We start from the raw sequence: 57,671 nt of genomic DNA on the forward strand, positions 1-57,671 counted from the left end.
GTGGACGAGGCCGGCCGGCCAGCCCTACACCCCGGACGCGCTAACCCGGAATGGCGGAAAATCACCACGGCCGCGAAGGTGCACCAATTCGCCGGCACGATGCCCGCCATTCCTGCGGTACCGCAATGCATCTCCGCGGTGTTCTAGCAGGATGCCGCGCTGATCCACGCCGCCCGGAGTTGGGCGCAGTTGTGACAACGTCGTGACACCGGAGCCGGTTTCAGCATCATTATTCCGGATTGAAGCGCCGAAAGTCCTGGTCAGGATGGTGCCCCCGGCAGGATTCGAACCTGCGGCCTTCTGCTCCGGAGGCAGACGCTCTATCCCCTGAGCTACGGGGGCGCACACCGAAAATGCTGCGCCGACGGGCTTCGACAGACTAACGCATCACAGCGGTAGGTCTGGCACCGGAATGGATTCGAAGCTGGTGGACCTCAGCCCATAGGATGGCCTGCGTGAATCCCGCCGACCTGGCTGAGCTGCTGAGGGCCACCGCGACTGCGGTGTTGACCCAGCATGCGCTTGATACCGCCGCGCTGCCGCCGGTCATCACCGTCGAGCGGCCACGTAACCCCGAGCACGGCGACTACGCCAGCAATCTCGCGCTGCAGGTCGCCAAGAAGGTCGGCGCCAATCCCCGCGAGTTGGCCGGATGGCTAGCCGACGCGCTTGCCGCGGCCGACGGCGTCGCCTCGGCAGAGGTTGCCGGGCCCGGCTTCATCAACCTACGGCTGAGTGCCTCCGCGCAGGCGCTGATTGTCAACAACGTCATCGACGCCGGGCACACCTATGGCAACTCCGACGCCGAGGCCGGCCACAAGATCAACCTGGAGTTCGTCTCCGCGAACCCCACCGGCCCGATCCACATCGGCGGCACCCGCTGGGCGGCCGTCGGTGACGCGCTGGGCCGGCTGCTCACCACGCAGGGCGCCGACGTGGTACGTGAGTACTACTTCAACGACCATGGCGCGCAGATCGACCGGTTCGCCAACTCGCTGATCGCGGCGGCCAAGGGCGAGCCCCCGCCGGAGGACGGGTACGCGGGCAGCTACATCGCCGACATCGCCGCCCAGATCCTGCAGGAGGCGCCGGACGCGCTGAGCCAACCGGACGCCGAGCAGCACGAGACCTTCCGACGGATCGGCGTCGACTTGATGTTCACCCACATCAAGAAGTCGTTGCACGAGTTTGGCACCGACTTCGACGTCTTCACCCACGAAGACTCGATGCATACCAGTGGCCGCGTCGACGACGCCATCGCGCGGCTGCGCGAGAACGGCAACATCTACGAGAAGGACGGCGCAACCTGGTTGCGCACCAGTGCCTTTGGCGACGACAAAGACCGCGTCGTGATCAAGAGCGACGGCAACCACGCCTACATCGCCGGCGACCTCGCCTACTACCTGGACAAGCGTGCGCGTGGGTTCGACCTGTGCATCTACATGCTCGGCGCCGATCACCACGGCTACATCTCCCGGCTGAAGGCCGCCGCCTTGGCATTCGGCGAAAAACCGGGCACCGTCGAGGTGCTCATCGGCCAGATGGTGAACCTGGTTCGCGACGGGCAACCGGTCAAGATGAGCAAGCGTGCCGGCACCGTGATCACCCTTGACGATCTGGTCGAGGCGATCGGTGTCGACGCCGCCCGCTACAGCCTGATCCGATCGTCGGTGGACTCACCGATCGACATCGACCTCGCGTTGTGGTCGTCGGCGTCCAGCGAAAACCCGGTCTACTACGTGCAATACGCCCACGCGCGGCTCTCCGCGCTGGCCCGCAACGCCGCCGAGCTGGGCCTGATCCCCGACAGCAGTCACCTCGAGTTGCTCACCCACGACAAAGAGGGTGCGCTGATCCGGAGTCTCGGCGAGTTTCCCCGGGTGTTGAAAGCCGCTGCGTCGCTGCGTGAACCGCACCGGGTCTGCCGTTACCTCGAAGACCTCGCCGGTGACTACCACCGGTTCTATGACTCGTGCCGGGTGTTGCCGCAGGGCGACGAGGAACCGAACGAACTGCACACCGCGCGTCTGGCGCTCTGCCAGGCGACCCGCCAAGTGATCGAAAACGGACTGACCATCCTCGGCGTCAGCGCTCCGGAGCGAATGTGAACGCGCATCCGGCCGGCCCCCGCCACGCCGAAGAGTTCCACCACTCCGGCGTCCCGCCACGTCCGTCGAGCTCCAACGAATTGCTGGAGCTGGCGCCGAATGTGTGGCCGCGCAACACCGTTCGCGGTGACGACGGTGTCGTCAGCATCGCCGGGGTGTCTCTACATTCGCTGGCGCAGGACTACGGCACACCGCTGTTCGTGATCGACGAGGACGACTTCCGGTCGCGCTGCCGCGAGATCGCGGCCGCGTTCGGCGGCGGGAAGAATGTGCACTATGCCGGCAAAGCCTTCCTGTCCAGTGAGATCGCCCGCTGGATCAACGAGGAGGGCCTGTCGCTGGACGTCTGCACCGGCGGCGAACTGGCGGTCGCGCTGCATGCCGACTTCCCACCCGAGCGAATCGCGTTGCACGGCAACAACAAGTCGGTCGCCGAACTGACCGCTGCCGTCAAGAACGGGATCGCGCACGTCGTGGTGGATTCGATGATCGAGATCGAACGACTCGACGTCATCGCCGGCGAGGCCGGTGTCGTCCAGGACGTGCTGGTCCGCGTGACCGTCGGCGTCGAAGCGCACACCCACGAGTTCATCTCCACCGCCCACGAAGACCAGAAGTTCGGGCTGTCGCTGGCCAACGGCGCGGCGATGGCCGCGATTCGGCGGGTGTTCGCCACCGATCACCTTCGGCTGGTCGGCCTGCACAGCCACATCGGCTCGCAGATCTTCGACGTCGGTGGATTCGAGATCGCCGCACACCGGGTGATCGGCCTGCTGCGCGACGTGGTCGCCGAATTCGGCGTCGACAAGACCGCGCAGATCGCCACCGTCGACCTCGGTGGTGGCCTTGGCATCTCGTATCTGCCCGACGACGATCCACCACCGGTGGGCGAACTCGCCGACAAGCTCAGCGACATCGTTCGCAACGAGTCCGCCGCGGTGGGCCTGCCGTCGCCGCGCCTGGTCGTCGAACCCGGTCGCGCGATCGCCGGACCGGGGACGGTCACCCTCTACGAGGTCGGCACCGTCAAGGACGTCGGCGTCAGCGCAACGGCTCACCGGCGCTACGTCAGCGTCGACGGCGGTATGAGCGACAACATCCGCACCTCGCTGTATGCCGCCGACTACGACGTGCGCCTGGTGTCCCGCGCCTCCGACGCTGCGCCGACACTGGGCCGTGTCGTCGGAAAACATTGTGAGAGCGGCGATATCGTGGTCCGTGACGCATGGGTTCCTGACGACATCGCGCCAGGCGACCTGGTCGCGGTCGCGGCGACCGGCGCGTATTGCTATTCGCTGTCGAGTCGTTACAACTTGATCGGCCGCTCCGCGGTGGTGGCCGTGCGCGATGGGGCGTCCCGCCTGATCCTGCGCAGGGAGACGGTCGACGATCTGCTGAGTCTGGAAGTGAGGTGAGTCATGACTACTGACGAAAAGCCGGTCGGTGTGGCGGTTTTGGGCCTGGGCAACGTGGGCAGCGAGGTTGTCCGCATCATCGAGGCGAGCGCCGATGACCTCGCGGCCCGCATCGGCGCGCCCTTGGTGCTGCGTGGCATCGGGGTACGCCGGGTATCCGACGACCGTGGCGTGCCGGTCGAACTGCTCACCGACGACATCGACGCGCTGGTCACCCGCGACGACGTCGATATCGTCGTCGAGGTGATGGGGCCGGTCGAGCCCTCGCGCAAGGCGATTCTGTCCGCGCTGGAGCACGGTAAATCGGTCGTGACGGCAAACAAGGCACTGCTGTCGGTCTCTACCGGTGAGCTGGCGCAGGCCGCCGAAAACGCCCACGTTGACCTCTATTTCGAGGCCGCGGTGGCCGGCGCCATCCCGGTGATCCGCCCGCTGACCCAGTCGCTGGCCGGCGACACCGTGCAGCGGGTGGCCGGGATCGTCAACGGCACCACCAACTACATCCTGTCCGAAATGGACAGCACCGGTGCCGACTACGAGAAGGCACTCGCCGATGCGAGCGCGCTTGGCTACGCCGAAGCCGACCCCACTGCCGACGTGGAAGGCTATGACGCCGCGGCGAAAGCGGCCATCTTGGCGTCCATCGCATTCCACACCCGGGTGACCGCCGAAGACGTCTATCGCGAGGGCATCACCAAGATCAGCCCGGACGACTTCGTGTCGGCGCGTTCCCTTGGCTGCACGATCAAGTTGCTGTCGATCTGCGAGCGGATCACCACCGACGATGGGCAACAGCGGGTTTCGGCCCGGGTATACCCCGCGTTGGTTCCGCTGAAGCATCCGTTGGCCACCGTCGACGGCGCGTTCAACGCCGTCGTGGTCGAGGCGGAAGCCGCCGGCCGGCTGATGTTCTACGGGCAAGGCGCCGGCGGAGCGCCCACTGCGTCGGCAGTGACCGGCGATCTGGTGATGGCGGCGCGCAACCGGGTGCTGGGCAGCCGGGCGCCGAAAGAGTCGAAGTACGCCCAACTGGCCGTCGCGCCGATGGGCGTCATCCCGACCCGCTACTACGTCAGCATGGATGTCGCCGACAAGCCCGGTGTATTGGCTACGGTCGCAGCGGAATTCGCCAAACGCGAGGTCAGCATCGCGGAGGTTCGCCAAGAGGGTGTGGTCGGCGAAGGCGGACGGCGTATCGGAGCCCGCGTCGTCGTGGTCACCCACACCGCGACCGACGCCGCGCTGTCCGAAACCGTGGACGCGTTGGCGGAACTGGATGTGGTGCAGGGCGTGGCCAGCGTCCTGCGGCTGGAAGGAACCCACGAATGACCCCGTCCAAGGCCGCCGTCCACCGCCAGTGGCCCGGCCTGATCGAGGCATACCGCGACCGGTTGCCGGTTGGCGACGACTGGGTGCCCGTCACGCTGTTGGAGGGTGGCACCCCGCTGATCTCAGCGTCCCGGCTGTCCGAGAAGACCGGCTGCACAGTGCATCTGAAGGTCGAGGGGCTGAACCCGACCGGCTCGTTCAAAGACCGCGGCATGACGATGGCCGTCACCGACGCGGTGGCCCGCGGTCAGCAGGCGGTGCTGTGCGCCTCGACCGGCAACACCTCGGCGTCGGCCGCGGCCTACGCCGCGCGCGCCGGCATCACCTGCGCGGTCCTCATTCCGCAGGGCAAGATTGCCATGGGCAAGCTCGCGCAGGCGGTAATGCACGGCGCCAAGATCATTCAGGTCGACGGCAACTTCGACGACTGCCTGGAGGTGGCCCGCAAGATCGTCGCCGACTTCCCGACGATCGCGTTGGTCAACTCGGTCAACCCGGTTCGCATCGAGGGCCAGAAGACGGCGGCCTTCGAGATCGTGGATGTGTTGGGCTACGCGCCCGACGTGCACGCCTTGCCGGTGGGTAACGCGGGCAATATCACGGCCTACTGGAAGGGCTACACCGAGTATCACGCGGACGGAGTGATCGACTCGCTGCCGCGGATGCTCGGCACCCAGGCCGCCGGTGCGGCCCCGCTCGTTTCCGGCAAACCGGTCAAAAACCCCGAGACCATCGCCACCGCGATCCGCATCGGCTCGCCGGCATCGTGGGGACCGGCCGTCGCCGCGCAGGAGCAGTCCAACGGGCGGTTTCTGGCCGCCACCGACGAGGAGATCCTCGACGCATATCGCCTGGTCGCCGGTACCGAAGGCGTCTTCGTCGAGCCGGCATCGGCGGCGAGCATCGCCGGTCTGCTCAAATCCGTCGCGAACGGCTGGGTCAAGCCGGGCTCGACCGTAGTGTGCACGGTGACGGGCAACGGCCTCAAAGATCCCGACACCGCGCTGCGCGACATGCCGATCGTGGAGCCGGTTCCGGTCGACCCCGTCGCGGTTGTTGCCAAATTGGGGCTGGTCTAGTGCTGGCTTCTGGACTGCTGGGCAGTTCGGTTGTTCCCGCTTCTAGTGCCAACCTCGGGCCGGGCTTCGACAGCCTTGGGCTGGCGTTGAGTATGTACGACGAAATCATGGTCGAGACAACCGATTCCGGTCTTGTCATCAAGGTCGAAGGGGAGGGAGCCGGCGAACTGGTGCTCGACGACGGCCATCTCGTCGTTCGCGCCGTTCAGCATGGGCTGCGTGCCGCCGGTGTCAGCGTAGCCGGGTTGAAAGTCCGGTGCCGCAACGCGATTCCGCATTCTCGTGGACTCGGCTCGTCGGCGGCGGCCGTCGTCGGCGGTCTTGCAGCGGTCAATGGCCTACTCGCGCAGGCGGGTCTGACGCCATTGAGCCAGGCCCAGCTGATCCAGCTGTCGTCGGAGTTCGAGGGACATCCCGACAACGCAGCTGCAGCGGTCCTGGGTGGCGCCGTCGTGTCCTGGACCGAGTCCAGCGCCGGGCCACCCGCTTTTTCGGCCGCGCAACTGCGGCTGCATCCCGACATCCGGCTGTTCCCCGCCGTTCCGACGCTGCGTTCGTCGACGATCGAGGCGCGGGTGTTACTGCCCACCGAGGTCAGCCACGAGGACGCCCGATTCAACGTCAGTCGCGCCGCGCTGCTGGTGGTGGCGCTGACCGAGCGGCCTGACCTGCTATTGGCCGCCACCGACGACGTTCTGCACCAGCCACACCGCGCGGCTGCGATGCCGACGTCGGCGGAATATCTGCAGCTTCTACGTCGTTGTGGAGTGGCAGCCGTGCTTTCCGGCGCTGGCCCGACCGTACTGGCGCTGAGCACAGCCGCCGAGTTACCGGCAGAGGTGCTCGAATATGCCACTGCAAACGGATTCGCGGTCACGGAGATGACTGCCGGCGACGGGGTACGCTGGACTTCTGGAGTCGCAGTCCCCAGCTAGCGTCCCCAAAGGCGCTGCGGAGGGGCATCTTGCTTCCGGCATCGAAGCAGGTTATCCTCGGAGCCGTCCAGCAATCGCAGGCATCTGCATCATGCGCAGACATAGCGCGAACACTAGGACGAATACCAAATTCTTCTCGTGGACGATGGTTCGCCATTGAAACCGCCAATCTTGGCAATCAGCGTTTCAGAGTCGACTTTTGGCAGCACTCGGCGAATTAGCTGAATGCAACGAACCCCTGGCTTGATTCGATCAGCGAGGGAGAGAAAGGAAATCCGTGACTGATACGGACCTCGTTACGGCTGGCGACAGCACTGAAAATGACAAGCTGTCCAACCCCGTGACCCCAGATACTTCCAGCGAGAGCGACGCACACTCGAATGCGTCTGAAGGCTCGCTGACCACCATGGTGCTCCCCGAACTACGCGCGCTGGCCAACCGGTCCGGCGTCAAGGGCACCTCGGGAATGCGCAAAAGTGAACTGATCGCCGCGATCCGGGAAACCCGGCAGGGCGGTCACTCCATCGGCGTGTCTACTAATGGCGGCGCGGCTGATGATTCGGAGAACCACGACACCAAGCCGGCCGACAACCACACCGAACCGGCCGCGGACAACGCCGCGACCGAAGACCACTCTGACCAGAAGCCGCCCTCCGACAACCGGGAGCAGGACGACCGGCCCGAGAAGAAGCATCAGAACGGCAACAACAAGCCCGCTCGTGAGCAGCAGGACAACAACTCCGGTCGTAACCAGCAGGACAACAAGTCCGAACGCCGCGACCAGCAGGACAAGAATGATTCCGACAAGGGCGACCAGCAGAACTCGGGTGGCCAGCAGAACCGCGGCAACTCGAACCAGAACCAGCAGGACGACGACGGTGACGGGCGCGGTGGCCGCCGCGGCCGCCGGTTCCGCGAGCGTCGTCGCCGCGGCGATCGCCCCGGCGACAATGGCGGCGGCAACGACACCGAGCTGCGCGAAGACGACGTCGTCCAGCCGGTAGCCGGCATCCTCGACGTGCTGGACAACTATGCGTTCGTCCGCACGTCCGGCTACCTGGCCGGCCCCAACGACGTCTACGTCTCGATGAACATGGTGCGTAAGAACGGCTTACGCCGTGGCGACGCGGTGACCGGCGCGGTGCGTGTGCCCCGTGAAGGTGAAGGCGGCGACAAGAATCCGCGGCAGAAGTTCAACCCGCTGGTGCGGCTGGACAGCGTCAACGGAGGACCGGTCGAGGACGCCAAGAACCGTCCCGACTTCACCAAGCTGACGCCGTTGTACCCCAACCAGCGGCTGCGTCTGGAAACCACGGGCGAGCTGCTGACCACCCGGGTCATCGACCTGATCATGCCGATCGGCAAGGGTCAACGCGCGCTCATCGTGTCGCCGCCCAAGGCGGGTAAGACGATGATCCTGCAGGCCATCGCCAACGCGATCACCAAGAACAACCCCGAGTGCCACCTGATGGTCGTGCTTGTCGACGAGCGGCCCGAAGAGGTCACCGACATGGCGCGTTCGGTCAAGGGCGAGGTCATCGCCTCGACGTTCGACAGGCCGCCGACGGACCACACTGCGGTCGCCGAGTTGGCGATCGAACGCGCCAAGCGGCTTGTGGAGCAGGACAAAGACGTCGTCGTGCTGCTGGACTCGATCACCCGACTCGGCCGCGCCTACAACAACGCGTCGCCTGCCTCGGGCCGGATCCTGTCCGGTGGTGTCGACTCCACCGCGCTCTACCCGCCGAAGCGTTTCCTCGGCGCGGCCCGCAACATCGAAGAAGGCGGGTCGTTGACCATCATCGCCACTGCGATGGTCGAGACCGGATCCACCGGTGACACAGTCATTTTCGAGGAGTTCAAGGGAACCGGTAACGCGGAGCTCAAGCTCGACCGCAAGATCTCCGAGCGGCGCGTCTTCCCGGCCGTCGACGTGAACCCGTCGGGTACTCGTAAGGACGAACTGCTGTTGTCGCCTGACGAGTTCAGCGTCGTGCACAAGTTGCGTCGCGTGCTCTCCGGCCTGGACTCGCACCAAGCCATCGACCTGTTGATGTCGCAGCTGCGAAAGACCAAGAACAACTACGAGTTCCTGGTCCAGGTGTCCAAGACGACCCCGGGCATGGACAACGACTAACCGGTCGCCCACACACCGCTGACTGTGCGGGTTGTGATCGCGATTTCAACAAGATCGCTGCACAGCCGACACAGTCGGTGGCATCGATAAATCGGTTAGCACACCGCCTCAATCGGACAACATCGCACGTCTCGCTTTGCGGCCCGCGCCGCGGCGGTAACCTGCGCCTGTCGAACACCGACTCCGAAAGTGGTGAGCCGTGGCGGACACTATTCAGCAACTGCTTCGCATGCGAAGTGGCGACTCCACGCCCGCGGTCAAGTACGACGACCGGGTCTGGACCTGGTGTGAGCATCTCGGCGACGCATCGGCGACCGCCGCCGCGCTGATCGGCATCGCCGACCCCGGGCGCCCGCTGCATGTCGGTGCGCTGCTGGGCAATACCCCCGACATGCTCACGGCGATGGCCGCGGCCGCACTCGGCGGCTACGTGCTGTGCGGGATCAACGACACCCGGCGCGGCGCGGCACTGGCCAAGGACATCACGCGCGCGGACTGCCAGATCTTGCTCACCGACCCCGGTCACCGGGCGCTGCTCGACGGCCTGGACCTACCCGGCGTGCGCGTCATCGACGTCAGCAGCGACCACTGGTCACACCTGCTCGCGTCGGCCGGACCGCTGGTGCCGTATCGCGAAGTCGTCGCTACCGACACGCTCATGATGATCTTCACCTCGGGGACCAGCGGTGAGCCGAAGGCCGTCCAAATCACGCACCTGACCGTTATCTTCGCCGGCGCCAGCCTGATTGATCGATTCAGCGTCGACGGATCCGGTGTCTGCTATCTATCCATGCCGCTTTTTCATTCCAACGCGTTGCTCGCCGGCTGGAGCGTCGCCGTCGGTTCCGGTTCGGCGATGGTGCCGGCCACCTTCTCGGCGTCGCGGCTGCTGTCCGACCTACGCCGCTACGACGCCACCTACATGAACTATGTCGGCAAGCCGTTGGCCTACGTGCTGGCCACGCCGGAGCAGCCCGACGACGCGGACAACCCGCTGCGCGTGGCATTCGGCAACGAGGCGAGCGATCGCGACATCGCGGAATTCAGCCGGCGTTTCGACTGCACGGTGTGGGACGGCTTCGGCTCCAGCGAGGGCGCGATCATCATCACCCGCGAAGATGGCTGCCCGCCCGGCTCGCTCGGCCGCGGTTTCCCCGGCGTCGGCATCTACAACTCCGTCACCCTCGCCGAATGCGCGGTGGCCGCATTCGACGACGACGGCGCGCTGACCAACCCCGATGATGCGATCGGCGAACTCGTCAACACCACCGGCGCCGGCCTGTTCGCCGGTTACTACAACGACAAGGACGCCACCGATGCGCGGCTGCGCAACGGCATGTTCTGGTCCGGCGATCTTGCCTACCGCGATGCCGATGGCTGGATCTACTTCGCCGGCCGCAGCGGGGACTGGCTACGGGTCGACGGGGAGAACATGACCACCGCGCCCATCGAACGGATCCTCCAGCGGGTTCCCGCGGTCAGTCAGGTCGCGGTGTATGCGGTACCCGATCAGCAGGTGGGGGACCAGGTGATGGCTGCGCTGGTGCTGGTGGACGGCGCGGAGCTGGCGCCGACCGATTTCAGCGAGTTTCTTGCCGCCCAGCCGGATCTGTCACCGAAGGCCTGGCCGCGGCATGTCTGGATCACCGACAAGCTGCCCACCACGGCCACCAACAAGGTTCTCAAGCGCCAGCTCAGTGCCCACGGCAGCAACCCGCCCGGTGGACGGCTGTGGGCCAGGCCCGGACGTAGCACCAGCTACGCCGATGTCGACCGATCGGTGAACGCCCAGGTCAGCGCGGGTTAGCGGCGACGGCTGCGGGGGAATGCGTGGACGACGGCGGGCGTTTAGGGACATAGCGGCTGAGCTGGCATAATCAACAGCCGACGTTCAGGTTCCGGTTCACGTCCGATTTCTCAGCACGATCTGGCGACCCGGCGACCACTACTGAAGAGGACACCATGAAAGCTGACATTCATCCCGCCTACGGCGAGACCACTGTGGTCTGCGGTTGCGGAAACACCTTCCAGACGCGCAGCACCAAGGAAAACGGCCACATCGTGGTCGAGGTCTGCTCGCAGTGCCACCCGTTCTACACCGGTAAGCAGAAGATTCTGGACAGCGGTGGCCGGGTTGCTCGCTTCGAGCGCCGTTACGGCAAGCGCAAGGCCGGCGCAGAGCAGGAAGCTCCGGCCGACAAGTAGCACGATCGACGCCCGTACTGCCGCGGTAATCGCGCAGGACGGGCGTCGTTTCATGTGTGGAAGAGTCCAGCGAGGAGGTGAGCATGGCCCAAGGCGTGCAGGCGATTGACACGTTGGCGACCGAGCATGCCGACCTCGAGCGTCAGCTGTCCGATCCCGAATTGCACAACGATCCCGCCCACGCCCGCAAGGTCGGGCGCCGATTTGCCCAGCTGGCCCCGATCGTGGCGACCTACCGCCAGCTCACCGCGGCTCGCGATGATCTGGAGACCGCGCGCGAACTGGCCGTCGACGACTCGTCGTTCGCCGACGAGGTTCCTCAGCTGGAAACCCAGGTCGATGAACTCGAGACCAAGCTCAGCGACATGCTGGCGCCACGCGACCCGCACGACGCCGACGACGTTGTGCTCGAGGTCAAATCCGGTGAGGGCGGCGAAGAGTCGGCGCTGTTCGCCGCGGACCTGGCCAGGATGTACATCCGCTACGCGGAGCGGCACGGCTGGACCGTGACAGTGCTGGATGAAACCTACTCGGATCTGGGCGGCTACAAAGACGCGACGCTGGCCATTTCTCAACGGGCAAGCGACGGCTCCGCGGCGGACGGGGTGTGGTCACGGCTGAAATTCGAAGGCGGGGTGCATCGCGTGCAGCGGGTGCCGGTCACCGAATCCCAAGGCCGCGTGCATACTTCGGCTGCCGGTGTGCTGGTGTATCCCGAGCCCGAAGAAGTCGGCGAGGTCCAGATCGACGAATCGGATCTGCGAATCGACGTCTACCGGTCCTCCGGTAAGGGCGGCCAGGGGGTCAACACCACCGACTCCGCGGTGCGAATCACCCACCTGCCCACCGGAATTGTCGTCACCTGCCAGAACGAGCGGTCGCAGCTGCAGAATAAGGCCCGCGCGATGCTGGTGCTCGCCGCCCGCTTGCAGGCGTTGGCGGAGGAGCAGGCCTCGGCCGACGCCTCGGCCGACCGGGCCAGCCAGATCCGCACCGTGGATCGCAGCGAGCGCATCCGCACCTACAACTTCCCGGAGAACCGGGTGACCGACCACCGAATCGGTTATAAGGCGCACAATCTCGACCAACTCCTCGACGGTGACGTCGACGCGTTGTTCGACGCTCTGGGCGCCGCCGACAAACAGTCGCGGCTGCAGCAAGCATGACGGACCTCCGGCGACGATGCGGGTCGGAAGACCCGGTGAGGAGGCGGGCAATTCAACTCAGACTGCGTTCCGCGATCGACTCGGCGACAACGCTGCTCGCGGAAGCCGGGATTGATTCGGCACGTTACGACGCGGAGGAGTTGGCCGCGCATCTGGCCGGCACCGACCGTGGCCGGCTGGCGCTGCTCACGTCACCCGACGACACCTTCTTCGACCACTACCGCGACTCGGTAGCCGCGCGATCACGCCGCATTCCGTTGCAGCACCTGACCGGCACGGCCGCATTCGGACCGTTGAGATTGTCCGTCGGACCCGGTGTGTTCATCCCGCGACCCGAAACCGAGTCGATGCTGGAATGGGCGACCGCGCAACGCCTTCCGGATTCCCCGGTGATCGTCGATCTGTGCACCGGTTCGGGCGCGCTGTCGCTCGGGCTGTCGCGACACTGGCCCGCGGCCCGGGTGATCGGGGTCGACGACTGCGAGACGGCCCTGGACTACGCGCGGACAAACGCCGCCGGCACGCGAGTGGAGCTACTGCATGCCGACGTCACGGCGCCCGGTGTGCTGAGTCAGCTCGATGGGCAGGTCGATCTGCTGGTGTCCAACCCGCCCTACGTTCCCGAGGGCGTCGAGCTCGAACCCGAAGTGCTCGACCATGATCCGTCGCATGCCGTGTTCGGCGGCCCGGACGGCATGACGGTGATCACCGCCCTGGTCGGGTTGGCTGGACGGCTGCTGCGCCCCGGTGGCCTGTTCGCCGTCGAGCACGACGACACGACATCCGCGCTGACCGTCGAACTGATCGGCGACACAACGTCGTTCGAGGACGTCGTACCCCGATCCGACCTCACCGGACGTCTGCGATTTGTCACGGCCCGCCGGGCGGACGGCCGCCCATGAGCGAGGCATTCGACTGTACCGACCCCGAACAGCGTTCGCGCGCAATCACCTCGGCGGCCGCCGCCGTGAAAAACGGTGGCCTGGTGGTGTTGCCGACCGACACGGTGTACGGCCTGGGCGCCGACGCGTTCGACAGCAGCGCGGTGGACGCGCTGCTGGCCGCCAAGGGCCGCGGCCGTGACATGCCGGTACCGGTCCTGGTCGGCTCATGGCACACCATCGACGGCCTGGCCATGTCGGTCTCCACGTCGATGCGCAACCTGGTCCGGGCGTTCTGGCCCGGCGCACTGAGTCTGGTTGTCCGCCAAGCGCCGTCGGTGCTGTGGGACCTCGGCGACGCCCGCGGCACGGTCATGCTGCGGATGCCGCTGCACCCGGTCGCCATCGAATTGCTGCGCGAGGTCGGACCGATGGCGGTCTCCAGCGCTAACATCTCCGGAAGCCCGCCGGCCGTGGACGCGGAGAATGCCCGCGAACAACTGGGCGACCTCGTCGACGTCTACCTCAACGGCGGTCCCTCAGCGCAGCAAGCCGCCTCGACCATTCTGGATTTGACCGCTCCCGAGCCGCGCATTTTGCGATCGGGCCCGATCAGCGCCGAGCGGATCGCGGAGGTGCTCGGCATAGATGCCGGGACTCTGACCGGCTGAACGGTCGGGCAACTCAGATCGATCTCAGGGCAGTGCAGTACGGTTTTTCGGATGGTCAGCGGTGCCGACAACCTCGCCGCCGGTGTGTTCGCCTTGGCTGATCGCGGCGCCGGGGTCCCGCTGCGCGAGCTCGCACTCGTTGGACTGACCGCCGCGATCGTCACCTACTTCGTCACCGGACCCGTGCGGGTGATGGCGACCCGGTGGGGCGCGGTGGCCTACCCGCGCGAGCGCGACGTGCATGTGACGCCGACGCCGAGGATGGGCGGCCTGGCGATGTACATCGGCGTTGTCGCGGCGGTTTTCCTCGCCTCGCAGCTTCCCGCGCTCACCCGCGGTTTCGTCTACTCGACGGGCATGCCCGCGGTGGTGCTGGCGGGTGGGCTGATCATGGGCATCGGCCTGATCGATGACCGCTGGGGCCTGGACGCGCTGACGAAGTTCGCGGGCCAGATCACCGCGGCCAGCGTGCTGGTCACGATGGGCGTCGCATGGAGCGTTCTCTACATCCCGTTGGGCGGGGTCGGAACGATCGTGCTGGACCAGGTGTCGTCGATTCTGCTGACGTTGGCGTTGACCGTGTCGATCGTCAACGCGATGAACTTCGTCGACGGACTCGACGGGCTGGCGGCCGGGTTGGGGATCATCACGGCGCTGGCCATCTGTATGTTTTCGGTCGGATTGCTGCGCGATCACGGGGGCGACGTGCTGTTCTACCCGCCCGCGGTGATCTCGGTGGTGCTGGCCGGCGCCTGTCTGGGTTTCCTGCCGCACAACTTCCACCCGGCCAAGATTTTCATGGGCGATTCCGGTTCGATGCTGATCGGCCTGATGCTGGCCGCGGCCTCCACGACCGCGGCCGGACCCATTTCGCAGAACGCCTACGGCGCCCGTGATGTGTTTGCTCTGCTGTCGCCGTTCCTGTTGGTCGTGGCCGTGATGTTCGTGCCGATGCTGGATCTGTTGCTGGCGATCGTGCGCCGGACCCGGGCCGGCCAAAGCGCCTTCAGTCCCGACAAGATGCATCTGCACCATCGGCTGTTGCAAATCGGTCATTCGCATCGGCGAGTCGTGCTGATCATCTATTTGTGGGTCGGCATCGTCGCCTTCGGCACCGCAAGCACGATTTTCTTCAATCCGCGAGACACCGCTGCGGTCATGTTGGGCGCGATCGCGATCGCGGTTTTCGCAACGCTGATTCCGCTTTTGCGACGCAGTGACGATGTCTACGACGAAGAGTAGTAGGTTCCTCCTCAATATGGTAAGGTGCTGGTAGAACCCGAATTACCTCGCGGGTTGCCGGCCACCGGCAGTCGGAGTCAGCTCCGGTCCTGCCGACAAACGACCGACAAAGGGGAGCAGTCCCTTGGGTGATGCGAGTGCAGTGAAAGCGCTCCGATACGCTCAACGGGCCACTCAACGAGCAACAACGCAACTCCCCCCGGACGAGGACTGAGGTGCTGCAGTGACCACACCAGCGCAGGACGCGCCGTTGGTGTTCCCCTCCGTTGCATTCCGGCCTTTTCGCCTTTTCGCCATCTCGCTGGTGCTGACCGTCGCGGCCGTGGCCATAGGCGCGTCGTTCGGCTCCCCGAAGTTCGGCGTGTTCTTCGGCGTAGGGCTGATGTTGGGTTTGCTCAACGCACTTGGCGTGCAGCGCTCGGTGGCGTCGATCACCGCGGATGCGCACCCGTTGAAGAAGAAGATGGCGCTGAACTCAGCATCCCGATTGATGTTTATCACCGTGGCCGGGCTGGCTATTGCGTATGTGTTCCGGCCGGCCGGGCTGGGCGTGCTCTTCGGGCTCGCGCTATTCCAGGTGCTGCTGGTGCTGTCGACGGCGCTACCGGTTTGGAAGAAGTTGCGCAGCGGCACCCCTGACGCGATCGAAGGGACAGAAGACAGCAATGACTGAGGCTTTTCTGGCCGAGGGCGCGATCGAGGTCGGCAAGCACCACACCGCCGAATGGTTCGGCTACACCATCAACATCGACACCGTGGAGTCCTCGGCGATCGCTGCTCTGATCGTGATCGGGCTGGCATTCCTGCTGCGTGCCAAGGTCACATCTTCCGGCGTTCCAGGCGGTGTGCAGCTGTTCTTCGAAGCGATCACCGTCCAGATGCGCGACCAGATCGAGAGCGCGATCGGCATGCGCATTGCGCCCTTCGTGCTGCCGCTCGCGGTCACGCTGTTCATCTACATCCTGATCTCCAACTGGTTGTCGGTGCTGCCGCTGCAATACAGCGATAACGGGAAGAGCACCGAATTGCTGTCCTCGGCGGCGGCCGATATCAACTACGTGCTCGCCTTGGCCCTCTTCGTGTTCGTCTGCTACCACGCGGCGGGAGTCTGGCGCCGCGGCATCATCGGACACCCGCTCAAGGTGCTCAAGGGGCACGTCGCCGTGCTCGCACCAATCAACCTGGTGGAAGAACTCGCCAAGCCGATCTCGTTGTCGCTCCGACTCTTTGGCAACATCTTCGCCGGTGGCATCCTGGTCAGCCTGATCGCGCTGTTTCCGCCGTACATCTTGTGGGCGCCCAATGCGATCTGGAAGACCTTCGACTTGTTCGTCGGTGCGATTCAGGCATTCATCTTCGCGCTGCTGACGATCCTGTACTTCAGCCAATCGATGGAGCTCGAAGACGAACACCACTAGATCCGCCCACGCACAGCAATCACAGACCTGGTACACGACTACCAGTTATCAAGGAGGATAAGAAATGGCAGACGCGAATCTTCTCGGTCTCGGCGCCTACATCGGCGGCGGACTTATCTTGGCCGGCGGCGCGATCGGAGCAGGAATCGGCGACGGCGTCGCCGGTAACGCGCTGATCTCCGGTATCGCCCGGCAGCCCGAGGCGCAGGGTCGGCTGTTCACACCGTTCTTCATCACAGTGGGTCTGGTCGAGGCCGCCTACTTCATCAATCTGGCCTTCATGGCGCTGTTCGTCTTTGCCGCGCCGATCGCCCCTAAGTAGTCCGCAGACATGGGTGACATGAACGTCGTAGTGCTGGCTGCTGGTAGCCAGGCAGAGGGCAACTTTCTGGTGCCCAATGCCACCTTCTTCGTCGAGCTGACCATCTTCTTGATCGTGCTCGGCGTGATCGGCACCTTCGTGGTTCCGCCGATCTCGAAGGTGCTCAAAGAGCGCGACAACATGATCACCAAAACGGCTGCTGACAACAAGAAATCGGCCGAGCAGTTCGCCGCTGCCGAGGAAGACTACGAGAAGGCGTTGTCCGCCGCTCGGGTCACGGCATCGGCGGCTCGCGACGAGGCCCGGGCAGAGGGCCGCAAGGTTGTCGAGGAAAAGCGTGGACAGGCCGAGGAGCAGGTCTCCTCGACACTCCAGGACGCTGCCGAGCAACTGAAGCGGGAGGGCGACGCTGTGGCGGCGGAACTTCGCACGCGGGTGGAGACTCTCTCCACGACGCTGGCGAGCCGCATCATCGGCGTCGAGGTCACCACCTCGGTCTCGGCCACCGGATCGGGGCGTTAGGCACACATGTCGACATTTATCGGACAGCTCGTCGGGTTCGCCGTCATCGTCTGGCTGATCTGGCGCTATGTCGTACCGCCGGTCCGCAAGCTGATGGCAGACCAGCAGAACACGGTCCGCCAACAGCTGGCCGACTCGTCGGCCGCCGCCGATCGGCTCGCCGAAGCCAGTCGAGCCCACGCCAAGGCGAAAGAAGACGCCAACGCGGAATCTCGGCGTCTGACCGAAGAGGCGCAGTCCGATGCGAAGCGCATCGGTGAGCAACTACGGGAACAGGCCGAGAGCGACGCGGAGCGGATCAAGCAGCAGGGCGGCCGGCAGGCGGAGCTGCTGCGTTCGCAACTGATCCGTCAGCTACGTCAGGACATCGGTAACGAATCCGTCAGGCGGGCAAGCGATCTGGTGCGCGGCTACGTCGCCGAACCGGGTCAGCAGTCCGCGACGGTCGACCGGTTCCTGGACGATCTCGACGAGATGGCGACCTCGACGGCCGACGTGCAGTACCCCGTCGCGACCAAGATGCGTTCAGCCAGCCGGCTGGCGCTGACGGCGCTGCTGGAACAGTTGGATGGGATCGCGGACAACCTCGATGACGACGGGTTGTCCACGCTCGCCGATGATCTGACATCCGCCGCCGCGCTACTGATTCGCGAGAGCGTGGTCGCCCGCTACCTCACCCAGCCCTCCGAGGACTCGTCGCCACGCGTTCATCTGATCGAGCGACTGCTGTCGGGAAAGATCGGTCAGCCCGCTCTTGATGTCCTCAAAGCCGCAGCCGCCGAACGGTGGTCGGCCGAAGCCGATCTCATCGACGCCGTCGAACTATCAGCGCGGCAAGCCCTCCTGATCCGCGCCGAAAAGGCCGACGAGGTCGACGAGGTGGAAGATCAGCTGTTCCGGTTCTCACGCATTCTCGACGCCCAGCCGCGACTTGCCATCGTGCTCGGCAACTACGAGGTGGACGCCGATGCACGAGTTCAGTTGCTGCGCAACGTCCTCGCCAACGCGGGCGATGGCGCCAATGCGATCACGACGGAGTTGCTCGCCAAGACGGTTCAATTGCTCCGCGGACAGCCGGCCGAAGCGGCCGTGCAGAGCCTGGCCGAAGTCGCGGTGGCCCGGCGTGGCGAGGTCGTCGCGCAGGTACGTGCGGCGGCCGAACTCAGCGATGCCCAGCACACCCGCCTCACCGAGGTGCTGAGCCGGATCTACGGCCATCCGGTCACAGCGCAAGTTTCCATCGACCCAGAGCTGCTCGGCGGGCTCGCAATATCGGTTGGTGACGAGATCATCGACGGCACGCTGTCGTCGCGTCTCGCCGCGGCCCAGACCCAGTTGCCTGACTGAACAACTACCGACGCATCACCATCGACAAGCAGGAAGAACGAAAAGCCATGGCAGAGTTGACAATCTCGGCTGACGACATTCAGGGCGCGATCGAGGAGTACGTGAGCTCCTTCTCCTCCGACACCACCAAAGAAGAGGTGGGCACCGTCGTCGACACCGGTGACGGCATCGCCCACGTCGAGGGCTTGCCATCGGTGATGACCCAGGAGCTCCTCGAGTTCTCCGGTGGGGTTCTCGGCGTGGCGCTCAACCTCGACGAGCACAGCGTCGGCGCGGTCATCCTGGGTGACTCCGAAAAGCTGGCACAGGGACAACAGGTCAAGCGCACCGGCGAGGTCCTTTCGGTGCCCGTCGGCGACGAATTCTTGGGCCGCGTGATCAACCCGTTGGGTGAGCCGATCGACGGTCAGGGCGACATCAAACCCGACGCTCGCCGGGCCCTGGAGATCCAGGCCCCGTCGGTGGTCCAGCGGCAAGGCGTCTCTGAGCCGCTGCAGACCGGCATCAAGGCCATCGACGCGATGACGCCGATCGGTCGTGGCCAGCGTCAGCTGATCATCGGCGACCGTAAGACCGGCAAGACCGCGGTGTGCGTCGACACCATCCTCAACCAGCGGGAGAACTGGGAGAGCGGCGACGAGAAGAAGCAGGTGCGCTGCGTCTACGTGGCCATCGGCCAGAAGGGCACCACGATCGCTTCGGTCCGGCGTGCCCTCGACGAAGGCGGCGCGATGGATTACACCACCATCGTCGCCGCGCCGGCGTCCGACTCGGCCGGGTTCAAATGGCTTGCGCCCTACACCGGTTCGGCGATTGCACAGCACTGGATGTACGACGGCAAGCACGTGCTGATCGTCTTCGACGACTTGAGCAAGCAGGCCGAGGCCTACCGTGCCATCTCACTGCTGCTGCGTCGTCCGCCCGGTCGTGAGGCCTACCCAGGTGACGTGTTCTACCTGCACTCGCGGCTGCTGGAACGTTGCGCGAAGCTGTCCGACGAGCTCGGCGGCGGCTCGTTGACCGGTCTGCCGGTGATCGAGACCAAGGCCAACGACATCTCGGCCTACATCCCGACCAACGTCATCTCGATCACCGACGGCCAGGTGTTCCTCGAGTCCGACTTGTTCAATCAGGGTGTCCGGCCCGCGATCAACGTCGGTGTGTCGGTGTCCCGGGTGGGTGGCGCGGCGCAGATCAAGGCGATGAAAGAGGTCGCGGGAAGTCTCCGTTTGGACCTGTCGCAGTTCCGCGAGTTGGAGTCGTTCGCGGCGTTCGCCTCGGACCTGGATGCCACCTCGAAAGCACAGCTGGATCGCGGCGAACGGTTGGTCGAGCTGCTCAAGCAGCCGCAGTACCGGCCGTCACCTGTTGAGGAGCAGGTCGTTTCGATCTTCCTCGGCACCGGTGGACACCTCGACTCGGTTCCGGCCGAAGACGTGCATCGCTTCGAGGCCGAGTTCCTCGACCACATTCGGGGAGCCGAGGACGGCATCCTGTCCTCCATCAAGGAATCGTCGAAGCTCAGCGAAGAGACCGAGAAGAAGTTGGTCGACGCGATCAAGGAGTTCAAGAAGGGCTTCGCGGCTACCGGCGGTGGATCGGTGGTGGCCGACGAGCACGTCGAGCCTCTCGACGAAGACCAGGTCGAAAAGGAAGCAGTGCAGGTACACAAGCCTGCACCGCCGGAGCAGAAGAAGTAATCGAAGATGGCTGCCACACTTCGCGAACTGCGGGGTCGCATTCGTTCCGCCGGGGCGATCAAAAAGATCACCAAGGCCCAGGAAATGATCGCGACGTCGCGTATCGGCAAGGCCCAGACGCGGCTGAAAGAGGCCCGGCCCTACGCTGAAGAGATCACCCGGGTGCTCACCACGCTCGCATCGGAGGCCGCACTCGACCACCCGCTGCTGGTCGAGAAGTCCTCGACCAAACGCGTTGGCGTGCTGGTGGTCTCCTCGGACCGAGGACTGTGTGGCGCGTACAACTCCGGTGCCTTCCGCAAGGCCGAAGAGCTCTTCTCGCGGCTGCGACAGGACGGCAAGACTCCGGTGCTCTACACCGTTGGACGTAAAGCGCAGGGCTACTTCAAGTTTCGCAACTGGGACATCAGCGAATCGTGGACCGGTTTCTCGGAGCGGCCCAGTTACGAGAACGCGGCGGAGGTCGCCGAAACCCTGGTGGATGCCTTCATGGCCGGCGCCGGCGAGGACGAGTCCAGCGACGAGTCCGGAGTGGACGAATTGCACATCGTCTACACCGAATTCAAGTCGATGATGTCGCAATCCGTCGGGGCGCACCGGATGGCCCCGATGGTCGTGGAGTACATCGAAGACGACGACGAGCCCCACACCTTGTACTCGTTCGAGCCTGATGCGACGACGCTGTTCGACGCGCTGCTGCCGCGTTACGTGACCACCCGGGTCTACACGGCACTGCTGGAATCTGCTGCGTCGGAACTGGCGTCGCGCCAGCGTGCGATGAAGTCGGCCAGTGACAACGCCGACGACCTCATCAAATCGCTCACGCTCGAGGCGAACCGCGAGCGGCAGGCTCAGATCACCCAGGAAATCAGCGAAATCGTCGGTGGCGCGAATGCGCTCGCCGACGCCAAATAAGCCCCAGCAGGAAGCGAAGAGGATATGGCTGCTACCACCCAAAAGGCTGAGAAGTCGACGAACTCGAAGGGCGGCGACACCAACGGCCGCGTGGTGCGGATCACCGGACCCGTCGTCGACGTCGAATTCCCGCGCGGCTCCGTGCCGGAGTTGTTCAACGCCCTACACGCCGACATCACTTATGAGGACCTGGCGAAGACGCTGACGCTGGAGGTCGCGCAGCACCTCGGCGACAGTCTGGTTCGCACCATCTCGATGCAACCGACCGACGGACTGGTCCGCGGCGTCGACGTGACCGATACCGGAAAGGCGATCTCGGTGCCGGTCGGCGAGGGCGTCAAGGGCCACGTGTTCAACGCCCTGGGTCAGTGTCTGGATGACCCGGGCTACGGAGAAGACTTCGATCACTGGGGGATTCATCGGAAGCCGCCGCCATTCGACGAGCTCGAGCCGCGCACCGAGATGCTCGAGACCGGCCTGAAGGTCGTTGACCTGCTGACCCCGTACGTGCGTGGTGGCAAGATCGCGCTGTTCGGCGGTGCCGGTGTGGGTAAGACCGTGCTGATCCAGGAGATGATCAACCGTATCGCCCGAAACTTCGGTGGTACTTCGGTATTCGCCGGCGTCGGGGAGCGCACCCGTGAGGGCAACGACCTGTGGGTCGAGCTTGGCGAGGCGGATGTGCTCAAGGACACCGCGCTGGTCTTCGGTCAGATGGACGAGCCGCCCGGCACCCGTATGCGAGTCGCCCTGTCGGCGTTGACGATGGCCGAGTACTTCCGTGACGAGCAGGGCCAGGACGTGCTGCTGTTCATCGACAACATCTTCCGATTCACCCAGGCCGGTTCCGAGGTCTCAACCCTGCTCGGCCGGATGCCTTCGGCCGTGGGCTACCAGCCCACCCTGGCCGACGAAATGGGTGAGCTGCAGGAACGGATCACCTCGACCCGAGGCAAGTCCATCACCTCGATGCAGGCGGTGTACGTGCCCGCGGACGACTACACCGACCCCGCGCCGGCGACGACGTTCGCGCACCTGGACGCCACCACCGAGCTGTCCCGAAACGTGTTCTCCAAGGGCATCTTCCCGGCAGTGGACCCGCTGGCGTCCAGCTCGACCATCCTGGACCCGGCGATCGTCGGTGACGAGCACTACCGGGTAGCGCAGGAAGTAATTCGAATCCTGCAGCGCTACAAGGATCTTCAGGACATCATCGCAATTCTGGGTATCGATGAGCTTTCCGAAGAGGACAAGCAGCAGGTCAACCGGGCGCGCCGGATCGAGCGGTTCCTCTCGCAGAACATGATGGCGGCCGAGCAGTTCACCGGTCAGCCTGGATCCACCGTTCCGCTGAAGGAAACCATCGAGGCGTTCGACAAGCTGGCCAAGGGCGAGTTCGACCACATTCCCGAGCAGGCGTTCTTCCTCATCGGCGGCCTGGACGATCTCGCCAAGAAGGCCGAAAGCTTCGGCGCCAAGCTGTGATGTGCTGGGGCCGGCGGAGATCGAGCGTGGAAGGGCAGGTGTGAGATGGCCGTGCTGAACGTGGAGATCGTGGCCGTCGATCGCAAAATCTGGTCCGGCGAGGCGACGTTCCTGTTCACCCGCACCACGGTGGGGGAGATCGGGATTCTGCCCAGTCACATCCCGCTCGTTGCGCAACTGGTCGACGACGCCATCGTTCGCGTCGAGCGCGAGGGCGAGGACGACCTCCGGGTCGCCATCGAAGGCGGCTTCCTGTCGGTCACCGAGGAGAGCGTCAGCGTCCTAGCCGAGTTCGCGAAATTCGAGTCGGAGATCGACGAGGCTGAGGCCAAACAGGATTCGGAGTCAGACGACCCTCGCATTGCTGCCAGGGGACGCGGCAGATTGCGCGCTGTCGGCGCGCTCGACTAACGGGTCGCGGCGATGAGCGCGCTCATGGTTGTCATGGCCGTGCTCGTCGCTGTGCTGGGTCTTGCGGTCGTCGCCCTGAGCTACCGGTTGTGGAAGCTGCGCCAGGGCGGGACCGCGGCGATCATGCGGGACATTCCCGCGGTCGGTGGACACGGTTGGCGCCACGGCGTAATTCGTTATCGCGGAGGCGATGCCGCGTTCTACCGACTGTCCAGTGTTCGGCTGTGGCCGGATCGTCAGCTCAACAGACGTGGGGTCGAGCTTGTTTCGCGGCGCCCACCGCGGGGCGACGAGTTCGACATCATGACCGAAGAGATTGTCGTGCTGGAGCTACACGACACCACGCAGGATCGTAAGGCCGACTACGAAATCGCGCTGGATCGTGGCGCATTGACCGCCTTCCAGTCGTGGCTGGAGTCGCGTCCCTCGCCGCGTGCGCGCCGTCGCAGCACCTGATCCGATCGCGTTCGACTAGTCGGATCGCTCGCCGCCGGGTTTCCAGAGCACGTCGCCGTCCGCGTTGACCAGTCGGCACAAGATGAACAGCAAGTCCGACAGCCGGTTCAGATACTTCGCGGGCAGCGGGCTGACGTCCGACGGGTGCTCCTCGATCGCATCCCACGCCGAACGCTCAGCGCGCCGCGACACCGTGCGGGCGACATGCAGCAGCGCCGATAGCGCCGAACCACCAGGCAGCACAAAGGATTTCAGCGGAGGCAGGCTCGCGTTGAACTCGTCGCACCATTTTTCGAGTCGGTCGATGTAGTCCTGCGTGATGCGCAGCGGAGGATGCTCCGGGTCCTCGACGACCGGCGTCGAGAGATCCGCGCCGGCGTCGAACAGGTCATTCTGGATCTGACGCAACACGTCAGCTATCTGCTGCTGCGGGGCGCCCAAGGCGATTGCGGCACCGATCGCCGCGTTGGCCTCATCGCAGTCGGCGTATGCCACCAATCGCGTGTCGTTCTTGGATACCCGGGAAAAGTCACTCAATCCCGTCGTTCCGTCGTCGCCGGTACGGGTATATATGCGGGTCAGATGTACTGCCATGAGCAAACGGTACCCGTCGGACTGACCTAGCCGACTGACAGGCCGATACGGCTTCACTAAACTAGCCTCGTGGCGGAGCATTTCGTGGTGACCGGTGGTAGTCGGTTGTCCGGCGAAGTCGCCGTCGGGGGAGCCAAAAACAGCGTTCTCAAGCTGATGGCCGCCGCGCTGCTCGCGGAAGGCACCAGCACGATCACCAACTGTCCGGACATCCTCGACGTGCCGTTGATGGCCGAGGTGTTGAGAGGACTGGGCGCCAACGTCGAACTGGACGGTTCGACGGTGCGGATCACCTCGCCGGACGAACTCAAGTACGACGCCGACTTCGCCGCGGTGCGTCAGTTCCGGGCCTCGGTCTGCGTACTCGGTCCGTTGGTGGGGCGCTGCAAGCGGGCCAAGGTGGCACTGCCAGGCGGTGACGCCATCGGGTCGCGCCCGTTGGACATGCATCAGGCCGGTCTGCGCCAACTCGGGGCGGTCTGCAACATTGAGCACGGCTGCGTCGTCGCGCAGGCAGTTTCCTTGCACGGCGCGGAGATTCAGCTCGAGTTCCCCTCGGTCGGGGCCACCGAGAACATCTTGATGGCTGCGGTTCTGGCCGAAGGCGTCACGACGATTCACAATGCGGCACGCGAACCCGACGTGGTCGATTTGTGCACGATGCTGAACCAGATGGGCGCGGAAGTCGAAGGCGCGGGCTCACCGACGATGACGATCAACGGTGTGCCGCGGTTGTACCCGACCGAGCATCGCGTGATCGGCGACCGAATCGTGGCTGCGACGTGGGGTATCGCCGCGGCAATGACCCGCGGAGATGTCACGGTGACCGGCGTCGACCCGGCGCATCTGCAGGTGGTGCTGCACAAGCTGCACGACGTCGGCGCCACCGTCACTCAGACGAACGACAGCTTCCGGGTCACTCAGTACGAGCGGCCGAAGGCCGTCAACGTCGCGACGTTGCCGTTCCCCGGTTTTCCGACGGATCTGCAGCCGATGGCGATTGCGCTGTCCTCGATCGCCGACGGCACGTCGATGATCACCGAGAACGTCTTCGAGGCGCGGTTCCGGTTTGTCGAGGAGATGATCCGGCTGGGTGCCGACGCCCGCACGGATGGTCATCACGCCGTCGTCCGAGGTCTTCACCAGCTGTCGAGTGCGCCCGTCTGGTCATCGGACATCCGGGCGGGCGCCGGACTGGTGCTGGCCGGCCTGGTCGCCGATGGTGACACCGAGGTGCACGACGTCTTTCACATCGACCGGGGTTACCCGCTGTTCGTGGAGAATCTGGCCAGTCTCGGGGCTGAAATCGAGCGAGTAGAGTAGGTCGACAAGTACGGCGCACATCTGTTGTAGAGCAGCAGACAGTGCAGTTTGACGGCGCTTTTGCGATGGAGTACAGTTGCAGGGTTGCCCGAAAGCGGGTGTTGTTTGAGAACTCAATAGTGTGTTTGGTGGTTTTGTTTTGTTGTTGTTTTTGGCTGCATTCTGGCGTCCCGTGTTGGGGTGTGGCTTGTTTTGTTTTTGATGCCAGTTTTTGGTGTTGTTTTGCTGGTGGTCAGGTTTTTCTGATTTGAATTCGGTCTGCGCCTTTTGGGGTGTGGGTGGGTTTTTGTTTGGAGAGTTTGATCCTGGCTCAGGACGAACGCTGGCGGCGTGCTTAACACATGCAAGTCGAACGGAAAGGCCCTTTCGGGGGTACTCGAGTGGCGAACGGGTGAGTAACACGTGGGTGATCTGCCCTGCACTTCGGGATAAGCTTGGGAAACTGGGTCTAATACCGGATAGGACTACGAATCGCATGGTTTGTGGTGGAAAGCTTTTGCGGTGTGGGATGGGCCCGCGGCCTATCAGCTTGTTGGTGGGGTGATGGCCTACCAAGGCGACGACGGGTAGCCGGCCTGAGAGGGTGTCCGGCCACACTGGGACTGAGATACGGCCCAGACTCCTACGGGAGGCAGCAGTGGGGAATATTGCACAATGGGCGCAAGCCTGATGCAGCGACGCCGCGTGGGGGATGACGGCCTTCGGGTTGTAAACCTCTTTCACCATCGGCGAAGCCGGTAGCTTGTGTTGCCGGTGACGGTAGGTGGAGAAGAAGCACCGGCCAACTACGTGCCAGCAGCCGCGGTAATACGTAGGGTGCGAGCGTTGTCCGGAATTACTGGGCGTAAAGAGCTCGTAGGTGGTTTGTCGCGTTGTCCGTGAAATTCCCTGGCTTAACTGGGGGCGTGCGGGCGATACGGGCAGACTGGAGTACTGCAGGGGAGACTGGAATTCCTGGTGTAGCGGTGGAATGCGCAGATATCAGGAGGAACACCGGTGGCGAAGGCGGGTCTCTGGGCAGTAACTGACGCTGAGGAGCGAAAGCGTGGGGAGCGAACAGGATTAGATACCCTGGTAGTCCACGCCGTAAACGGTGGGTACTAGGTGTGGGTTTCCTTCCTTGGGATCCGTGCCGTAGCTAACGCATTAAGTACCCCGCCTGGGGAGTACGGCCGCAAGGCTAAAACTCAAAGGAATTGACGGGGGCCCGCACAAGCGGCGGAGCATGTGGATTAATTCGATGCAACGCGAAGAACCTTACCTGGGTTTGACATGCACAGGACGCCGGTAGAGATATCGGTTCCCTTGTGGCCTGTGTGCAGGTGGTGCATGGCTGTCGTCAGCTCGTGTCGTGAGATGTTGGGTTAAGTCCCGCAACGAGCGCAACCCTTGTCTCATGTTGCCAGCGCGTTATGGCGGGGACTCGTGAGAGACTGCCGGGGTCAACTCGGAGGAAGGTGGGGATGACGTCAAGTCATCATGCCCCTTATGTCCAGGGCTTCACACATGCTACAATGGCCGGTACAAAGGGCTGCGATGCCGTGAGGTGTAGCGAATCCTTGAAAGCCGGTCTCAGTTCGGATCGGGGTCTGCAACTCGACCCCGTGAAGTCGGAGTCGCTAGTAATCGCAGATCAGCAACGCTGCGGTGAATACGTTCCCGGGCCTTGTACACACCGCCCGTCACGTCATGAAAGTCGGTAACACCCGAAGCCAGTGGCCTAACCCTTGTGGGGGGAGCTGTCGAAGGTGGGATCGGCGATTGGGACGAAGTCGTAACAAGGTAGCCGTACCGGAAGGTGCGGCTGGATCACCTCCTTTCTAAGGAGCACCACGAAAAGAGTGCGGCATCAGCGTCGTGCTCGGGCCGTGAGGAACTCCGTGCCTGTAGTGGGCGGGGGTTTGGTGCACAACAACGTGGGTGTTCTGGTTTTCCAGGCGCCGGCATTTCCGCCAACACACTATTGGGTCCTGAGGCAACACCTGTGTTGTTCTAGGCCGTGGTGCGGCCTGGTCAGGTGGTGTCGCTCCATCTTGGTGGTGGGGTGTGGTGTTTGTGTAATTGGATAGTGGTTGCGAGCATCTAAGCAAAAGTGCTGAGTATTTCAGTTTTTTGTTGAGTTGTTTTCTTGTGTTTGTAAGTGTTTAAGGGCACATGGTGGATGCCTTGGCATCAGGAGCCGATGAAGGACGTGGGAGGCTGCGATATGCCTCGGGGAGCTGCCAACCGAGCGTGGATCCGAGGATGTCCGAATGGGGAAACCCGGCACGAGTGATGTCGTGTCACCTGTATCTGAATACATAGGGTGCGGGAGGGAACGCGGGGAAGTGAAACATCTCAGTACCCGTAGGAAAAGAAAACAAGTGTGATTCCGTGAGTAGTGGCGAGCGAAAGCGGAGGATGGCTAAACCGTGCGCATGGGTGACCGGGTAGGGGTTGTGTGTGCGGGGTTGTGGGGATAACGCGTCTGGCTCTATCCGGCCGGAGGGCAGTAGGTGTGGGTTAATCGAAGTGGCCTGGGATGGTCTGCCGTAGACGGTGAGAGCCCGGTAGGTGAAAACCGTACATCCTGTTTTGTGTTGTTACCCGAGTAGCAGCGGGCCCGTGGAATCTGCTGTGAATCTGCCGGGACCACCCGGTAAGCCTGAATACTTCCTGATGACCGATAGCGGATGAGTACCGTGAGGGAATGGTGAAAAGTACCCCGGGAGGGGAGTGAAATAGTACCTGAAACCGTGTGCCTACAAGCCGTCAGAGCCTTCGACTTTGTTGTGGGGTGATGGCGTGCCTTTTGAAGAATGAGCCTGCGAGTCAGGGACATGTCGCGAGGTTAACCCGTGTGGGGTAGCCGCAGCGAAAGCGAGTCTGAATAGGGCGTATCCCCCGTTTGGGTGGTGTAGTGGTGTGTTCTGGACCCGAAGCGGAGTGATCTACCCATGGCCAGGGTGAAGCGCGGGTAAGACCGCGTGGAGGCCCGAACCCACTTAGGTTGAAGACTGAGGGGATGAGTTGTGGGTAGGGGTGAAAGGCCAATCAAACTCCGTGATAGCTGGTTCTCCCCGAAATGCATTTAGGTGCAGCGTTGCGTGTTTCTTACCGGAGGTAGAGCTACTGGATGGCCGATGGGCCCTACTAGGTTACTGACGTCAGCCAAACTCCGAATGCCGGTAAGTCAAAGCGTGGCAGTGAGACGGCGGGGGATAAGCTCCGTGCGTCGAGAGGGAAACAGCCCAGATCGCCGGCTAAGGCCCCTAAGCGTGTGCTAAGTGGAAAAGGATGTGCAGTCGCATAGACAACCAGGAGGTTGGCTTAGAAGCAGCCACCCTTGAAAGAGTGCGTAATAGCTCACTGGTCAAGTGATTGTGCGCCGATAATGTAGCGGGGCTCAAGCACACCGCCGAAGCCGCGGCAATCAACATCTGTTGATTGGGTAGGGGAGCGTCCTGCATCCAGTGAAGCCACCTAGTGATGGAGTGGTGGAGGGTGTGGGAGTGAGAATGCAGGCATGAGTAGCGATAAGGCAAGTGAGAACCTTGCCCGCCGAAAGACCAAGGGTTCCTGGGCCAGGCCAGTCCGCCCAGGGTGAGTCGGGACCTAAGGCGAGGCCGACAGGCGTAGTCGATGGACAACGGGTTGATATTCCCGTACCCGTGTGTGCGCGCCCGTGATGAATCCATTCTGCTAACCACCCAAAAGGTGGCCCATCAATCCCTTTCGAGGGTGCGAGAGCCACCGGCTGCGTGGGACCCGGATGGGTAGTAGTCAAGCGATGGGGTGACGCAGGAAGGTAGCCGTACCAGTCAGTGGTAATACTGGGGCAAACCCGTAGGACGACATTTAGGTAAATCCGGATGTCATAAAGTCCGAGAGGTGATGCATAACCGAATGAGGTGAATTCGGTGATCCTATGCTGCCGAGAAAAGCCTCTAGCGAGCACACACACGGCCCGTACCCCAAACCAACACAGGTGGTCAGGTAGAGAATACCAAGGCGTACGAGAGAACTATGGTTAAGGAACTCGGCAAAATACCCCCGTAACTTCGGGAGAAGGGGGGCCCACACACCGTCAACCGGCTTGCCCGGGGCAGCGGTCGTGGGTCGCAGAAACCAGTGAGAAGCGACTGTTTACTAAAAACACAGGTCCGTGCGAAGTCGCAAGACGATGTATACGGACTGACGCCTGCCCGGTGCTGGAAGGTTAAGAGGACCTGTTAACCGTAAGGTGAAGCGGAGAATTTAAGCCCCAGTAAACGGCGGTGGTAACTATAACCATCCTAAGGTAGCGAAATTCCTTGTCGGGTAAGTTCCGACCTGCACGAATGGCGTAACGACTTCTCAACTGTCTCAACCATAGACTCGGCGAAATTGCACTACGAGTAAAGATGCTCGTTACGCGCGGCAGGACGAAAAGACCCCGGGACCTTCACTATAGCTTGGTATTGATGTTCGGTACGGTTTGTGTAGGATAGGTGGGAGACTGTGAAACAATTACGCCAGTAATTGCGGAGTCGTTGTTGAAATACCACTCTGATCGTATTGGACCTCTAACCTCGAACCGTATATCCGGTTCAGGAACAGTGCCTGGTGGGTAGTTTAACTGGGGCGGTTGCCTCCCAAAATGTAACGGAGGCGCCCAAAGGTTCCCTCAACCTGGACGGCAATCAGGTGTTGAGTGCAAGTGCACAAGGGAGCTTGACTGCAAGACTGACACGTCAAGCAGGGACGAAAGTCGGGACTAGTGATCCGGCACCCCCGAGTGGAAGGGGTGTCGCTCAACGGATAAAAGGTACCCCGGGGATAACAGGCTGATCTTCCCCAAGAGTCCATATCGACGGGATGGTTTGGCACCTCGATGTCGGCTCGTCGCATCCTGGGGCTGGAGCAGGTCCCAAGGGTTGGGCTGTTCGCCCATTAAAGCGGCACGCGAGCTGGGTTTAGAACGTCGTGAGACAGTTCGGTCTCTATCCGCCGCGCGCGTCAGAAGCTTGAGGAAACCTGTCCCTAGTACGAGAGGACCGGGACGGACGAACCTCTGGTCCACCAGTTGTCCCACCAGGGGCACCGCTGGATAGCCACGTTCGGACAGGATAACCGCTGAAAGCATCTAAGCGGGAAACCCTCTCCAAGACCAGGCTTCTCACCCATCAAGTGGGATAAGGCCCCCCGCAGACCACGGGATCAATAGACCAGACCTACACACCCGGCAACGGGCGCAGGGAACTGGCACTAACCGGCCGAAAACTTACACACACGCAACCACTTCCACGCAGCGCAACCACCCCACCCCACCACCAACAACAAACCAAAAAAGAATGAACAGAATAAAGTTACGGCGGCCACAGCGACAGGGAAACGCCCGGACCCATCCCGAACCCGGAAGCTAAGCCTGCCAGCGCCGATGATACTACCCACCAGGGTGGAAAAGTAGGACACCGCCGAACACACACAACAAGCCCCGTGCCCCCCAAAACCCCTGGGGGGCACGGGCATTCATGCACCCAGGCAATTAGTCCACGACGTCGAGCCGGCCGCCGGACGGCGCTGGAGCATCACGGCACGTCAGCACTCAGCAAACACTCGGCAAGGAAATCCGCGATTGTTGCATTCAGGTCTCGTAGGTCGCGGTAGCGCAACGCTACGGTTGCAAAAGGTTATCCGATCGTGTCACTAATGTGACAAAAGTATCCTACCGTTATCAAAGTGAAACCGGTGCTCCATGTGCATGGAGTGCTAACGGAGGGGAGCTTCACATGACCGCGAGCAAGATGGCCGGCCTTTCGGCCTGGTCAGCCAGCGAGAAGTCGGATACCGGGCGTACGAGATGGGACACGGTGGAGATCGTGGCGACGTCGGTGGTTCGTCCTGTCATCGTGACCGCAGCAGTATTCGCAGCCGTCCTGGGCTCTATCCCTGCGGCACACGCGGATTCGACCGGCGATGCGATAGCTCCCGTCCTCAACGGGGCGGGAATCGGTAACAATGGCCCGGTCAGCGGGGCCATTGCCCAGATGGGTCAGTCCATCTGTCCCATGCTGGTCAAGCCTGGCGGCAGTCTGGCGAGTGGGGCGGCTCAGATGAGTGGTCATGGCGGTCTGGAAGCACCCATGGCCGGCTTCCTGGCCCAGATGGCAATCCAGTCGCAGTGTCCGGGGTGGATCAACTCGGTCGCCAACGGGAACATGCCGTTCCCGCTTCCCGGCGCCGGCGGACCTGGATTGCCGCTCGGCCTGCCTGGAGGGCCAGCGCCTGGACTGCCGCTCGGCCTGCCCGGCGCAGCGGTCCCGCGGCCGTTCCCTGGGTTCTGACCTCGCTCGCGGGCTCGGCGCTCAGTCGAACAGCGGCAGCGTCGGTGAGTTCCGGCTCATCTCCAACGCGAGCAGCGAACGTTTCCGGTCTAGACCGCCGCCGTACCCGGTGAGACTGCCGCCGGCGCCGATCACCCGGTGACACGGAACGATGATGGCGATCGGGTTGTGACCATTGGCGAGTCCAACCGCGCGGGCCGCGCCGGGAACACCGATCTGTTCGGCGATTTCGCCGTAGGACCGGGTTTCACCAAACGGGATGGTGAGCAGCGCCTGCCAGACCCGCCGCTGAAATTCGGTGCCCTGCAGGTCGAGCGCTACCTCGAAATCAGTCAGCTCGCTCGCAAAATACGCGTCGAGTTGCCCGACGGCGTCGCGGAACGCCGTGGGATCCTCCGACCATCCGGTGCGCTTCGGTTCGTAGGTTTGGTCGACCATCCTGAGGTTGGTGAGCAGCCGACCGCGACCGGCCAGGGTGAGCAACCCGATCGGGCTGTCGATGGTTCGGTAATGGATCATGCGGTCTCCTCGACTGGCCAGTGGTTCACCGCATGCGCCAGCGTCGTCCACAGATGCTGCGTTGCGTAGGAACGCCAGGGGCGCCATTGACGGCTTCGAGCCGTCAGTTCGCGGTGATCGGTCGGCAAGCCCAATTGTTCTGCGGCCAAACGTAAGCCAAGGTCGCTGGCGGGGAAGGCATCGGGATCACCGAGACCCCGCATCGCAATGACCTCCGCGGTCCACGGCCCGATCCCGGGCAGCGCCAGCAGTTGATCACGCGCGGCGTTCCAATCGCAGCCCGCGTTGAGCACCACGCTGCCGTCGGCCAGTGCAGCGATCAGCGCGGTGACCGTCCGGCGTCGAGAGGCCGGGACGGCCAGATGGCCGGGATCTATATCGCCGAGCTGTTCAACCGATGGAAACGTATGTGTCAGCCCGCCATTGGCGTCGTCGATCGGATTGCCATATGCCCTGACCAATCTGCCGGCGTGGGTCCGCGCCGCCTTCATCGACACTTGCTGGCCCAGGACCGCGCGAACAGCGAGTTCGGCCTCGTCCACCGTGCGTGGAATGCGCTGTCCGGGTGCCTTGGCCACGACGGGTGCCAGCGCCGCATCGGAGCTCAGGGCGTCGATCACCGCATCCGGGTCGGCATCGAGGTCGAGCAATCGTCGGCAGCGGGAGATCGCGGAGGTCAGGTCGCGAAAGTCGTCGAGTACCAGGACGCAGCGGACGTGGTCGGGAGCCGGCGTCAGGCTGGCGGTTCCGTTGCCGAACGGCAGCCTCAGCGTGCGCCGATACGCACCGTTGCGCACTTCTTCGCATCCAAGGACAACGCTGGCGGCGAGGTGGCCGAACAATCCCTCGTAGGCGAACGGGGCCCGCACCGGCAAGCGCAGTGACACTGCTCCCGGCGAGCGCACATCGGTCGCGTGCGGACCGCGACGCGTCGTGGCACGTCGACGCAGTTCGGTCGGGGTGCTGTCGCACACCAGGCGCACGGTTTCGTTGAACTGGCGAATACTGGAAAAGCCTGCGGCAAAAGCGATGTCGCCAAATGGGAGATCCGTGGTCTCGACAAGTACCCGTGCCGTCTGGGTGCGCTGTGCGCGGGCCAGGGCGAGTGGGCCGGCGCCGGTCTCCTCCTGCAGGAGTCGTTGGAGTTGCCGCGTGGTGTAACCGAGCCGCGAAGCCAGCCCCGCGACGCCCTCGCGATCAACTGTGCCGTCAGCGATCAGCCTCATCGCCCTGGCGACGAGATCGTCGCGGATGTTCCATTCCGGTGAGCCCGGTGACGCATCCGGGCGGCACCGCTTGCATGCCCGATAGCCAGCGCGTTGCGCCGCTGCTGCGGTCGGATAGAACCGCATGTTGCGGGCGAACGGCGGCCGGACCGGACAGCTGGGGCGGCAATAGATCCCGGTGGTGCGCACGGCGGTGACGAACCAGCCGTCGAACCGGGCGTCCTTGGATTGGACGGCTCGGTAGCAGCGGTCGAAGTCTTCGTGCATGCTTCGACAGTTACACCCGCTCACCGACATTACTAGCGGAAATGCGACATCGTCGTGGTAGGGCGCCGCCGCCGCCGCACTTTCCCTCAGGCGGATCGCCTTCGCGGGTCAAGCGGAGCGGTAGCTGAATCGCAGCCCCGCTCAGGACCAATGTGGCACCGGTTGTGGCGTGGACCACCAGCTCCGAACCCCGTTCGAAGCCGACTGCCCCACCGACGGGCCGGACGTCGTCGATGAGCCTGCTGCTCACTGGATCGCTCGTCATGACGTTGCCGAGGCCGTAGAAGTGCACTTGTCCGCGCGATCTCGAACCGGGGCGAAACGGCGCGCGCCGGGGGTCACTGACGAATGTGCACTTCCATTGCTGAATGCCGCGTTTCACTGCCGTCCTGGCAATTGCGAGGAATACCAAACAATTCCGGGGGAAGCTCAGCCGATTTCGAGTGGCTCTTTGTCCGTTTCGGCAGCAACGACTCGTTGTCGGCTCCGGGTCGGGGACGGGAAAGGTGACAACGGGCAGCACGGAATGCCGACCGATCAGGCCCCGCCGGATCTGGTGAGCGATGCCAGCCGGGTTGGCTGATCGTGCCCGCGCAGCGTGACACTTTCGCCCAGCGTCCAGTGGGCTTGCTCGTCATCGTTGGCCGCATTGATCGTGTCTGAGGACGCCAGCAGCCGGTGTGGATCCTTCTTGGCCAACTCGCACAACCGGGCCGCCTCGTTCACCGGCTCACCGATCACGGTGTATTCAAATCTCTCCTTGGCGCCGACGTTTCCCGCGACGGCATTGCCGGCCGTGACACCGATGCCAGCCTTACACTCGGGTACCTCGTCCACGAGGCGACGGGCAATCGCGCGGGCCGCGCTGAGCGCCTGTTCTTCTGGTTGGTCGAGATGGTTGGGCGCGCCGAAAACCGCCAGCACCGCGTCACCCTCGAATTTGTTGACCAGTCCCTGGTGCCGGTCGACCTCCTCGACGATGACCGCGAAAAACCGGTTGAGCAGCTGAACGACCTGGGCGGCGGGACGGCTGGTCACCAATTGTGTGGAACCGATGATGTCGACGAAAACCACGCCGACGTAACGCTCTTCGCCGCCGAGTTCCGGCTTGTCCTTCTCGGCGGCGAGGGCGACCTCGCGACCTACGTGGCGGCCGAACAGGTCGCGCACGCGCTCGCGCTCGCGCAGGCCGTCGACCATGGAGTTGAATCCGCGCTGCAGCTCACCGAGTTCGGTGCCGTCGAACACCACCAGATCGCCCCGCAGATCGCCGTCCTCGACCCTTTTGAGTGCCGCTCGCACCACCCGCAACGGCGTCGCGGTGAGCCAAGCCAGGATCCACATCAACACGAAGCCGAAAATCAATGCGGCAGTGGCGATCACCAGAATGGCGACGGCGAACTGGGTCTTGCTGAGGTTGTCGAGCATGACACCGCCCAGCAGTGCGGTCACAATGATGCCGAGCACCGGGACACCGGACCCGAGCAGCCACACCGTCAGCGTCCGGCCCATGATCCCGGGGGCCAATCGGCGCGGCGCCCCGCCCGCCTCGAGAGCCTGAGCCGCCACAGGACGCAAGGCGAACTCGGTGAACAGGTAGCACGCGGTCGAGACCAGGATGCCGCAGACGCTGACGCAGAAGCCCACGATCGGAATGAACGTGCTGTCAGCGATCCCGTAGAGCGTCGTCAATAGCGCGGTGCCCAGGACCCACAGCAGCAGGACGCCGAACGCCAGCCAGAACGGGGCGGTGAAGGTGGCGCGCTCGTCGGCCGGGGTGGGGTCGTGCTCCTCGATGGACCATCGCAGGACGCCGATGGTCCGTCGGGTGATCAGGTAGGTACCCAGCCCGAGGGCCACTACGCAGTACGCAGGCACGACGCCGAAAGCGATCCACAGCGGCGCGTCGCCGAAGATGCTCGGTTTGGGGAATGCGACGGTCAACAGCAGCGTCGCGACGCCGATGCCGATGACATTCGCGCCCACGATGAACACGGTCAGGATGAGCTGGATCCGCACCCGCCGGCGGGCCTGGCTCTCCGACACTCTGCCGAGCAGCCACGAACCGTAAGCCGGGGTTTCTGGCAGCCGACCGCTCTGCCTGGTCACCCGTTCCAGCACTCGTCCCAGCCGTTGCGCGGTCGTTCGGGTAGCCGTCATGGTGGCGTCAGCCTAATTGCTTTCCGCGCCCGCCCTTAAGGTGTGTGGCGTGCGCCTCGTCATCGCTCGCTGCACCGTTGATTACGTCGGACGCCTCACCGCCCATCTGCCCTCGGCGCGGCGGCTCCTGCTCTTCAAAGCCGACGGCTCGGTGAGCGTGCATGCCGACGACCGTGCCTACAAGCCACTGAACTGGATGAGCCCGCCGTGCTGGCTGTCGGAAGAACCCGCCGTGGGTGACGCGCCGGTGTGGGTGGTGCAGAACAAGGCCGGCGAGCAACTGCGCATCACCATCGAGGACATCGAACACGATTCCAGCCATCAGCTCGGGGTCGACCCGGGGCTGGTCAAAGACGGCGTCGAGGCCCATCTGCAGGTGCTGCTCGCCGAACACGTGGAGCTGCTCGGCGCCGGATACACGCTGGTGCGTCGCGAATACATGACGCCGATCGGGCCGGTCGACCTGTTGTGCCGCGACGATCAGGGGCGCTCGGTTGCGGTCGAGATCAAACGCCGCGGCGAAATCGACGGGGTGGAGCAGCTCACCCGGTACCTGGAGCTGCTCAACCGGGACAGCCTGCTGGCGCCGGTGAGCGGGGTTTTCGCGGCGCAGCAGATTAAACCGCAGGCCAAAACCTTAGCCAATGATCGCGGAATCCGTTGTCTGACATTGGATTACGACAAGATGCGCGGCATGGACTCCGACGAGTTCCGCCTGTTCTGAGTGTCTCACTAGAATGCTGGCATGGCCCGACGCCGTACGCCGCCACGTCGGCAGCAGTCACTCGGACCGCTGCCGGCCCTGCGTCGGGTGGAGACCGGTCCCGACGGGCACGACTACGAGGTGCGACCGGTAGCCGCCGCGCGAGCGCTCAAGACGTATCGCTGCCCAGGCTGCGATCACGAAATACGCGCCAACACAGCTCATGTGGTGGTGTGGCTGGCCGATTTCGGCGAGGTGGCCGTCGAGGACCGGCGGCACTGGCACACGCCGTGCTGGGCCTACCGGGCTAACCGTCGGCCGACCCGAAAGTGGAGCTAGTGTGCTGCATCCTCGGCGGGTTCGACCAGCTCGATCAGCACACCGCCGGCGTCCTTGGGGTGGATGAAGTTGATCCGCGAGTTCGCCGTGCCGCGACGGGGTGCGTCGTAGAGCAACCGGATGCTTTGCTCACGCAGGCGCTCGCTGAGGGTGTCCAGGTCGCTGACCCGGTACGCCAGCTGCTGGATGCCCGGACCGCGCTTGTCGAGGAATTTCGCGATCGCCGACGAGTCGTCGATCGGGGCCATCAGCTGGACCTGGGCGCTGCCGACCGCGGCGCCGCGCACCGACAGCATCGCCTCGCGGATGCCCTGTTCGTCGTTGACCTCTTCGTGCAGGACGATCATGCCGAGATGGTCGTGGTACCACGCGATCGCCACGTCGAGGTCGGGGACCGCGATGCCGACATGGTCGACCGCGGTCACCAAAGCGGTGCTCAGGACTCGACGGGTGTCAACTTGATCCGTGGTCATCACGTAACGGTAACCTGACCGATAAGAATCCGCTTCTCCCGATCTTTCGATCGGCCGTTGAAACCCTGCTCTGGAGGTAGTCATGACGACATCGGTGATCGTTGCTGGCGCGCGGACGCCGATCGGCAAGCTGATGGGCTCGCTGAAGGATTTCAGCGCCAGTGATCTGGGCGCCATCGCTATCAAGGGCGCGCTGGAGAAGGCGAACGTGCCGGCCTCGCTGGTCGAGTACGTGATCATGGGCCAGGTGCTGACCGCGGGGGCGGGCCAGATGCCGGCTCGGCAGTCGGCAGTCGACGCGGGCATCGGCTGGGATGTGCCGGCGCTGACGATCAACAAGATGTGTCTGTCCGGGATCGACGCCATCGCGCTGGCTGACCAGCTCATTCGTGCGGGCGAGTTCGACGTGGTGGTGGCCGGCGGCCAGGAGTCCATGACCAAGGCCCCGCACCTGCTGATCGACAGCCGCTCCGGCTACAAGTACGGCGACGTCACAGTCCGTGACCACATGGCGTACGACGGCCTGCACGACGTCTTCACTGACCAGCCGATGGGCGCGCTCACCGAGCAGCGCAACGATGTCGACAAGTTCACCCGCCTCCAGCAGGACGAGTTCGCGGCGCGGTCGCATCAGAAGGCTGCCGCGGCGTGGAAGGACGGCGTTTTCGCCGACGAGGTGGTGCCGGTGAGCATCCCGCAGCGCAAGGGCGATCCGCTGCAGTTCACCGAGGACGAGGGCATCCGGGCCAACACCACCGCTGAATCGCTCGCCGGTCTCAAGCCGGCGTTCCGCAAGGACGGCACCATCACCGCCGGGTCGGCGTCGCAGATCTCCGATGGCGCGGCCGCCGTCGTCGTGATGAACAAGGACAAGGCGATCGAGCTGGGTCTGACCTGGCTGGTCGAGATCGGCGCTCACGGTGTGGTGGCCGGTCCGGACTCGACGCTGCAGTCCCAGCCCGCCAACGCGATCAAGAAGGCGGTCGAACGCGAAGGCATCTCCATCGATCAGCTCGAGGTGGTGGAGATCAACGAGGCGTTCTCGGCGGTCGCGCTGGCGTCCACCCAAGAGCTCGGCATCGACCCCGAGATCGTCAACGTCAACGGCGGCGCCATCGCGGTCGGGCACCCGATCGGCATGTCCGGTGCGCGGATCGCCCTGCACGTAGCCCTGGAATTGTCCCGCCGCGGCTCCGGCTATGGGGTTGCTGCACTGTGCGGTGCGGGCGGTCAGGGTGACGCGCTGATCCTGCGCGCCGGGTAGTTACCGGCCAGTACGGTTTGGGACTCGTGTGGCTGGACAGTCGTCCAGAAGTTTGCTGGAGGCGTGACGACGGCGGGTCGACAACGCGCGATGTGATGTTGCTCATACGGCCGCCCGAACCGGATGGAACGTCGTCGACGGCGCCGTGCCAGACTTGATCATGTGAGCCGTCCACGTCCCCCGATCGGGCCCGCTTTGGCCGGCGCGGTCGATCTGTCCGCCCTGAAGCAACCCCCTCCGACCAGCGGCGAGAGTCGCGGCGACGGGTCGGCCCCGTCGTCGGCCGGCGTCGAGGTCCATGAGACCAACTTCGAAGACGAAGTATTGCTGCGCTCCAACCAGGTGCCGGTGGTCGTGCTGTTGTGGTCGCCGCGCAGTGAGGTCTGCTTGCAACTTGCCGACGCCCTGGCCGGTCTGGCCGCGACCGACGGCGGGAAATGGGCACTGGCCAGCGTCAACGTCGACGTGTCTCCGCGGGTGGCGCAGATCTTCGGTGTCGAAGTGGTTCCCACCGTCGTGGCGTTGGCCGCCGGGCAGCCGCTGTCCAGCTTCCAGGGCGCGCAGCCGCCGGAGCAGCTACGCCGGTGGATCGACTCGCTGCTGTCGGCGACCGCAGGAAAGCTCAGCGGTGGAACCGATGTTGATGCCGAGCCCGAGGAAGTGGACCCGGCGCTCGCGCAGGCCCGCCAGCAACTCGAGGACAACGACCTCAGCGCGGCACTCGATTCCTATCAGGCGATTCTCGACACCGACCCCGACCATCCCGAAGCCAAAGGGGCGGTGCGCCAGATCGTGTTTCTGATGCGCGCGACCGCACGCGGACCGGAAGCGGTGACCGCCGCCGACGCCGCCCCCGACGACATCGATGCCGCGTTCGCGGCGGCCGACGTGCAGGTCCTCAGCCAGGACGTGGCCGGCGCCTTCAACCGTCTGGTCGCGTTGGTGCGCCGGACGTCCGACGACGAGCGGACGACGGTGCGCACACGTCTGATCGAGCTGTTCGAGCTGTTCGATCCCGCCGACCCGGAAGTCATCGCAGGACGGCGGAATCTCGCTAACGCGCTGTACTAAGCGGCCCTTGTCCTAGGGGTCCCCAGCGGGTTCCAGCCACAGGGCTGACGTGGGTGGCAGCGCCAGCACCGCCGATGCCGGGCGACCGTGCCACGGCTCATCGGTCGCGTCGACCCCACCGAGGTTGCCGATCCCGCTGCCGTTGTAAACGGTGGCGTCGGTGTTGAGCACCTCGCGCCACCGCCCCGGGCCCGGCAGGCCGAGGCGGTAACCGCTGTGCTCGGCGCCGGCGAAGTTGAACACACACGCCATCACCGAGCCGTCGCTGCCGTAGCGCAAGAAGCTCAACACATTGTTGCCGGCGTCGTTGGCGTCGATCCAGGAATAGCCCTCAGGCTTGATGTCCTGACTCCACAGCGCCGACGACGCGCGGTAGATGTGGTTGAGATCGTGTACCAGCCGCAGGATTCCGTCGGAGAAGCCGTTCTCGTCGAGCTGGAACCAGTCCAGGCCTCGCTCCTCGGACCATTCGGCTCGCTGGCCGAATTCCTGACCCATGAACAGCAGTTGCTTGCCCGGGTGCGCCCACTGGTAGGACAGCAGGCTGCGCAGTCCGGCCGCTTTGTCATGGTCGCTACCGGGCATCCGCTCCCACAGCGTGCCCTTGCCGTGCACCACCTCGTCGTGGCTGATCGGCAGGACGAAGTTCTCGCTGTACGCGTAGATCATCGAGAACGTGATCGCGTGGTGGTGGTAGGTGCGATAGATCGGATCGCGGCCGAAGTAGTCGAGCGTGTCGTGCATCCAGCCCATGTTCCACTTCATCGAAAAGCCAAGGCCGCCAACGCTGGTCGGCCGGGTCACACCGGGCCACGACGTCGACTCCTCGGCGATGGTGACGATGCCGGGCGCCGCCTTGTGTGCGGTGGCGTTCAACTCTTGCAGGAACTGGACGGCTTCCAGGTTCTCCCGGCCGCCGTGGATGTTCGGCGTCCAGCCGCCTACTGGGCGTGAGTAGTCCAGGTAGAGCATCGAAGCGACGGCATCCACCCGCAAGCCGTCGATGTGATACTCCTCGAGCCAGTACAGCGCGTTGGCGACCAGGAAGTTGCGTACCTCGGCGCGGCCGAAGTCGAACACATAAGTGCCCCAGTCGAGTTGCTCGCCGCGGCGCGGGTCGGAGTGCTCGTAGAGCGGGGTGCCGTCGAAACGACCGAGCGCCCACGCGTCCTTGGGGAAGTGGGCGGGCACCCAGTCCACGATGACGCCGATGCCGGCCTGATGTAGCGCATCGACAACGGCGCGAAACTCATCGGGAGTGCCGAACCGCGACGACGGCGCGTAATACGACGTGACCTGGTACCCCCACGATCCGCCGAACGGGTGCTCTGCAACGGGCAACAATTCAACGTGGGTGAATCCTTGTGCCAGAACGTATTCCGTCAGTTCGTGGGCTAGGTCGCGATACGACAGGCCGGGCCGCCACGAGCCGAGGTGCACTTCGTAGGTGCTCATCGGCTCGAACACCGCGTTGCGCGAAGCGCGGGCCGTCATCCATGAGTCGTCGGCCCAGTGGTAATCGCTGACGTTCACCCGCGAGGCGGTCTGCGGCGGTACCTCGGTCGCGAACGCCATCGGGTCGGCGCGATCGGTGACCGATCCGTCGGCGCCGTGCACCCGGAACTTGTACAAGCCACCGTGGGGGAACTCGGGCCAGAACAATTCCCACACGCCCGACGAGCCGAGCACCCGCATCGGTGCCTCGTTGCCATTCCAGCCGTTGAACTCGCCGATCAGGCTGACGCCGTTGGCATTGGGGGCCCACACCGCGAACGACACCCCGTCCACTGTGCCGTCGGCGGTGGTGAACGAACGGGGATGGGCGCCAAGCACGTCCCACAGTCGCTCGTGGCGGCCTTCGTTGAACAAGTGCAGATCGACTTCGCCGAGCGTCGGCAGGAATCGGTAGGCGTCGGCCACTGTGTGCGGTTCGCCGTTTTCGTAGCGCACTTCGAGGCGGTAGTCGATCAGGTTGACGAACGGCAGCGCCACCGCGAACAGGCCGGAATCGATGTGCTGCAGAGGAAACCGGTCGTCGCCCACCAGGGCGGTGACCTCGGCGGCGTGCGGGCGGAAGGCCCGGATGACGGTGTGGTCGCTGTATTCGTGCGCGCCCAGCGTGCCATGCGGATTGTGATGCTCGCCGGCTACCAGCCGGGCCAGGTCACTGGGATCGGGCGCCAAGCGGGCCCGGGCGACTTCTTCGCCTGCCTTCATTGTCGTATTACCTTCGGCACAGTAGCGGGATTCGTGCTTCGGACGGTATGAGCGGCATGTTGATCACGTGAGCGACGGCGTGGCCAGGATCAATGCGCACGTAGTTGGCCGCACCCCACTGGTATTCCTCGCCGGTGATCTCGTCACGAACCCAGAACCGCTCGTGAGGCTCCATACCCAATGCGGCCATGTCCAACCACAAGGTCGCCTGTTCCGGGCCGAAGGCGTTGAGTGTCACGACGACCAGCACGCAGTCACCAGTAGCCGGGTCGAACTTGCTATAGGCCAGCAACGCATCGTTGTCGATGCCGTGGAAGGTGATGTTGCGCAGTTGTTGAAGAGCGGGGTGCAGGCGACGAATGTTGTTCAGCCGCGAGATGAATGGCTCCAGCGATCGTCCGGCCGCCAACGCGCCGGCGAAGTCACGGGGGCGCAGTTCGTATTTCTCCGAGTCGAGATACTCCTCACTGCCCTCGGCGACGGCGTGGCCTTCGAACAGCTCGTAACCGGAATACACCCCCCAGGTGGGGCTCAGGGTTGCGGCCAGCACCGCCCGGATCGCGAACATGCCCGGCCCGCCGCGCTGCAGGCTGGCATGCAGGATGTCGGGGGTATTGACGAACAGGTTCGGCCGCCGGTAGTCGGCGATCTCGGGGATCTGCTCGCCGAATTCGGTGAGCTCCCACTTCGCGGTGCGCCAGGTGAAATAGGTGTAGGACTGGGTAAATCCCAGCTTGGCCAAACCGTATTGGCGGGCCGGCGGGGTGAACGCCTCCGATAGGAACAGCACGTCGGGATCGGCCGCCTTGGCCTGAGCGATCAACCACGCCCAGAAGTTGGGCGGCTTGGTGTGCGGGTTGTCGACGCGAAAGATCGTGACGCCGTGGTCCATCCAGTACCGCACCACTCGGAGCACTTCGTCGTAGAGACCGGCGGGGTCGTTGTCGAAGTTGATCGGGTAGATGTCCTGGTATTTCTTGGGCGGGTTCTCGGCGTAGGCGATGGTGCCGTCCGGCAGCTCGGTGAACCACTGCCGGTGGTCCTTGGCCCACGGGTGATCCGGCGCGCACTGCAGCGCCAGATCGAGTGCCACCTCCAAGCCGAGGTCTCGAGCGGCGGCGACGAACTCGTCGAAGTCGGCGATCGTGCCCAGCCGCGGATGTATCGCGTCGTGTCCACCCTCCTCGCTGCCGATCGCCCACGGCGAGCCGACGTCACCGGACGCGGCCGTGGCGGTGTTGTTGCGGCCCTTGCGGTGCACCTTGCCGATCGGATGGATCGGCGGCAGGTACACCACGTCGAAGCCCATCTGCGCAATGCGCGGCAGGGCCGCCGCCGCGGTGGCGAAGGTCCCGTGCACCGGGTTGCCCTTGGCGTCCCAGCCGCCGGTCGAGCGTGGGAACATCTCGTACCAGGACCCGAAGCGGGCCAGCGGACGGTCGACCCACACGCCGTACTGCTCGCCGCGGGTGACCAGCTCGCGCAGCGGATACTGCATCAGGAGCTTGTCGATCTCGGGGGTCAACGCCAGCGCGGCGCGCGGCACCGGATCGCCGGGTTTGCGCAATGCATCCGCGGCTTTCAGCAGCGGTTCACGCTGCGCGCGGGGCACTCCGGTCGCGGCGCGCTCCAGCAGCTGCGCCCCGACCCGCAGATCGTTGGACAGCTCGGCCTCACCCTGGCCGGCGTCGAGTTTGGCTTCGACACCGTGCCGCCAGGTGTGGATCGGATCGCCCCAGCCGTCGACCCGATACGTCCACAGCCCAACGCGATTGGGCGTGAACGCGGCATGGAACACAAAGGGCTCCAGACCGTCGGGGGACATCGGCACGTGCAACGGCTTCACCCGCGCGACCGGGTGGGCAGGCTCGGCCAGCGATGACGCTGGGGCCTGCACCGCTTTGAGTCGACGCGTTTCACCAACCTGCGGATAGCGCGACCCGAGGTAGCGCACCACCAGCGTGGCCGCCACCGCGTCATGGCCTTCGCGCCATACCGCCGCGCGGACCGGAATCACCTCGTCGATAACGGCTTTTGCCGGATAGGCGCCGCTCGACACGACGGGTGCGACGTCATCAATCTCGACACGACCGGGCACCGATACTCCTTCTGAGCTCGTCGGTTGTCGTCTTGGGCGCGGTCGAACCGCGACCTGCGCGTCTTCGGCCGGCTTTGCTTGGCATGCCCTCTGCGCCCCATACCCACCGTAGTGTCGAGCCACACCTCGCGTCGGGTCGCGCGGGCGGTTCGGGAGGCGAAACGTGCCTTCGCGTCAGTAAGGTGGTGACGTGTGAAAGCCCTCCGTCGGTTCACGGTCCGTGCCCACCTTCCGGAACGCCTGGCGTCGCTGGAGCAGCTGTCGACCAACCTGCGATGGTCGTGGGACAAACCGACTCAGGACCTCTTCGCGGCACTCGATCCGGCGTTGTGGGTCCAGTGCGGGCAGGATCCGGTCGCCCTGCTGGGCGCGGTCAGCCCGGCTCGACTCGACGAGTTGGCGCTCGAAGGCGGGTTTTTGGAATGGCTGGACAGGCTGGCCGCAGACCTTGACGACTATCTGACCCGCCCGCAGTGGTATCAGCAGCAACAGAGCAACGGCACCAAGATGCCCAACTCCATCGCATACTTCTCGATGGAGTTCGGCGTCGCGGAGGTGCTGCCGAATTACTCGGGCGGGTTGGGGATCCTGGCCGGCGATCACCTCAAGGCCGCATCGGATCTCGGGCTACCGCTGATCGCGGTCGGCTTGTACTACCGCTCCGGTTACTTTCGCCAGTCGCTGACCGCGGACGGCTGGCAACACGAGGACTATCCCTCGCTCGATCCGGCCGGACTGCCGCTGCGTCTGCTCGCCGACGCCGCAGGCACGCCGGCACTGGTCGAGTTGGCGTTGCCGGAATACGGGTCGCTGCGGGCGCGGATCTGGGTGGCTCAGGTCGGTCGGGTGCCGCTGCTGCTGCTGGATTCCGACATCCCTGAGAACGAGCACGACATGCGCGGGGTCACCGACCGCCTCTACGGCGGCGACCAGGAACATCGCATGCAGCAGGAGATCCTGGCCGGGATCGGCGGAGTGCGGGCCATCCGCGCGTTCACCGCGATCGAAGAACTGCCCGTGCCCGAGGTGTTCCACATGAACGAGGGCCACGCCGGGTTCCTCGGGGCCGAGCGGATTCGCGAACTCGTCGACGCCGGGCTGGATTTCGACACCGCGCTGACCGTGGTGAGGTCCAGCACGGTGTTCACCACCCACACCCCGGTGCCGGCCGGTATCGACCGGTTCCCGCATGCGATGGTGCAGCGGTATTTCGCCGGAAGCACAGCGGACGCCGCGGGCATCGCCGCCGGGTCGGTGCTGCTGCCCGGCGTACCGGTCGGGCGCATTCTCGCGTTGGGCGCCGAGGACGATCCGGAGAAGTTCAACATGGCCCATATGGGTCTGCGGCTCGCCCAGCGCGCCAACGGTGTTTCGCTGCTGCACGGTGAGGTCAGCCGGGACATGTTCAACGAGTTGTGGGCCGGATTCGACGCGGGCGAGGTGCCGATCGGGTCGATCACCAATGGCGTTCATGCCCGCACCTGGGCGGCGCCGCAATGGTTGCAGCTGGGCCAGGAGTTGGCCGGGCCGGACTCGTTCAGCGACCCCGGTGTATGGCTGCGGGTCAACGAGGTCGACGGGGGTCACCTGTGGTGGATCCGGTCGCAGCTGCGCGCGCTGCTGGTCGAGGACGTCCGGGCACGGCTGCATCGGTCGTGGTTGGTTCGCGGTGCTCCGGAAGCCGAATTGGGCTGGATCGCAAGCGCATTCGACCCGGACGTGCTGACGATCGGGTTCGCCCGACGAGTGCCGACCTACAAGCGCCTGACCTTGATGCTGCGCGACCCCGAGCGGCTGGAAAAGCTGCTGCTCGACGAGAAGAAGCCGATTCAGCTGATCGTCGCCGGCAAGTCCCACCCCGCCGACGATGGCGGCAAAGCGCTGATCCAGCAGGTGGTCCAATTCGCCGACCGGCCCGAGGTGCGGCACCGGATCGCGTTCCTGCCCGACTACGACATGTCAATGGCCCGGCTGCTGTATTGGGGCTGCGACGTCTGGCTGAACAACCCGCTGCGCCCGCTCGAGGCGTGTGGTACGTCGGGGATGAAGAGCGCACTCAACGGCGGTCTCAACCTGTCGATCCTCGACGGCTGGTGGGACGAGTGGTACGACGGCGAGAACGGCTGGGCGATTCCGTCGGCGTCCGGGGTCACTGAGGAACGCCGCGACGACCTGGAAGCCGCTGCTCTGTACGACCTGCTGCAGAAGTCCGTCGCGCCAAGGTTTTACGAGCGCGACGAGCACGGTGTGCCGCGCCGGTGGATCGAGATGGTCCGGCACACCCTGCAAACGCTCGGCCCAAAAGTGTTGGCCTCCAGGATGGTTCGCGACTACACCGAGGGCTACTACCTGCCGGCCGCTGAATCGCTGCGCCGGACGGTCGCCGTTGACGGCGACGGCCAGGCCGCGTTCGATCCGGCCCGCGATCTGGCGTCCTACCGGCGGCGCGCCTTCGAGGAGTGGCCGCAGATCCGGATCACCGACGTCGACAGCACCGGTCTGCCGGACACGCCGATCCTCGGGTCGAAGCTGACCCTAACCGCGACGGTTCAACTGGCCGGTCTGGGGCCTGAGGAGGTGACCGTCCAGGCGCTGGTCGGTCGAGTCGAGGTCGGGGATGCGCTGGTGGACCCGGTCACCGTCGAGATGCCCTACACGGGAACGGCTTCCGGTGGGGACCATGTCTTTGCGACGACGACGCCGCTGCCGGTCGCCGGGTCGGTGGGCTACACCGTGCGGGTGCTACCCAATCACCCGATGCTGGCCTCGGGTGCTGAGCTGGGATTGGTCACGCTGGCTTAGCCGTCAGACGCGAGCCTCGGTGAGCGATATCTACGTTAACGTGCTGGTTACTCGCAGGTGTCCGCGCCAAGGTCGATTTCGACGTGCCGATCACTCACGCGGGAGTAGTCAGCCGCTCCAGCGCCGCGCGCACCGCGGCCGCATCGGTGGTCGGCCAGAACGGCGGCAGCGAGGCGCGCAGGTAGCCGCCGTAGCGAGCGGTCGCCATCCGGGAGTCCAGCACCGCGACCACCCCGCGATCGTCGATGCCACGCAGCAACCGGCCCGCGCCCTGAGCCAGCAGCAGCGCGGCGTGGCTGGCCGCGACGGCCATGAAGCCGTTGCCCCCGGCGCCGGCCACGGCCCGCTGCCGGGCCGACAGCAGCGGATCGTCGGGCCGTGGAAACGGGATCCGGTCGATGATGACCAGCGACAGCGACGGGCCGGGCACGTCGACGCCCTGCCAGAGCGACAACGTGCCGAACAGCGAAGTCGACTCCTCGGCGGCGAACTTCTCGACGAGCGTGGAGGTGTTGTCCTCGCCCTGACACAACACCGGCGTCGACAACCGCTCGGCCATCGCGTCGGCGGCCGCGCGGGCAGCGCGCATCGACGAGAACAGCCCGAGCGTTCGCCCGCCTGCCGCGGTGATGAGTTCGGCGATCTCGGTCAGCTGCTCGGCGGTGCCGGTGCCGTCGCGGCCGGGCGGCGGGAGCTGCGCCGCGACGTAGAGGATTCCCGCTTTGGCGTGCTGGAACGGCGATCCGACGTCGAGCCCGCGCCATGGTGTTTCGGCATCCGCCAGGCCCCACGCCTCGGCCATCGCGTCGAACGAGCCGCCGACGGTCAACGTCGCCGAGGTCAGCACCGCGGTCGAGTCGGCGAACAACCGGGTGCGCAGCAGCCCGGCCACCGACAGCGGCGCAACCCGAAGATACGTGCGCGTCGACCCGCGATTGTCCTCGTGATCGAGCCAGACCACATCGGTGCGGTCGGCGATCGCCGGCCCGAACGAGGCCAAAATTCGCGTTGCGGTGTCGGCGATTTCGGCCAGGCTGGCCACCGCTTCGGAGCGGGCCGCCGCGGCCTTGGGATCGGTGGGTGAGGTGTCGATCGTTGACCGCGCCGCGGTGGCCGCGTCGCGCAGCGCGGTGAGGTTGGTGGCGAGCTCGTCGTCGAGGTGGTCCATCCGTCCGGCCGACGCGTTCTGGACGACCGTCTGGAAGCTGGCCGAGGCCCGTTCCCAGCGCTGCGTGAGCTCCGGGTCAATCAGCTGGGCGATCCGCCGTGAGGCGATGCCGAGTGCGGTTGCCGTGAGCTCGCCGGTGGCCACCGCGGTGACTCGGTCCACCAGATCGTGCGCCTCGTCGACGATCAGCAGCTTGTGTTCCGGCAACACGGGCGAGTCGGCGACGGCATTGATGGCCAGCAGCGCGTGGTTGGTGACGACGACATCGGCGCCGCCGGCTTTGGCGCGGGCCCGTTCGGAGAAGCAGTCGGTGCCAAACGGGCAGCGGGCCATCCCGAGGCATTCCCGCGCGGAGACGCTGACCTGACCCCACGACCGGTCGGCCACGCCGGGCTTGAGGTCGTCGCGATCGCCGGACTCCGTGCTCGACGCCCATTCGGTGAGCCGCTGCACCTCGCGTCCCAGCGCGGAGGCCACCTGCGGCCGAAACAGCTCGTGCGGCTCTTCGTCGGAATCAGTGGCTGAGCCGTTGTGAATCTTGTTCAGGCACAGGTAATTCTGCCGGCCCTTCAGCAATGCGAATCGCGGTGTGCGGGGCAGCGCGTCGTCGAGCGCGTCGACCAGTTGGGGGAGATCGCGGTTGACCAGTTGACGCTGCAGGGCAATCGTCGCCGTCGACACCACGACCGGCGCGTTATCCGACACCGCTCGATCGATGGCCGGCACCAAGTACGCCAATGATTTGCCGGTGCCGGTGCCCGCCTGAACGGCCAGGTGCTCGCCGGATTCGAAGGCGTGTGCGACCGCGGTGGCCATGTCCAGCTGGCCGCTGCGTTCACTGCCGCCCAACGCGGTCACCGCAGTTGCCAGCAGCGTCGTCACTGCCGTCGGCGCATCGTCGGACGTGGCTACTCCTGGGTGTCGGCCGGCGGACGTGGGACCGGAATCTGGGTCGTCGGGATCGCCGGGTCGCCGTGCGACAACATCAGACCCTCCCACGGCAAGCTTCGCAAGCCCGACGCCACCAGTTCGCGCGCCACGCCCAGGTCCGTTCCGGCGACCGGCTCGCCGCTGCGGACCAGGGGAACGGTCAGCACCCGCGCCGGCTCGTCGTGTGGCGGCGGTCGGCCCGCCGGATGGACGACCTCCTCGGTGATGGTGCCGGTCGAACGGGACAGCCGCAGGGCCGCTTTGCGGCCGCCGCGCGATTCCTTGTGGACGCTGCGCTTCTCGACCGGTACGCGGTCGACCTCGACCAGCTTGTAGACCATGCTCGCGGTGGGCGCTCCCGAGCCGGTCACCAGCGCGGTGCCGATCCCATAGCTGTCCACCGGTTCGGCGCGCAGTCCCGCGAGGGCGAATTCGTCGAGGTCGCCGGAGACCACGATGCGGGTCTGAGTGGCTCCGAGCCGGTCGAGCTGTTCGCGGACCTGTCGGGCCAGCACGCCCAGGTCGCCGGAGTCAATGCGCACCGCGCCGAGCCCGGTGCCGGCCGCCGCGACGGCGTTGTCGACGCCGATCGTCACGTCGTAGGTGTCCACCAGCAGGGTGGTGCCGGCGCCCAGGGCGGCGACCTGGGCCGCGAACGCGCCCGGCTCGTCGGGTCCGTCCGAGCCGTCATAGAGCAGCGTGAAGGCGTGCGCGCTGGTGCCTTCGGTCGGCACTTTGTAGCGACGATGGGCTTCCAGGTTCGACGTCGCAGCGAACCCCGCGACGTAGGCGGCGCGGGCGGCCGCGACGGCGGCACGCTCGTGGGTCCGGCGCGAGCCCATGTCCATCAGCGGCCGGCCGTGCGCGGCGCTCACCATCCGCGCGGCGGCGGAGGCGACGGCGGTGTCGTGGTTGAAGATCGACAGCGCCAGCGTCTCGAGTATCACGCATTCGGCGAAGCTGCCGTGCACCGAAAGCACCGGGGAGCCAGGGAAATACAGTTCGCCTTCGGCGTAACCGTCGACGTCGCCGCTGAACCGGAAGTCGCGCAGATATGCGAGCGTTTCGCCGTCCAGGAATTCCGCCAGCGACGCGCAAGCGGCGTCGTCGAACCTGAAGTCGGACAAGGCTTCCAGGAACCGGCCCGTCCCGGCGACCACACCGTATCGGCGTCCGTCGGGCAGCTTGCGAGCGAACAGCTCGAACGTGCACCGGCGGTGCGCCGTGCCGGCGCGCAACGCCGCCGACAGCATGGTCAGCTCGTACCTGTCGGTCAGCAGCCCGGTGTACCCGGAGTCGTTCACGCCGCTACGGTATCGGTTATCCGAGGGTGGCTCGGTATCCTGGAGACCATGGTTGCGTCAGCCCCGACCAAGCCGGGAACCACCGGGCAGCGGGAAGCGGACACGGTTGAAGCCACCGCGGCTCCCTGGGTGACCATCGTCTGGGACGATCCGGTCAATCTGATGAACTACGTGACGTATGTCTTTCAGAAGCTGTTCGGTTACAGCGAACCGCACGCCACCAAACTGATGCTGCAGGTGCACAACGAAGGCAAGGCGGTGGTCTCGGCGGGCAGCCGGGAATCGATGGAGGTCGACGTCACGAAACTGCACGCGGCGGGTCTCTGGGCCACCATGCAGCAGGACCATTGAGATCGGGTGCGTAAATGGAAGCGGGTGGAAACCGCCGACGGTGCCCGCTTCCGGTCCGCGCTGGACGCGCATGAAGTGGCGCTACTGAAGAATCTGGTCGCTTCGATGATCGGATTGCTCGACGAACGCGAATCGGCCTCGCCTCAGGACGAACTCGAGCAGATCACCGGCATGAAGACCGGCAACTCCGAGCCGCCGGACAACGCCACGTTGCAGCGGCTGCTCCCCGATTTCGCGAAGCCCAACGACGATCCGGAAGAAGACACCGACAGCCTCAACGCCGCGTTGCGCAGCCTGCACGAGCCCTCTATCATCGAAGCCAAAAGAGTTGCGGCACAACAACTTCTGGACTCATTGCCCGATGGCGGGGGCAAAATCGAGCTGAGCAAGGACGTCGCGCACGCCTGGACGTCAGCGGTCAACGACCTGCGTCTGGCCTTGGGCACCATGCTCGATATCCGCCCGGACGGTCCCGACCGACTGCCGGACGATCATCCGCTGGCCGCGCATCTCGACGTCTATCAGTGGCTGACCGTGCTGCAGGAGTACTTGGTCGTGGCGTTGATGGGCTCGCGATGAACGCGATTACCGACGTCGCGGGCATCCTGGTCGGCCAGCACCATCGACTGGACCCCGACGCGACCATGGGCGCGGGGTGGGCCAGCGGTGTCACCGTGGTCCTGACGCCGCCCGGCACGGTCGGCGCGGTCGACGTGCGCGGCGGGGCGCCCGGCACCCGCGAAACGGATCTGCTCAATCCGGCCAACAGCGTGCGCTACGTCGATGCGGTGTTGCTGGCCGGTGGCAGCGCGTTCGGGTTGGCGGCGGCCGACGGCGTGATGCGCTGGCTCGAGGAGCGTGACCGCGGCGTGGCCATGGACGGCGGGGTGGTGCCGATCGTGCCGGGCGCGGTGATCTTCGATCTGAAGGTCGGCGGTTGGGGTAATCGGCCCACCGCCGAGTTCGGTTACGCCGCCTGCGGAGCCGCCGGAACCGAGGTCGCCGTCGGCACGGTCGGCGCCGGGGTGGGCGCGTGCTCGGGTGTGTTCAAGGGTGGTGTCGGGACGGCGTCGATGACGCTGCCGTCGGGGGTGACCGTCGGTGCGCTGGTGGTGGTGAACTCCGCAGGCAACGTGGTCGACCGGTCGACCGGTCTGCCGTGGTTGAGCTACCTGGTCGACGAGTTCGGTCTGACGCGCCCGCCCGACGAACAAATCGCCGACCTGGCCACCCTGGAATCGCCGCTGAGCTCGCTGAACACCACGATCGCGGTGGTCGCGACGGACGCTGCGTTAAGTGCGGCGGCGTGCCGGCAAATTGCGAGCACTGCTCACGATGGGCTTGCCCGCAGCATTCGACCCGCACACACCCCGGTCGACGGCGACACGGTGTTTGCCCTGGCCACCGGCGCCATCGAGGTGGCGCCGCCGGCCGACGTGCCGGCCGCTTTCGCACCGGAGACGGCCCTGGCCACCGCCGTCGGCGTCGCGGCGGCCGACTGCCTGGCCCATGCGGTGCTCAGCGCGGTGATCGCCGCCGACCCGGTCGCCGACGTCCCGACCTATCGTGGACTGTTGCCGGGAGCATTCCGGCCGACGGACGGGCGGGAGCCGGCATGACCAGCCAGATACAGCAGCCGAAGAAGCGGTCTGCCTTCGTCGTCGGCGGAGTCACCATCCTCAGCTTCGTCGCGCTGCTGTACGTCGTCGAGGCGTTCGATCTGCTCGACGGGCACCGACTCGAGGAATACGGCATCCGGCCGCTGGAAACCGACGGCCTGTGGGGCATCCTGTTCGCGCCGCTGCTGCATGCGAACTGGGCGCATTTGGCGGCCAACACCGGGCCGGCTTTGGTGCTGGGCTTCCTGGTCACCTTGGCGGGCCTGTCGAGGTTTCTCTGGGCGACCGCAATCGTTTGGATCGTCGGCGGATTCGGCACCTGGCTGATCGGCAATCTGGGATCGTCCTGCGGGCAGACCGACCACATCGGCGCGTCCGGCCTGATCTTCGGCTGGCTGACGTTCTTGCTGGTGTTCGGCTTCTTCGTCCGCTCGGGCTGGCAGATCCTCATCGGATTGCTGGTGCTGGTCGTCTACGGCAGCGTGCTGTGGGGCGCCGTTCCGGAGCTCAATGTCTGCGGCGGCGTGTCCTGGCAGGGACACCTGTGCGGCGGCATCGCCGGGGTGCTGGCCGCGTACCTGCTGTCCGGTCGAGAACGCGAAGCCCGGCAGCGCCGTCGGCAAAGGTCGTCGACGTGAGCAACCCTTTGGCGCCCATCGGGGTGTTCGACTCCGGCGTCGGCGGATTGACGGTGGCGCGCGCCGTCATCGACCAACTGCCCGACGAGGACATCATCTATGTCGGCGATACCGGGAACGGTCCCTACGGGCCGCTCACCATTCCCGAGATCCGCGCGCATGCTCTGGCCATCGGTGACGATCTGGCGGACCGCGGTATCAAGGCGCTGGTGATCGCCTGCAACTCGGCCTCGTCGGCCTGCCTGCACGATGCGCGCGAGCGCTACGACGTGCCCGTCGTCGAGGTGATCCTGCCCGCGGTGCGACGGGCCGTCGCCACCACCCGCAACGGTCGCATCGGCGTGATCGGAACCCAGGCCACCGTCGCTTCGGGCGCCTACCAGGACGCATTCGCCGCCGCGCGCGACACCGAGGTCACTGCGGTGGCCTGCCCGCGGTTCGTCGACTTCGTCGAGCGCGGCATCACCAGCGGCCGACAGGTCCTTGGGCTGGCCGAGGGTTACCTCGAGCCGTTGCAGCGGGCCGACGTCGACACGCTAGTGCTGGGCTGTACGCACTATCCGCTGCTGTCCGGGCTGATCCAGCTGGCGATGGGGGACGGGGTCACGCTCGTTTCCAGTGCGGAAGAGACGGCAAAGGAATTGCTTCGCGTGCTGACCGAGCGCGACCTGCTGCATCCCCACCCGGAGCGTCCCGAAGCTGGTTCGCCGCTTCGCGTTTTCGAGGCCACCGGGGATCCGGCGGGGTTCCTGGCCCTCGCGGCGCGTTTTCTGGGTCCGGCGATCACCGGCGTCGAGCCGGTCCACCGTCACATCGCCGCTTCCGGCTGAGCTTATTCAGCAGTAAACCGCAGATGTTTTCAACAACATGACCTCGGGCATGGCACAGTAGTGAGCGTGCGAATTACCGTGCTGGGCTGCTCCGGGAGCGTCGTTGGCCCGGACTCGCCGGCATCGGGTTACCTCCTGCGGGCCGATGACACTCCGCCGCTGGTCATCGACTTCGGCGGAGGGGTACTCGGCGCGCTGCAGCGGCATGCCGACCCGGGGTCGGTCCACGTCCTGCTTTCGCACCTGCATGCCGATCACTGCCTTGATGTGCCCGGCCTTTTCGTCTGGCGCCGGTATCACCCGTCGCCGCCTGCCGGGAAAGCCTTGCTGTACGGACCGAGCGACACGTGGTCTCGGCTCGGCGCCGCGTCATCGCCGTACGGGGGCGAGATCGACGATTGCTCCGACATTTTCGACGTGCACCACTGGGTCGACGGTGCGGCCGTGACGATCGGCGCGCTCGACATCACGCCCAGACTGGTGTGCCACCCGACCGAGTCCTACGGCATGCGGGTCACCAACGCCGCCGGCGCCACGTTCGTCTACAGCGGCGACACCGGCTACTGCGACGCGGTGATCGACCTGGCTCGCGGCGCCGACGTCTTCCTGTGTGAGGCGTCCTGGACGCACTCGCCGGACCGGCCGCCCAACCTGCACCTGTCCGGCACCGAGGCCGGGCGGATCGCGGCCGCGGCCGGGGTAGGGGAGCTGCTGTTGACGCATATCCCGCCGTGGACCGCGCGCGAGGACGTGATCAGCGAGGCCAAAGCCGAATTCGACGGCCCCGTGCATGCGGTGGTGTGCGGCGAGACGTTCAGCGTCGGGCGCTCCTGACCGGTTGACCGCACGCTCGCAGGGCTAAAGTTGCCCTCGTGTCAAAACGAGAAGACGGTCGCCTCGACGACGAGCTTCGACCGGTCGTCATCACCCGTGGATTCACCGCCCACCCGGCAGGTTCGGTGGTGATCGAGTTCGGCCAGACCAAAGTCCTGTGCACGGCGAGCGTCACCGAGGGCGTGCCCCGCTGGCGTAAAGGCTCCGGCCTGGGCTGGCTCACCGCCGAGTACGCGATGCTCCCGTCGGCCACCCACACTCGTGGCGACCGGGAGTCGGTCAAGGGTCGGCTGTCGGGGCGCACGCAGGAGATCAGCCGGCTGGTCGGCAGGTCGCTGCGGGCCTGCATCGACTTGGCGGCGTTGGGGGAGAACACGATTGCCATCGACTGCGACGTCTTGCAGGCCGACGGCGGTACCCGTACCGCCGCCATCACCGGCGCCTACGTCGCGTTGGCCGATGCGGTGACCTACCTCTCGGCGGCGGGCAGGCTGTCGGATCCGCGGCCGCTGTCCTGTGCGATCGCGGCCATCAGCGTCGGTGTCGTCGACGGCCGGGTGCGGGTCGACCTGCCCTACGAGGAAGACTCCCGTGCCGAGGTGGACATGAACGTGGTGGCCACCGACACCGGAACGCTGGTCGAGGTGCAGGGCACGGGCGAAGGTGCCACCTTCCCGCGATCCACGCTGACCAAATTGCTCGATGCTGCCGAGGGAGCCTGCGAGCAGCTGTTCGTCGCGCAGAACGAGGCGTTGGCGCTGCCCTATCCGGGTGTCCTGCCCGAAGGTCCCGGGGCGCAAAAGGCTTTCGGAAGCTGACCGCCGGTTGATGACCCGCGTGTTGGTCGCCAGCCGCAACGCCAAAAAGCTGACGGAGCTGCGCCGGGTATTGGACGCGGCCGAGCTGTCGGGGCTGACCCTGGTGTCGCTGAACGACGTCCCGCCCTTCGACGAGGCCCCGGAAACCGCTGCGACGTTTGAAGACAACGCTCTGGCCAAGGCCCGCGACGGATTCGCCGCGACGGGACTGCCGACCGTCGCCGACGACTCCGGCCTGGCGGTGGCCGCGCTGAATGGCATGCCCGGTGTGCTGTCGGCTCGGTGGTCGGGCACCCACGGCGACGATGCCGGCAACACCGCGCTGTTGCTCGCCCAGATGCGGGATGTGCCCGACGAGCGCCGCGGCGCGGCTTTCGTCTCGGCCTGCGCGCTGGTGTCCGGCACGGCGGAGGTGGTGGTCCGCGGCGAATGGCCGGGAGCGATCGCCTACGAACCGCGCGGCGACGGGGGTTTCGGCTACGACCCGGTGTTCATCCCGGACGGCGACAATCGTTCCGCCGCGGAGCTGACGTCAGCCGAAAAAGACGCGGCATCGCATCGCGGTCGCGCACTGGCTCTACTGCTGCCCGCACTGCGTGCCTTATAAGTTATACTGCGCCTTGATATTTCGGGTCTGAAAGTGCTCGACGATGACGCCGACGAGCGGGATCGTTCCGGCCAGCAGGACGCCGATCGTCTTGCCGATCGGCCAGCGGACTTTGACCGCAAGGTTGAAAGCCGCCAGGACGTAGGCGAAATAGACCCAGCCGTGCACGATTCCGATCCAGCTGGGTGGGTTCGGCACCCTGATGACGTAATGGACCACCAGCTCGTAGCACAGCGCGATCAGCCAGATACCCGTCGTCCACGCCATCACACGGTACGCAAGCAGCGGGGTCCGGACGTTCTCGCCGGCTGTGGTCATGCGGTTGTCCTGTTCTACTGGGTTTCGTTGTCTGCCTTGGCAAGTTCAGCCAGATAGGCGTTGTACTCGCGCAGTTCCGGGTCGTCGGAGTTCTGCTGCGCGGCCTTCGGACGTTCCGGCAGTAGCCCTTCCGGTATCTCGTTGACGGCGTTGGTGTTTCGGTGCTCCGGCGGCGCATCTTCGTATCGGACGAATTTGCGGTAAGCGTAGACGCAGAATCCGGCGAACGCCGGCCACTGCAAGGCGTAGCCCAGATTCTGGAAACTGCCCGATGTCGATTCAAATCTCGTCCATTGCCACCAGCCCAGGGCCAGGCAACCGCCCGCCGCGACGATCACCAGCACGATGAGTGCGGGTCTCCGACGACGCGTAGTGGACACCCCTAGAAGGTACCCCCGGTGGTTAGCCGATACCGTCATGCTTTTGGTCCAACGAACTCGTCGAGGCGCGCCGTCGCGGCCTTGCGGTAGACGGCGACATCGAACCAGCGCGGCTGCGTCCACGGGATTCCAAGTTGATCGAGCGCCGCGCAGTACAGTCCGCGGATATCGTCGGATCGGTTCGAGAAGTGGTAGCGAACGCTCTTGACGCCGCGATCGTTCGCGACGACGCGACAGCCGTCGCTCTCTATCAGGCCGCGTACGAAGTCTTCGGTGGCTTGTTTGACGAGCTCTTGCTGCCAAGTTTCCAATCGAATCGGGCGTAGATGCTTTTTGCCAGGGCCATGCTGTGGAAACAGACACGGCCAATGTTTGGAGCACAGATAAACTTCCGTGCAATTGTCGGAACGCCGCCAAGTCCCCGCGCGCTGGCCCGGCATCAGGGCGTCAATCGATGCGCGCGTGCGGTCAATGATCTTTGGGTAGCGAGAGTCGAGGGTGATCCTCAGTCGCCACACGCGCCCGCCTCGTGAGATGCAGCCATCGCCCAGATAGATCCCAAGTACGTAGGCGTAGGCCTTCGCCGGTAGCCGGGAGAAATCGTGGGAGCAAGGTGAACCGCCCGCAGCTCTAGATCGAAGCTGCGGTCGGCATCGCCAATCGCGCACGGTGCAACGCGGAATGCCAGTTTGACGGGTGATCGCGCAGTCATTCAGACCGGCCGCGATGAGGCGTTGTACGGCGTTGAACTCTTCTGCTGATCTCATCC

At 65.1% G+C, this 57,671-nt stretch carries 50 protein-coding genes, 1 tRNA gene and 3 rRNA genes (1 of these 54 only partly in view); 41 read left to right on the forward strand and 13 right to left on the reverse strand.

Annotation, left to right across the window (positions count from 1 at the left end; translation table 11 throughout):
- A protein-coding gene (locus ACQY5A_RS15785; RefSeq protein ID WP_428341259.1) for a hypothetical protein crosses the window boundary here: on the forward strand, positions 1-147 show its 3' portion. It extends 27 nt beyond the left edge of the window; the window shows 147 of its 174 coding nt (coding positions 28-174); its start codon lies off the left edge, out of view; its stop codon occupies positions 145-147.
- A gap of 119 nt (positions 148-266) precedes the next feature.
- On the opposite strand, the gene ACQY5A_RS15790 is transcribed toward ACQY5A_RS15785, so the two are convergent.
- Positions 267-342: transfer RNA gene (locus tag ACQY5A_RS15790), tRNA-Arg, on the reverse strand.
- Between the two features lie 113 nt (positions 343-455).
- Here ACQY5A_RS15790 and argS point away from each other — a divergent pair.
- From argS to ACQY5A_RS15900, 22 genes are all read left to right on the forward strand, one after another.
- Complete coding sequence (gene argS, locus ACQY5A_RS15795) at positions 456-2,108, forward strand: arginine--tRNA ligase (protein WP_428341260.1); 1,653 nt, start codon at positions 456-458, stop codon at positions 2,106-2,108.
- An 80-nt stretch (positions 2,109-2,188) separates the two neighbouring features.
- A complete protein-coding gene (gene lysA / locus ACQY5A_RS15800) occupies positions 2,189-3,523 on the forward strand; it encodes a diaminopimelate decarboxylase (protein WP_428341532.1) in 1,335 nt (444 codons plus the stop codon).
- A 3-nt stretch (positions 3,524-3,526) separates the two neighbouring features.
- Complete coding sequence (locus ACQY5A_RS15805) at positions 3,527-4,852, forward strand: homoserine dehydrogenase (protein ID WP_428341261.1); 1,326 nt, start codon at positions 3,527-3,529, stop codon at positions 4,850-4,852.
- Positions 4,849-5,931 (forward strand): threonine synthase, encoded by a 1,083-nt coding sequence (gene thrC / locus ACQY5A_RS15810; protein ID WP_428341262.1) that lies wholly within the window; start codon positions 4,849-4,851, stop codon positions 5,929-5,931. Before ACQY5A_RS15805 ends, thrC begins: the two co-directional genes overlap by 4 nt.
- Positions 5,931-6,866, forward strand: a complete 936-nt coding sequence (gene thrB / locus ACQY5A_RS15815) for a homoserine kinase (RefSeq protein ID WP_428341263.1) — start codon at positions 5,931-5,933, stop codon at positions 6,864-6,866. The genes thrC and thrB overlap by 1 nt, the downstream gene beginning before the upstream one ends.
- 328 nt (positions 6,867-7,194) lie before the next feature.
- A complete protein-coding gene (gene rho, locus ACQY5A_RS15820; RefSeq protein WP_428341533.1) occupies positions 7,195-9,003 on the forward strand; it encodes a transcription termination factor Rho in 1,809 nt (602 codons plus the stop codon).
- A 199-nt stretch (positions 9,004-9,202) separates the two neighbouring features.
- On the forward strand, positions 9,203-10,810 hold the full coding sequence (gene fadD1 / locus ACQY5A_RS15825) for a fatty-acid--CoA ligase FadD1 (protein WP_428341264.1): 1,608 nt from the start codon (positions 9,203-9,205) through the stop codon (positions 10,808-10,810).
- Between the two features lie 155 nt (positions 10,811-10,965).
- Positions 10,966-11,208, forward strand: a complete 243-nt coding sequence (rpmE, locus tag ACQY5A_RS15830; RefSeq protein WP_428341265.1) for a 50S ribosomal protein L31 — start codon at positions 10,966-10,968, stop codon at positions 11,206-11,208.
- An 83-nt stretch (positions 11,209-11,291) separates the two neighbouring features.
- A complete protein-coding gene (prfA, locus tag ACQY5A_RS15835) occupies positions 11,292-12,374 on the forward strand; it encodes a peptide chain release factor 1 (RefSeq protein ID WP_428341266.1) in 1,083 nt (360 codons plus the stop codon).
- Between the two features lie 50 nt (positions 12,375-12,424).
- Positions 12,425-13,276 carry a peptide chain release factor N(5)-glutamine methyltransferase gene (prmC, locus tag ACQY5A_RS15840; RefSeq protein ID WP_428341534.1) on the forward strand — a complete coding sequence of 284 codons (852 nt, stop codon included), beginning with the start codon at positions 12,425-12,427 and terminating at the stop codon, positions 13,274-13,276.
- Positions 13,273-13,926, forward strand: coding sequence for an L-threonylcarbamoyladenylate synthase (locus tag ACQY5A_RS15845; protein WP_428341267.1), 654 nt, complete (start codon positions 13,273-13,275; stop codon positions 13,924-13,926). Before prmC ends, ACQY5A_RS15845 begins: the two co-directional genes overlap by 4 nt.
- A gap of 51 nt (positions 13,927-13,977) precedes the next feature.
- A complete protein-coding gene (locus ACQY5A_RS15850) occupies positions 13,978-15,168 on the forward strand; it encodes a glycosyltransferase family 4 protein (RefSeq protein WP_428341268.1) in 1,191 nt (396 codons plus the stop codon).
- A 223-nt stretch (positions 15,169-15,391) separates the two neighbouring features.
- Entirely contained in the window at positions 15,392-15,841 is a 450-nt protein-coding gene (locus tag ACQY5A_RS15855; RefSeq protein WP_428341269.1) for an ATP synthase subunit I, read from the forward strand.
- A complete protein-coding gene (gene atpB, locus ACQY5A_RS15860; protein ID WP_428341270.1) occupies positions 15,834-16,586 on the forward strand; it encodes a F0F1 ATP synthase subunit A in 753 nt (250 codons plus the stop codon). The genes ACQY5A_RS15855 and atpB overlap by 8 nt, the downstream gene beginning before the upstream one ends.
- A gap of 64 nt (positions 16,587-16,650) precedes the next feature.
- On the forward strand, positions 16,651-16,908 hold the full coding sequence (locus ACQY5A_RS15865) for a F0F1 ATP synthase subunit C (protein ID WP_428341271.1): 258 nt from the start codon (positions 16,651-16,653) through the stop codon (positions 16,906-16,908).
- A 9-nt stretch (positions 16,909-16,917) separates the two neighbouring features.
- Positions 16,918-17,430, forward strand: coding sequence for a F0F1 ATP synthase subunit B (locus ACQY5A_RS15870; protein WP_428341272.1), 513 nt, complete (start codon positions 16,918-16,920; stop codon positions 17,428-17,430).
- Positions 17,431-17,436: 6 nt separating this feature from the next.
- Positions 17,437-18,777 (forward strand): F0F1 ATP synthase subunit B/delta, encoded by a 1,341-nt coding sequence (locus ACQY5A_RS15875; protein WP_428341273.1) that lies wholly within the window; start codon positions 17,437-17,439, stop codon positions 18,775-18,777.
- A gap of 47 nt (positions 18,778-18,824) precedes the next feature.
- Complete coding sequence (gene atpA / locus ACQY5A_RS15880) at positions 18,825-20,477, forward strand: F0F1 ATP synthase subunit alpha (protein WP_428341274.1); 1,653 nt, start codon at positions 18,825-18,827, stop codon at positions 20,475-20,477.
- A gap of 6 nt (positions 20,478-20,483) precedes the next feature.
- Positions 20,484-21,392, forward strand: coding sequence for a F0F1 ATP synthase subunit gamma (locus ACQY5A_RS15885; protein ID WP_428341275.1), 909 nt, complete (start codon positions 20,484-20,486; stop codon positions 21,390-21,392).
- Positions 21,393-21,416: 24 nt separating this feature from the next.
- Positions 21,417-22,877, forward strand: a complete 1,461-nt coding sequence (gene atpD, locus ACQY5A_RS15890) for a F0F1 ATP synthase subunit beta (protein WP_428341276.1) — start codon at positions 21,417-21,419, stop codon at positions 22,875-22,877.
- Between the two features lie 45 nt (positions 22,878-22,922).
- Positions 22,923-23,288, forward strand: a complete 366-nt coding sequence (locus ACQY5A_RS15895; protein ID WP_428341277.1) for a F0F1 ATP synthase subunit epsilon — start codon at positions 22,923-22,925, stop codon at positions 23,286-23,288.
- A gap of 12 nt (positions 23,289-23,300) precedes the next feature.
- Positions 23,301-23,744 (forward strand): DUF2550 domain-containing protein, encoded by a 444-nt coding sequence (locus tag ACQY5A_RS15900; protein WP_428341278.1) that lies wholly within the window; start codon positions 23,301-23,303, stop codon positions 23,742-23,744.
- 15 nt (positions 23,745-23,759) lie between these two features.
- Here the strand turns inward: ACQY5A_RS15900 and ACQY5A_RS15905 are convergent, their stop codons facing one another.
- Positions 23,760-24,338, reverse strand: a complete 579-nt coding sequence (locus tag ACQY5A_RS15905) for a cob(I)yrinic acid a,c-diamide adenosyltransferase (RefSeq protein WP_428341279.1) — start codon at positions 24,336-24,338, stop codon at positions 23,760-23,762.
- A gap of 69 nt (positions 24,339-24,407) precedes the next feature.
- Between ACQY5A_RS15905 and murA the strand changes: the two genes are divergently transcribed.
- From murA to ACQY5A_RS15930, 5 genes are all read left to right on the forward strand, one after another.
- Positions 24,408-25,661 (forward strand): UDP-N-acetylglucosamine 1-carboxyvinyltransferase, encoded by a 1,254-nt coding sequence (murA, locus tag ACQY5A_RS15910; protein ID WP_428341280.1) that lies wholly within the window; start codon positions 24,408-24,410, stop codon positions 25,659-25,661.
- Between the two features lie 287 nt (positions 25,662-25,948).
- Positions 25,949-27,481 (forward strand): 16S ribosomal RNA (locus ACQY5A_RS15915).
- 314 nt (positions 27,482-27,795) lie between these two features.
- Positions 27,796-30,911: ribosomal RNA gene (locus tag ACQY5A_RS15920) — 23S ribosomal RNA — on the forward strand.
- Between the two features lie 78 nt (positions 30,912-30,989).
- Positions 30,990-31,102, forward strand: a 5S ribosomal RNA gene (gene rrf, locus ACQY5A_RS15925).
- The 16S, 23S and 5S rRNA genes sit together here, the layout of an rRNA operon.
- Before the next feature lie 309 nt (positions 31,103-31,411).
- Positions 31,412-31,966 carry a hypothetical protein gene (locus tag ACQY5A_RS15930; RefSeq protein WP_428341281.1) on the forward strand — a complete coding sequence of 185 codons (555 nt, stop codon included), beginning with the start codon at positions 31,412-31,414 and terminating at the stop codon, positions 31,964-31,966.
- A gap of 21 nt (positions 31,967-31,987) precedes the next feature.
- On the opposite strand, the gene ACQY5A_RS15935 is transcribed toward ACQY5A_RS15930, so the two are convergent.
- The 3 genes from ACQY5A_RS15935 to ACQY5A_RS15945 form a co-directional block, all read right to left on the reverse strand.
- Positions 31,988-32,485 (reverse strand): methylated-DNA--[protein]-cysteine S-methyltransferase, encoded by a 498-nt coding sequence (locus ACQY5A_RS15935; RefSeq protein WP_428341282.1) that lies wholly within the window; start codon positions 32,483-32,485, stop codon positions 31,988-31,990.
- Entirely contained in the window at positions 32,482-33,978 is a 1,497-nt protein-coding gene (locus ACQY5A_RS15940; protein WP_428341283.1) for a DNA-3-methyladenine glycosylase 2 family protein, read from the reverse strand. The genes ACQY5A_RS15935 and ACQY5A_RS15940 overlap by 4 nt, the downstream gene beginning before the upstream one ends.
- Before the next feature lie 537 nt (positions 33,979-34,515).
- Entirely contained in the window at positions 34,516-36,138 is a 1,623-nt protein-coding gene (locus ACQY5A_RS15945) for an adenylate/guanylate cyclase domain-containing protein (RefSeq protein ID WP_428341284.1), read from the reverse strand.
- Between the two features lie 49 nt (positions 36,139-36,187).
- Between ACQY5A_RS15945 and nucS the strand changes: the two genes are divergently transcribed.
- Both nucS and ACQY5A_RS15955 read left to right on the forward strand, forming a co-directional pair.
- Positions 36,188-36,862, forward strand: coding sequence for an endonuclease NucS (nucS, locus tag ACQY5A_RS15950; RefSeq protein ID WP_428341285.1), 675 nt, complete (start codon positions 36,188-36,190; stop codon positions 36,860-36,862).
- Between the two features lie 21 nt (positions 36,863-36,883).
- Positions 36,884-37,180 (forward strand): hypothetical protein, encoded by a 297-nt coding sequence (locus ACQY5A_RS15955; RefSeq protein WP_428341286.1) that lies wholly within the window; start codon positions 36,884-36,886, stop codon positions 37,178-37,180.
- Here the strand turns inward: ACQY5A_RS15955 and mce are convergent.
- Positions 37,177-37,656 carry a methylmalonyl-CoA epimerase gene (gene mce, locus ACQY5A_RS15960; RefSeq protein ID WP_428341287.1) on the reverse strand — a complete coding sequence of 160 codons (480 nt, stop codon included), beginning with the start codon at positions 37,654-37,656 and terminating at the stop codon, positions 37,177-37,179. The two genes, ACQY5A_RS15955 and mce, sit on opposite strands and share 4 nt — an antisense overlap.
- 79 nt (positions 37,657-37,735) lie before the next feature.
- Between mce and ACQY5A_RS15965 the strand changes: the two genes are divergently transcribed.
- Positions 37,736-38,917, forward strand: coding sequence for an acetyl-CoA C-acetyltransferase (locus ACQY5A_RS15965; protein ID WP_428341288.1), 1,182 nt, complete (start codon positions 37,736-37,738; stop codon positions 38,915-38,917).
- A gap of 162 nt (positions 38,918-39,079) precedes the next feature.
- A complete protein-coding gene (locus ACQY5A_RS15970) occupies positions 39,080-39,988 on the forward strand; it encodes a tetratricopeptide repeat protein (protein WP_428341289.1) in 909 nt (302 codons plus the stop codon).
- Positions 39,989-40,000: 12 nt separating this feature from the next.
- Here ACQY5A_RS15970 and glgB read toward each other — a convergent pair whose 3' ends face one another.
- Positions 40,001-42,205, reverse strand: a complete 2,205-nt coding sequence (glgB, locus tag ACQY5A_RS15975) for a 1,4-alpha-glucan branching protein GlgB (protein WP_428341290.1) — start codon at positions 42,203-42,205, stop codon at positions 40,001-40,003.
- Between the two features lie 7 nt (positions 42,206-42,212).
- On the reverse strand, positions 42,213-44,303 hold the full coding sequence (locus ACQY5A_RS15980; RefSeq protein WP_428341291.1) for an alpha-1,4-glucan--maltose-1-phosphate maltosyltransferase: 2,091 nt from the start codon (positions 44,301-44,303) through the stop codon (positions 42,213-42,215).
- A 192-nt stretch (positions 44,304-44,495) separates the two neighbouring features.
- On the opposite strand from ACQY5A_RS15980, the gene glgP reads away from it, so the two are divergent.
- Positions 44,496-47,105, forward strand: a complete 2,610-nt coding sequence (glgP, locus tag ACQY5A_RS15985; RefSeq protein ID WP_428341292.1) for an alpha-glucan family phosphorylase — start codon at positions 44,496-44,498, stop codon at positions 47,103-47,105.
- 94 nt (positions 47,106-47,199) lie between these two features.
- On the opposite strand, the gene ACQY5A_RS15990 is transcribed toward glgP, so the two are convergent.
- Positions 47,200-49,155 (reverse strand): ATP-dependent DNA helicase, encoded by a 1,956-nt coding sequence (locus tag ACQY5A_RS15990; RefSeq protein WP_428341293.1) that lies wholly within the window; start codon positions 49,153-49,155, stop codon positions 47,200-47,202.
- A 26-nt stretch (positions 49,156-49,181) separates the two neighbouring features.
- On the reverse strand, positions 49,182-50,507 hold the full coding sequence (locus tag ACQY5A_RS15995; RefSeq protein WP_428341294.1) for a nicotinate phosphoribosyltransferase: 1,326 nt from the start codon (positions 50,505-50,507) through the stop codon (positions 49,182-49,184).
- A 48-nt stretch (positions 50,508-50,555) separates the two neighbouring features.
- Between ACQY5A_RS15995 and clpS the strand changes: the two genes are divergently transcribed.
- From clpS to rdgB, 8 genes are read left to right on the forward strand one after another with little or no spacing between them, the layout of a single operon-like run.
- Positions 50,556-50,858, forward strand: coding sequence for an ATP-dependent Clp protease adapter ClpS (gene clpS / locus ACQY5A_RS16000; RefSeq protein WP_285190395.1), 303 nt, complete (start codon positions 50,556-50,558; stop codon positions 50,856-50,858).
- A gap of 6 nt (positions 50,859-50,864) precedes the next feature.
- The gene (locus ACQY5A_RS16005) at positions 50,865-51,437 is read left to right on the forward strand and encodes a DUF2017 domain-containing protein (RefSeq protein WP_428341295.1); all 573 of its coding nucleotides are present in this window, start codon (positions 50,865-50,867) and stop codon (positions 51,435-51,437) included.
- A complete protein-coding gene (locus ACQY5A_RS16010) occupies positions 51,434-52,477 on the forward strand; it encodes a P1 family peptidase (protein ID WP_428341296.1) in 1,044 nt (347 codons plus the stop codon). The genes ACQY5A_RS16005 and ACQY5A_RS16010 overlap by 4 nt, the downstream gene beginning before the upstream one ends.
- Positions 52,474-53,115 (forward strand): rhomboid family intramembrane serine protease, encoded by a 642-nt coding sequence (locus tag ACQY5A_RS16015; protein ID WP_428341297.1) that lies wholly within the window; start codon positions 52,474-52,476, stop codon positions 53,113-53,115. Before ACQY5A_RS16010 ends, ACQY5A_RS16015 begins: the two co-directional genes overlap by 4 nt.
- Positions 53,112-53,945 carry a glutamate racemase gene (gene murI / locus ACQY5A_RS16020; protein ID WP_428341298.1) on the forward strand — a complete coding sequence of 278 codons (834 nt, stop codon included), beginning with the start codon at positions 53,112-53,114 and terminating at the stop codon, positions 53,943-53,945. The genes ACQY5A_RS16015 and murI overlap by 4 nt, the downstream gene beginning before the upstream one ends.
- Positions 53,946-54,005: 60 nt before the next feature.
- The gene (locus tag ACQY5A_RS16025; RefSeq protein WP_428341299.1) at positions 54,006-54,779 is read left to right on the forward strand and encodes a cyclic nucleotide-degrading phosphodiesterase; all 774 of its coding nucleotides are present in this window, start codon (positions 54,006-54,008) and stop codon (positions 54,777-54,779) included.
- 38 nt (positions 54,780-54,817) lie between these two features.
- The gene (gene rph / locus ACQY5A_RS16030; RefSeq protein ID WP_428341300.1) at positions 54,818-55,597 is read left to right on the forward strand and encodes a ribonuclease PH; all 780 of its coding nucleotides are present in this window, start codon (positions 54,818-54,820) and stop codon (positions 55,595-55,597) included.
- Positions 55,598-55,607: 10 nt separating this feature from the next.
- On the forward strand, positions 55,608-56,204 hold the full coding sequence (gene rdgB / locus ACQY5A_RS16035) for an RdgB/HAM1 family non-canonical purine NTP pyrophosphatase (RefSeq protein WP_428341301.1): 597 nt from the start codon (positions 55,608-55,610) through the stop codon (positions 56,202-56,204).
- On the opposite strand, the gene ACQY5A_RS16040 is transcribed toward rdgB, so the two are convergent.
- From ACQY5A_RS16040 to ACQY5A_RS16050, 3 genes are read right to left on the reverse strand one after another with little or no spacing between them, the layout of a single operon-like run.
- Complete coding sequence (locus ACQY5A_RS16040) at positions 56,199-56,522, reverse strand: DUF3817 domain-containing protein (protein WP_428341302.1); 324 nt, start codon at positions 56,520-56,522, stop codon at positions 56,199-56,201. The two genes, rdgB and ACQY5A_RS16040, sit on opposite strands and share 6 nt — an antisense overlap.
- Positions 56,523-56,536: 14 nt before the next feature.
- Positions 56,537-56,902 carry a hypothetical protein gene (locus ACQY5A_RS16045; RefSeq protein WP_428341303.1) on the reverse strand — a complete coding sequence of 122 codons (366 nt, stop codon included), beginning with the start codon at positions 56,900-56,902 and terminating at the stop codon, positions 56,537-56,539.
- Positions 56,903-56,937: 35 nt separating this feature from the next.
- Entirely contained in the window at positions 56,938-57,669 is a 732-nt protein-coding gene (locus ACQY5A_RS16050) for a hypothetical protein (RefSeq protein ID WP_428341304.1), read from the reverse strand.
- Positions 57,670-57,671 lie beyond the last annotated feature (2 nt).

The organism is Mycobacterium sp., from assembly GCF_965277065.1.
Lineage (GTDB): Bacteria > Actinomycetota > Actinomycetes > Mycobacteriales > Mycobacteriaceae > Mycobacterium.

What these genes read in the sequence shown, in the direction of transcription:
- ACQY5A_RS16015 (WP_428341297.1), top strand. Translation starts at nt 52,474, where the DNA reads ATGACCAGCCAGATACAGCAGCCGAAGAAGCGGTCTGCCTTCGTCGTC.
- ACQY5A_RS15850 (WP_428341268.1), top strand. Translation starts at nt 13,978, where the DNA reads ATGGTCAGCGGTGCCGACAACCTCGCCGCCGGTGTGTTCGCCTTGGCT.
- ACQY5A_RS16010 (WP_428341296.1), top strand. Translation starts at nt 51,434, where the DNA reads ATGAACGCGATTACCGACGTCGCGGGCATCCTGGTCGGCCAGCACCAT.
- ACQY5A_RS15945 (WP_428341284.1), bottom strand. Translation starts at nt 36,138, where the DNA reads ATGACGGCTACCCGAACGACCGCGCAACGGCTGGGACGAGTGCTGGAA.
- atpA (WP_428341274.1), top strand. Translation starts at nt 18,825, where the DNA reads ATGGCAGAGTTGACAATCTCGGCTGACGACATTCAGGGCGCGATCGAG.
- atpD (WP_428341276.1), top strand. Translation starts at nt 21,417, where the DNA reads ATGGCTGCTACCACCCAAAAGGCTGAGAAGTCGACGAACTCGAAGGGC.
- atpB (WP_428341270.1), top strand. Translation starts at nt 15,834, where the DNA reads ATGACTGAGGCTTTTCTGGCCGAGGGCGCGATCGAGGTCGGCAAGCAC.
- ACQY5A_RS15905 (WP_428341279.1), bottom strand. Translation starts at nt 24,338, where the DNA reads ATGGCAGTACATCTGACCCGCATATATACCCGTACCGGCGACGACGGA.
- ACQY5A_RS15935 (WP_428341282.1), bottom strand. Translation starts at nt 32,485, where the DNA reads ATGATCCATTACCGAACCATCGACAGCCCGATCGGGTTGCTCACCCTG.
- ACQY5A_RS15895 (WP_428341277.1), top strand. Translation starts at nt 22,923, where the DNA reads ATGGCCGTGCTGAACGTGGAGATCGTGGCCGTCGATCGCAAAATCTGG.
- ACQY5A_RS15845 (WP_428341267.1), top strand. Translation starts at nt 13,273, where the DNA reads ATGAGCGAGGCATTCGACTGTACCGACCCCGAACAGCGTTCGCGCGCA.
- ACQY5A_RS15865 (WP_428341271.1), top strand. Translation starts at nt 16,651, where the DNA reads ATGGCAGACGCGAATCTTCTCGGTCTCGGCGCCTACATCGGCGGCGGA.
- ACQY5A_RS15940 (WP_428341283.1), bottom strand. Translation starts at nt 33,978, where the DNA reads ATGCACGAAGACTTCGACCGCTGCTACCGAGCCGTCCAATCCAAGGAC.
- ACQY5A_RS15930 (WP_428341281.1), top strand. Translation starts at nt 31,412, where the DNA reads ATGACCGCGAGCAAGATGGCCGGCCTTTCGGCCTGGTCAGCCAGCGAG.
- glgB (WP_428341290.1), bottom strand. Translation starts at nt 42,205, where the DNA reads ATGAAGGCAGGCGAAGAAGTCGCCCGGGCCCGCTTGGCGCCCGATCCC.
- ACQY5A_RS15965 (WP_428341288.1), top strand. Translation starts at nt 37,736, where the DNA reads ATGACGACATCGGTGATCGTTGCTGGCGCGCGGACGCCGATCGGCAAG.
- prfA (WP_428341266.1), top strand. Translation starts at nt 11,292, where the DNA reads ATGGCCCAAGGCGTGCAGGCGATTGACACGTTGGCGACCGAGCATGCC.
- ACQY5A_RS15875 (WP_428341273.1), top strand. Translation starts at nt 17,437, where the DNA reads ATGTCGACATTTATCGGACAGCTCGTCGGGTTCGCCGTCATCGTCTGG.
- ACQY5A_RS15955 (WP_428341286.1), top strand. Translation starts at nt 36,884, where the DNA reads ATGGCCCGACGCCGTACGCCGCCACGTCGGCAGCAGTCACTCGGACCG.
- clpS (WP_285190395.1), top strand. Translation starts at nt 50,556, where the DNA reads ATGGTTGCGTCAGCCCCGACCAAGCCGGGAACCACCGGGCAGCGGGAA.
- rpmE (WP_428341265.1), top strand. Translation starts at nt 10,966, where the DNA reads ATGAAAGCTGACATTCATCCCGCCTACGGCGAGACCACTGTGGTCTGC.
- ACQY5A_RS16050 (WP_428341304.1), bottom strand. Translation starts at nt 57,669, where the DNA reads ATGAGATCAGCAGAAGAGTTCAACGCCGTACAACGCCTCATCGCGGCC.
- rdgB (WP_428341301.1), top strand. Translation starts at nt 55,608, where the DNA reads ATGACCCGCGTGTTGGTCGCCAGCCGCAACGCCAAAAAGCTGACGGAG.
- ACQY5A_RS15885 (WP_428341275.1), top strand. Translation starts at nt 20,484, where the DNA reads ATGGCTGCCACACTTCGCGAACTGCGGGGTCGCATTCGTTCCGCCGGG.
- ACQY5A_RS16040 (WP_428341302.1), bottom strand. Translation starts at nt 56,522, where the DNA reads ATGACCACAGCCGGCGAGAACGTCCGGACCCCGCTGCTTGCGTACCGT.
- ACQY5A_RS15900 (WP_428341278.1), top strand. Translation starts at nt 23,301, where the DNA reads ATGAGCGCGCTCATGGTTGTCATGGCCGTGCTCGTCGCTGTGCTGGGT.
- ACQY5A_RS15870 (WP_428341272.1), top strand. Translation starts at nt 16,918, where the DNA reads ATGGGTGACATGAACGTCGTAGTGCTGGCTGCTGGTAGCCAGGCAGAG.
- thrC (WP_428341262.1), top strand. Translation starts at nt 4,849, where the DNA reads ATGACCCCGTCCAAGGCCGCCGTCCACCGCCAGTGGCCCGGCCTGATC.
- ACQY5A_RS15805 (WP_428341261.1), top strand. Translation starts at nt 3,527, where the DNA reads ATGACTACTGACGAAAAGCCGGTCGGTGTGGCGGTTTTGGGCCTGGGC.